General features: G+C 75.2%; 37 protein-coding genes and 1 pseudogene. 17 read left to right on the top strand and 21 right to left on the bottom strand.

The annotated features are described in order from the left end of the window. Positions 1-139 precede the first annotated feature (139 nt). The 3 genes from ACFWOG_RS12170 to ACFWOG_RS12160 all read left to right on the top strand — a co-directional run bounded on the left by ACFWOG_RS12170 (position 140) and on the right by ACFWOG_RS12160 (position 3,965). A complete protein-coding gene (locus tag ACFWOG_RS12170) occupies positions 140-1,393 on the top strand; it encodes an ROK family protein (protein ID WP_380357333.1) in 1,254 nt (417 codons plus the stop codon). Positions 1,394-1,614: 221 nt separating this feature from the next. After that, entirely contained in the window at positions 1,615-2,613 is a 999-nt protein-coding gene (locus tag ACFWOG_RS12165; RefSeq protein WP_329950111.1) for a hydroxyacid dehydrogenase, read from the top strand. Positions 2,614-2,675: 62 nt separating this feature from the next. After that, entirely contained in the window at positions 2,676-3,965 is a 1,290-nt protein-coding gene (locus ACFWOG_RS12160) for a sulfatase (RefSeq protein ID WP_380357330.1), read from the top strand. Between the two features lie 45 nt (positions 3,966-4,010). Here ACFWOG_RS12160 and ACFWOG_RS12155 read toward each other — a convergent pair whose 3' ends face one another. Next, positions 4,011-4,466, bottom strand: coding sequence for an HD domain-containing protein (locus ACFWOG_RS12155; protein ID WP_329950113.1), 456 nt, complete (start codon positions 4,464-4,466; stop codon positions 4,011-4,013). 165 nt (positions 4,467-4,631) lie between these two features. Between ACFWOG_RS12155 and ACFWOG_RS12150 the strand changes: the two genes are divergently transcribed. After that, on the top strand, positions 4,632-5,558 hold the full coding sequence (locus ACFWOG_RS12150) for an AEC family transporter (RefSeq protein WP_329950114.1): 927 nt from the start codon (positions 4,632-4,634) through the stop codon (positions 5,556-5,558). Between the two features lie 96 nt (positions 5,559-5,654). On the opposite strand, the gene ACFWOG_RS12145 is transcribed toward ACFWOG_RS12150, so the two are convergent. The 7 genes from ACFWOG_RS12145 to ACFWOG_RS12115 all read right to left on the bottom strand — a co-directional run bounded on the left by ACFWOG_RS12145 (position 5,655) and on the right by ACFWOG_RS12115 (position 15,983). Beyond that, a complete protein-coding gene (locus tag ACFWOG_RS12145; protein ID WP_329877830.1) occupies positions 5,655-7,676 on the bottom strand; it encodes a PQQ-binding-like beta-propeller repeat protein in 2,022 nt (673 codons plus the stop codon). A gap of 98 nt (positions 7,677-7,774) precedes the next feature. Next, positions 7,775-9,724, bottom strand: coding sequence for a dipeptide ABC transporter ATP-binding protein (locus tag ACFWOG_RS12140; RefSeq protein WP_380357326.1), 1,950 nt, complete (start codon positions 9,722-9,724; stop codon positions 7,775-7,777). After that, positions 9,721-10,677 (bottom strand): ABC transporter permease, encoded by a 957-nt coding sequence (locus ACFWOG_RS12135; protein ID WP_380357323.1) that lies wholly within the window; start codon positions 10,675-10,677, stop codon positions 9,721-9,723. The genes ACFWOG_RS12140 and ACFWOG_RS12135 overlap by 4 nt, the downstream gene beginning before the upstream one ends. Next, the gene (locus ACFWOG_RS12130; RefSeq protein WP_329877836.1) at positions 10,674-11,633 is read right to left on the bottom strand and encodes an ABC transporter permease; all 960 of its coding nucleotides are present in this window, start codon (positions 11,631-11,633) and stop codon (positions 10,674-10,676) included. Before ACFWOG_RS12130 ends, ACFWOG_RS12135 begins: the two co-directional genes overlap by 4 nt. A 198-nt stretch (positions 11,634-11,831) precedes the next feature. Beyond that, positions 11,832-13,397 (bottom strand): ABC transporter substrate-binding protein, encoded by a 1,566-nt coding sequence (locus ACFWOG_RS12125; RefSeq protein ID WP_329950118.1) that lies wholly within the window; start codon positions 13,395-13,397, stop codon positions 11,832-11,834. A gap of 87 nt (positions 13,398-13,484) precedes the next feature. Next, positions 13,485-14,300: a polysaccharide lyase gene (locus ACFWOG_RS12120; RefSeq protein ID WP_329950119.1), complete on the bottom strand. Its 816-nt coding sequence runs from the start codon at positions 14,298-14,300 to the stop codon at positions 13,485-13,487. A gap of 75 nt (positions 14,301-14,375) precedes the next feature. Beyond that, positions 14,376-15,983: a DUF3604 domain-containing protein gene (locus ACFWOG_RS12115; RefSeq protein ID WP_380357319.1), complete on the bottom strand. Its 1,608-nt coding sequence runs from the start codon at positions 15,981-15,983 to the stop codon at positions 14,376-14,378. 290 nt (positions 15,984-16,273) lie between these two features. On the opposite strand from ACFWOG_RS12115, the gene ACFWOG_RS12110 reads away from it, so the two are divergent. Both ACFWOG_RS12110 and ACFWOG_RS12105 read left to right on the top strand, forming a co-directional pair. Further along, positions 16,274-17,266, top strand: a complete 993-nt coding sequence (locus ACFWOG_RS12110; RefSeq protein WP_380357316.1) for a hypothetical protein — start codon at positions 16,274-16,276, stop codon at positions 17,264-17,266. A 67-nt stretch (positions 17,267-17,333) separates the two neighbouring features. Then, positions 17,334-17,621 carry a hypothetical protein gene (locus tag ACFWOG_RS12105; RefSeq protein WP_380357313.1) on the top strand — a complete coding sequence of 96 codons (288 nt, stop codon included), beginning with the start codon at positions 17,334-17,336 and terminating at the stop codon, positions 17,619-17,621. 258 nt (positions 17,622-17,879) lie between these two features. Here ACFWOG_RS12105 and ACFWOG_RS12100 read toward each other — a convergent pair whose 3' ends face one another. Next, positions 17,880-18,314: a MarR family transcriptional regulator gene (locus ACFWOG_RS12100; RefSeq protein WP_329950158.1), complete on the bottom strand. Its 435-nt coding sequence runs from the start codon at positions 18,312-18,314 to the stop codon at positions 17,880-17,882. Positions 18,315-18,429: 115 nt separating this feature from the next. Here ACFWOG_RS12100 and ACFWOG_RS12095 point away from each other — a divergent pair, with 115 nt between their 5' ends. Next, the gene (locus tag ACFWOG_RS12095; protein WP_380357311.1) at positions 18,430-19,320 is read left to right on the top strand and encodes an alpha/beta fold hydrolase; all 891 of its coding nucleotides are present in this window, start codon (positions 18,430-18,432) and stop codon (positions 19,318-19,320) included. Positions 19,321-19,343: 23 nt separating this feature from the next. Here the strand turns inward: ACFWOG_RS12095 and ACFWOG_RS12090 are convergent, their stop codons facing one another. Next, the gene (locus ACFWOG_RS12090; protein ID WP_380357308.1) at positions 19,344-20,198 is read right to left on the bottom strand and encodes a TetR/AcrR family transcriptional regulator; all 855 of its coding nucleotides are present in this window, start codon (positions 20,196-20,198) and stop codon (positions 19,344-19,346) included. 108 nt (positions 20,199-20,306) lie between these two features. Here ACFWOG_RS12090 and ACFWOG_RS12085 point away from each other — a divergent pair, with 108 nt between their 5' ends. Further along, positions 20,307-21,866 (top strand): MFS transporter, encoded by a 1,560-nt coding sequence (locus ACFWOG_RS12085; protein ID WP_380357306.1) that lies wholly within the window; start codon positions 20,307-20,309, stop codon positions 21,864-21,866. 265 nt (positions 21,867-22,131) lie between these two features. Here the strand turns inward: ACFWOG_RS12085 and ACFWOG_RS12080 are convergent, their stop codons facing one another. Further along, positions 22,132-22,395, bottom strand: coding sequence for a dsRBD fold-containing protein (locus ACFWOG_RS12080; RefSeq protein ID WP_329877854.1), 264 nt, complete (start codon positions 22,393-22,395; stop codon positions 22,132-22,134). Positions 22,396-22,680: 285 nt separating this feature from the next. Here ACFWOG_RS12080 and ACFWOG_RS12075 point away from each other — a divergent pair. Together ACFWOG_RS12075 and ACFWOG_RS12070 are read left to right on the top strand one after the other, a co-directional pair. Then, positions 22,681-23,526, top strand: a pseudogene (locus ACFWOG_RS12075) (DMT family transporter); the annotation flags it as partial. 354 nt (positions 23,527-23,880) lie between these two features. Continuing rightward, positions 23,881-24,543, top strand: a complete 663-nt coding sequence (locus tag ACFWOG_RS12070; protein ID WP_380357303.1) for a DUF6629 family protein — start codon at positions 23,881-23,883, stop codon at positions 24,541-24,543. 126 nt (positions 24,544-24,669) lie between these two features. Here ACFWOG_RS12070 and ACFWOG_RS12065 read toward each other — a convergent pair whose 3' ends face one another. From ACFWOG_RS12065 to ACFWOG_RS12055, 3 genes are all read right to left on the bottom strand, one after another. Further along, a complete protein-coding gene (locus ACFWOG_RS12065; RefSeq protein ID WP_380357336.1) occupies positions 24,670-26,028 on the bottom strand; it encodes an MFS transporter in 1,359 nt (452 codons plus the stop codon). Positions 26,029-26,138: 110 nt separating this feature from the next. Next, the gene (locus tag ACFWOG_RS12060) at positions 26,139-26,768 is read right to left on the bottom strand and encodes a helix-turn-helix domain-containing protein (protein ID WP_329950127.1); all 630 of its coding nucleotides are present in this window, start codon (positions 26,766-26,768) and stop codon (positions 26,139-26,141) included. A gap of 117 nt (positions 26,769-26,885) precedes the next feature. Beyond that, positions 26,886-27,710, bottom strand: coding sequence for a hypothetical protein (locus tag ACFWOG_RS12055; protein ID WP_380357300.1), 825 nt, complete (start codon positions 27,708-27,710; stop codon positions 26,886-26,888). Between the two features lie 364 nt (positions 27,711-28,074). Here ACFWOG_RS12055 and polX point away from each other — a divergent pair, with 364 nt between their 5' ends. Continuing rightward, on the top strand, positions 28,075-29,802 hold the full coding sequence (gene polX / locus ACFWOG_RS12050; RefSeq protein WP_380357298.1) for a DNA polymerase/3'-5' exonuclease PolX: 1,728 nt from the start codon (positions 28,075-28,077) through the stop codon (positions 29,800-29,802). Between the two features lie 312 nt (positions 29,803-30,114). On the opposite strand, the gene ACFWOG_RS12045 is transcribed toward polX, so the two are convergent. From ACFWOG_RS12045 to ACFWOG_RS12035, 3 genes are all read right to left on the bottom strand, one after another. After that, positions 30,115-30,798 (bottom strand): response regulator, encoded by a 684-nt coding sequence (locus tag ACFWOG_RS12045; RefSeq protein WP_380357296.1) that lies wholly within the window; start codon positions 30,796-30,798, stop codon positions 30,115-30,117. Positions 30,799-30,840: 42 nt separating this feature from the next. Further along, complete coding sequence (locus tag ACFWOG_RS12040) at positions 30,841-31,371, bottom strand: hypothetical protein (protein WP_355404046.1); 531 nt, start codon at positions 31,369-31,371, stop codon at positions 30,841-30,843. Positions 31,372-31,508: 137 nt separating this feature from the next. After that, entirely contained in the window at positions 31,509-32,948 is a 1,440-nt protein-coding gene (locus ACFWOG_RS12035) for a sensor histidine kinase (protein ID WP_380357292.1), read from the bottom strand. Positions 32,949-33,189: 241 nt separating this feature from the next. On the opposite strand from ACFWOG_RS12035, the gene ACFWOG_RS12030 reads away from it, so the two are divergent. From ACFWOG_RS12030 to ACFWOG_RS12020, 3 genes are all read left to right on the top strand, one after another. Beyond that, the gene (locus tag ACFWOG_RS12030) at positions 33,190-33,804 is read left to right on the top strand and encodes a hypothetical protein (RefSeq protein ID WP_380357286.1); all 615 of its coding nucleotides are present in this window, start codon (positions 33,190-33,192) and stop codon (positions 33,802-33,804) included. A gap of 152 nt (positions 33,805-33,956) precedes the next feature. After that, the gene (locus ACFWOG_RS12025; RefSeq protein WP_380357283.1) at positions 33,957-34,769 is read left to right on the top strand and encodes a (2Fe-2S)-binding protein; all 813 of its coding nucleotides are present in this window, start codon (positions 33,957-33,959) and stop codon (positions 34,767-34,769) included. 113 nt (positions 34,770-34,882) lie between these two features. Continuing rightward, positions 34,883-35,152 (top strand): hypothetical protein, encoded by a 270-nt coding sequence (locus tag ACFWOG_RS12020; RefSeq protein WP_380357281.1) that lies wholly within the window; start codon positions 34,883-34,885, stop codon positions 35,150-35,152. A gap of 275 nt (positions 35,153-35,427) precedes the next feature. Here the strand turns inward: ACFWOG_RS12020 and ACFWOG_RS12015 are convergent, their stop codons facing one another. The 4 genes from ACFWOG_RS12015 to ACFWOG_RS12000 form a co-directional block, all read right to left on the bottom strand. Further along, positions 35,428-37,023: an alpha-amylase family glycosyl hydrolase gene (locus ACFWOG_RS12015; RefSeq protein WP_380357279.1), complete on the bottom strand. Its 1,596-nt coding sequence runs from the start codon at positions 37,021-37,023 to the stop codon at positions 35,428-35,430. 410 nt (positions 37,024-37,433) lie between these two features. Further along, the gene (locus ACFWOG_RS12010; RefSeq protein WP_380357277.1) at positions 37,434-38,153 is read right to left on the bottom strand and encodes a bifunctional 4-hydroxy-2-oxoglutarate aldolase/2-dehydro-3-deoxy-phosphogluconate aldolase; all 720 of its coding nucleotides are present in this window, start codon (positions 38,151-38,153) and stop codon (positions 37,434-37,436) included. Then, on the bottom strand, positions 38,150-39,826 hold the full coding sequence (locus tag ACFWOG_RS12005) for an amidohydrolase family protein (RefSeq protein WP_380357274.1): 1,677 nt from the start codon (positions 39,824-39,826) through the stop codon (positions 38,150-38,152). Before ACFWOG_RS12005 ends, ACFWOG_RS12010 begins: the two co-directional genes overlap by 4 nt. Further along, complete coding sequence (locus ACFWOG_RS12000) at positions 39,826-41,151, bottom strand: alanine racemase (RefSeq protein WP_329950137.1); 1,326 nt, start codon at positions 41,149-41,151, stop codon at positions 39,826-39,828. The genes ACFWOG_RS12005 and ACFWOG_RS12000 overlap by 1 nt, the downstream gene beginning before the upstream one ends. A gap of 177 nt (positions 41,152-41,328) precedes the next feature. On the opposite strand from ACFWOG_RS12000, the gene ACFWOG_RS11995 reads away from it, so the two are divergent. Genes ACFWOG_RS11995 through ACFWOG_RS11985 form a run of 3 tightly spaced genes read left to right on the top strand, consistent with a single transcriptional unit; the run spans position 41,329 to position 43,839 of the window. Continuing rightward, positions 41,329-42,657 carry a sugar kinase gene (locus ACFWOG_RS11995; RefSeq protein ID WP_380357271.1) on the top strand — a complete coding sequence of 443 codons (1,329 nt, stop codon included), beginning with the start codon at positions 41,329-41,331 and terminating at the stop codon, positions 42,655-42,657. Further along, entirely contained in the window at positions 42,654-43,406 is a 753-nt protein-coding gene (locus tag ACFWOG_RS11990) for an IclR family transcriptional regulator (protein WP_329877889.1), read from the top strand. Before ACFWOG_RS11995 ends, ACFWOG_RS11990 begins: the two co-directional genes overlap by 4 nt. A 25-nt stretch (positions 43,407-43,431) precedes the next feature. Continuing rightward, complete coding sequence (locus ACFWOG_RS11985) at positions 43,432-43,839, top strand: RidA family protein (protein WP_329950139.1); 408 nt, start codon at positions 43,432-43,434, stop codon at positions 43,837-43,839. Positions 43,840-43,887: the final 48 nt, after the last annotated feature.

The following is a 43,887-nucleotide window of genomic DNA, read 5'->3' as shown; positions in this document are numbered from 1 at the left end:
GGCTCGCACGGGCCCGCGCACCGGGCCCGCCCCCGTTCGGCAGGAGCCCGTCCGGTCGGGCGGACCGGTCGGATATATTCGGGCCGAGACAAAGTCCCGCCCGCTCGGGCCCCGCCCGGCCCCGCCCGAGGAGCATCCGGTGACCCAGCCCCCGCGCGCCACGCCGCGCACCACGTCACGGACCGCACCGCGCACCCCCGCGACCGCGACCACACAGACCGTGGCGCAGGTCAACCAGACCGTACTGCTGGAGGTACTGCGCCGGCACGGCTCGCTCTCCCGGCAGCGGCTCGCGGCGGAGAGCGGCCTCTCCACCGCGACCGTGCACCGCCTGGTCGAGGTGCTGCGGACGGCCGGACTGGTGATCGTGGAGACCGAACGGGCGCCGTCCAGCGGGGGGCGGCCGCCGCAACTCGTCCGCTACAACGCCGGTGCGCAGACCGTGCTCGCCGTGGCGATGCGGCCGCGCCGGATCGTCGGCGTGGTCGCCGACCTGCACGGCACCGTGCTGCACGAGACCGAGCACCACTGGACCGGCCTCGGCCCCGACCGGAGCCGCGAGCCGTCCGCCGAGGACCTCACCGGGCCGCTGCTGGCCCTGGTCGACGGCCTGCGCACGTGGGCCGGCCGGCACGCCGGCGCCCCGCGCGCCCTGGTGGTCGGAGTGCCCGGCGTGGTCCGGGACCGGACGGGGCTGGTGGAGTTCGCGCCGGCGCTGGACTGGCCCGGGATGCGGCTGCGCGCACTGCTCCAGGAGCGGTTGGGCATCCCGGTGGCGGTCGAGAGCAACGTCGACCTGGTCGCGCTGGCCGTCCGGCACAGCGAGGCCGGTGCGGGGGTGAGCGACCTCGCGGCGGTGGTGGTCGGGATCGAGGTCGGCGCCGGGATCGTGCTCGGTGGCCGCCTGCACCGGGGGCGGCTCGGCTCGGCGGGCGCGCTCGGCCACCTGATGACCGACCGGCGGGCGCTGGACCGGCCGCTCGGCCGGACCGGCGACACCCAGTCACGGATCGGCGACCACGCCGTCGACCGGCGGATCACCGAGGCGGGGCTGACCGTCACCGGCACCTCGGCCGAGCGGGTCGCCGAACTGTTCCGGCTGGCCCGGGAGGGGGAGCCGGCCGCGGTCCGGCTGGCGGACGAGTTCACCGACGACCTGGCCCTGCTGGTGGCCAACCTGACCAGCGTGCTCGGGCCCGAACTCGTCGCGCTGGGCGGCCGGTTGTTCTGGGAGAGCGGGGGCGAGATGCTGCCCGCGATCGAGTCCCGCCTGCAGGGCCGGGTCCCGGTCCTGCCGCGCCTGATGGTGGTGCACTCGACCACCACCGAGCTGGTCGGCGCCGCCGCGTCCGCCGTCCGCCTCGCCGACGGGGCGACGTTCATCACCCGCTGAACCGCCGGGCCGGCCTCGCCCCGCCGGCCCGCCCAGGGCCGCCACCCCCGCACCGCCCCCTCGGACCCGCCGCACGGCCCCGAACCCGCGCCTCCCCCTTCCCGCACGCGCCCGCGTGCGCCCTCCCGGGCCTTCCGCCACCCCTCCAGCGCCTCCCCGCGTCCCACTATTTCTCAGTGTGATAGAAACTCTCCGTGGGCACTCGACCAAGGGAGACCCGAATGTTCGCGGCCGCCTTCGCGATGGACCCCGTCCGCTTCCCCGACGTGTACGGACCCGAGGCTCGCGCCCGGGTGGTCGCGCGGGCGGAGACGGTCGAGGACCCGGCCGGCCCCGGTGGGGTCTGGAGCGCCGAACGGCTCGCCGCCGACCCGGACGCGCTGCGCGACGTCGAGGTGCTGTTCACCGGCTGGGGCGGCCCCGTCCTCGACGCGGCGGCGCTCGCCCGGATGCCCCGGCTCGCGCTGGTGCTGTACGGCGCGGGCTCGGTGCGCCGGATCGTGACCGAGGAGTTCTGGGCCACCGGCATCCCGCTCGTCACCGCCGCCCACGCCAACGCCCTGCCGGTCGCCGAGTTCACCGTCGCCCAGATCGTCTACGCGCTCAAGGACGGCTGGCGGCACGTGCTCGCCGCCCGCGCCGCCCGCGCACCGGTCCGCGTCGGCCGCGCCCCGGGTGCGTACGGCGCCACCGTCGGCGTCCTGTCGCTGGGCGCGACCGGCCGCCTGGTCTGCGAACGGCTGCGCGACTACGACGTGCGGGTGGTCGCCCACGACCCGTACGCCGCACCCCCGCCGGGGGTGGCGGCCGTCGGCCTGGAGGAACTCTTCGCCACGGCGGACGTGGTGACCGTCCACACGCCGCTCACCGAGGAGACCAGGGGGCTGGTCGGCCGGTCCCTGATCGCCGCCATGAAGCCCGGCGCGACGCTCGTCAACACCGCACGCGGCGCCGTCCTCGACCAACCCGCCCTGCTGGACGTGCTCGCCGAACGACCGGACCTGTTCGCCGTACTGGACGTCACCGACCCCGAGCCTCCGCCGCCCGGCTCGCCGCTGTTCACCCTGCCGAACGTCGTGGTCACCCCGCACCTGGCCGGCAGTCAGGCCCTGGAGCGCCGGCGCCTCGGCGACCTGGTGGTCGGGGAGTTCGAGCGCTGGACGCTCGGCGAGCCGCTGCTCCGGGCGCTCGACCGCCGCACCTACGAGCGGATGGCCTGACCGTGACCGACCGCCCCGCCGACGACCGGCCTGTGGACGACCGACCGGCAGACGACCGACCTGTGGACGACCGGCCGAACGTCCTGGTGGTCCTGACGGACCAGCAGACCGCCGGGGCGATGAGCGCCACCGGCAATCCGCACCTCGCCACCCCGCACATGGACGCCCTGGCCGCCGCCGGCACCCGGTACCGCCAGGCGTACTGCGCCCAACCGCTCTGCGCACCGTCCCGGGCGAGCCTGCTCACCGGGCAACTGCCCAGCAGCCTCGGGGTCACCGGGAACGAGGGCGGCGCGGAGCCGGTGCTCGGCCGGCTGTTCGCCGACGCCGGCTACGACTGCGGCTACGGCGGCAAGTGGCACCTGCCCGAACTCGACCTGCCCGACGGGCACGGCTTCCGCCGCATCCACCCGGCCGGGGACGACGCCGGACTGGCCCGCGCCGCCGCCGCGTTCGTCCGCGAGCGGCGCGACCGGCCGTTCCTGCTGGTCGCGTCGTTCCTGGAACCGCACGGCATCTGCGAATGGGCACGCGGTCAGGACCCGAAGACCGGGCCGCTGCCCGCCCCGCCGCCCGCCGAGGACTGCCCGCCACTGCCCGCCAACTTCCCGCCCGCCCCGTACGAGGCCCGGCTGCCCCGGCTGGCCCAGCGGGCCTGGGCGCACACCCACCCCACCGAGGAGTGGAGCGAGGACGACTGGCGGCGGTACCGGTACGCGTACTACGCACTGGTCGAACGGGTGGACGCGCACCTCGGAACGGTCCTGTCCGCGCTCCGCGAACCGGCCGACGGGCCGGAGCAGCGGCAGGAGGGACGCCGGGAGACGGTGGTGGTGTTCAGCTCCGACCACGGCGACGGCGCGGGCGCGCACCGGTGGAACCAGAAGTGGGCCCTGTACGAGGAGTCGGTGCGGGTGCCCTTCCTGGTCAGCGGCCCCGGCGCCGCGGCGGGTGCCGTCAGCGACCGGCTGGTCTCCACCGGCCTGGACCTCGTCCCGACGCTCTGCGACCTGGCGGGCGTCACCCCGCCGCCCGGCCTGCCGGGGCGCAGCGTCCGCGCCCCGGAACCCCGGGAGACGGTCGTGGTGGAGACGCGCTGGGAGCTGCCCGGCTTCAACAACGCGCTGGGCCGGATGGTCCGGGACCCGCGGCACAAGTACGTCTGCTACGCCTGGGGCGACCACCGGGAGCAGCTCTTCGACCTCACCGCCGATCCCGGCGAGATGGTCAACCTGGCCGTGGACGCGCGGCACGCGGCGCTGCTCGACCGGTTCCGCTCCCTGCTCGCCGTGCACTGCGCCCGTTCCGGCGATCCGTTCGCGCGCTTCCTCCCGGCGCCGCGGGCGGGTTGACGGTCCGCCGCCCGGGAGGGCCCGGACCGCTCGTCAGGGGATGCGTCAGGCCGTGTCGCCGTCCAGCCCCAGCAGTTCGCGGGTCCGGCGGTACTTGGCCGCCAGCCGTTCGGCGGTCGCCGAGTCCAGGCTCGCCAGCCGGGCCGGGTCGGAGTTGTGCGCGAGGTCGGCCTGCTTGACCAGCAGGGCGCCGGGGGTGGCCAGGATGCGCGCGGTGTACCCCTCCAGCGGTTCGCCGGGGCGCTTGGTGAGCGCGTCCACGATCGCCTTGGTGGCGTCGGTGAGGGCGGCCCCGGCCAGCCAGTCACCGGTCAGCGCGTCGTCCTCGATCGCGTCGTGCAGCCAGCCCGCCGCGATCTGCTCGTCACTGCCGCCGCGCACCGCGACGCCGTTCGCCACCGCCGCCAGGTGCTCGGTGTACGGGTGACCGTTCTTGTCGGTCTGCCCCGCGTGGGCGCTCCGCGCGATCCGTTCGACCTCGGCCAGGCTCAGGTACTCCACAGCGCCATCCTAGGGCCTGCCGCCGCCGGCCGGGTCCCGGGACCCTCCTGGTCGGCCCCGCACCGCCGCCTGGTTGACTTCCGGTCCGGCGGCCCGCCGTGGGCCACCGCGACCGCACCCGCCGGTGCCGCCGGTGCCGCCGGTGCCGACCCTGCCGAGGACGCCATGCCCAGCCTGCCTCCGCTGATCTCCGGCTTCGCCCCGATCTGGGCGCTCACCGGGGTGGGCTACCTGCTCGGTCGGAGCGGGCTGCTGGGGGGCCAGGCGGAGCAGGTGCTGAACCGGTTCGTCTTCCACGCGGCCATGCCTGCGGCACTGTTCCTGATGATCGCCCGGACCCCGCTGGACCGGTTCGCCAATCCGTCGATGGCGGCGTTCGCCGCGGGCACGGCGGTGGCGGGCGGGCTGGGGCTGCTGGCCTCGCAGCGGCTGTTCGGGCGGGGCCTGCCGGAGCGGACGGTCGGCGGCATGGCGGCGGGCTACGTCAACTCGGCCAACCTGGGCATCCCGGTGGCGGTGCAGGTGCTCGGCGACGCCTCGTTCGTGGGGCCGGTGGTGCTGTTCCAGATCCTGGTGGTCACCCCGGTCGTGCTGACCGTCCTGGACTCGGGGCGCGCCGGGCTGCGGGCAGCGCTCACCCTGCCGCTGCGCAACCCGATCCTGCTGGCGGTGGCCCTCGGCGCCGTGCTGTCGGCGACCGGTTGGCGACCGCCCGCCGAGCTGAATCGTTCCTGCGAGCTGCTCGGCGGTGCGGCCGTGCCGACCGCGCTCGTGGCACTCGGCCTCTCGCTGTGCCACCGGCCGGCGGTCACCGGCGCCGCCCGGTACGCGGAGGTCGGGGTGGCGGTGCTGACGAAGACCGTCGTCCAGCCGCTGGCCGCCTACGCGGTCGGGGCGTTCGTCCTCCACCTGTCGGCCCACCAGCTGCTCACCGTGGTCCTGTTCTCCGCGCTGCCGACCGCGCAGAACGTCTTCGTGTACGCCCGCGAGTACGGTCGCGGCGCCGCACTGGCGCGGGACGCGGTGCTCTGCTCCACCCTGGTGTCGATGGCGACGCTGTCGCTGGCCGCGTGGGCGCTCGGCCCGGCCTGAGGCCCCGGGCCGGGGCGGGCCCCCGACCCCGCCCCGGCCCCGGACACCGGCCCCCCGACACCGTTGTCCGGGCGCCCGCACCTGCCGCGTGGGCGGTCAGCGGTCCCGTACGGCGATCAGCTCGCGTCCGCGCAGCGTGTACAGCACGCCACCGTCGTCGGCCGCGACCCGGGCGCCGCTGTACCACTCGGCGTCCACCTGGACCAGCACGGTGGCGGCCAGCGTCTCCGGGTCGAGCCGGAACAGCGTCCGCTCGCTGATCCCGTACAGCCGGTCGTCCACCACCAGCAGGCGCGGGTTGGCGGAGGTGATCGCGCGCAGGTCGGCGCGGGCACCGATCACCGGCGCGGGCGCGCCGCCGCCGGGGCGCCGCCGCGCCGTCCGCAGGTCGACGGAGAACACCTGCCCGTTCACGGTGATGCCGAACAGCCACCGGCCGTGGACCGCCAGGCTGCTGATGCCGGAGCCGAGGTTCGTGCCGATCCGCCAGAGCTCGCGCCCCGCCTCGGGGTCCCAGGCGGCGAGGTCGCCGCGCGGACCGGTGGTCTTGGCGTTGTCGCCGCCGAGGAACGCCTGCCCGTGGCCCACCGCCACCGCGCGGACCAGCTGCTCGGACCCGAGCGGGTCGACGTGCACGGTGGGCCGGCCGCTGCCGGGCCGGTAGGTGACGAAGGACCCGCCGCCGGTGGTGTCGGCCTGCACCCCGAGCAGCAGCAGCCCGTGCTCCTCGTCCCAGCGGATCGTCTGCGGCCGGTTCTGCTCCTGCGGGAGGACGGCCTCCTGCACCGGCTCCGTGTCCTCCCACGGGTTGTACCGCCAGATGCCCTGCGAGGAGTAGACGCCCAGGTAGAGGGTGTCGTCGTCGAGGATCACGGTGTCCTTGGCCTCGCCGGGCACCGGGAGCTTGCGCACCGTTCCCGCGCGCAGGTCGTGCAGCGCGATCGAGCCGTTGCCGCCGACGTAGACGCGGCCGTTCCGGGCCGCCAGCGACATGCCGAGCTGAGCCTCGGCCGGCGCTCCGGCGGCCACCAGGTCGGTGGTGGTGACGGCGGCCGTGGAGGTGGAGAGGGTCCACGCGGTGCCGCCCTCGGTGACGCCCACCAGGGTGTCGCCGAGCCGGCCGAGGCCCCAGGAGTTGCCGTCCGGGACGGGCACGGCGAACTGCTCCAGGGTCCCGGCCGCGAGCCGGTACCGCCAGACGACGCCCTGCTCGGTGGAGGTGAACCAGACGGTGTCGCCCAGGCGCTGGAAGTTGGTGATGCTCTTGGTGCCGGGCACCGGGAACGACCGCAGCACCGTGTGGGTGGCGGGGTCCAGGAAGGCGACGTGGGCCGGCTTGCCCTCGGTGGAGACGGCCAGCAGGTCGTCCCCGAGCGCGGTGATCTGCCGGATGATCGTGTCGGCCGCCAGCTCGGGCGGGGTGATGTCGGCGATCCGGCCGGTGGCCCGCTCGACCGCGAACAGGCTGGCGAGGGTGGCCCCGCCGCCGCCCGCCAGGTTGCTGCCGACACCCAGGTAGGCGTGGGTGGCGGTGGCCTCGACCGCCCGGCCCTGGGTGGCGCCCGGCGCGGGCGAGGCGACCTCCGTGAGCACGCCGGTCGCCGGGTCGTACGCGTACAGGCCGGGGCCGGCCGCGCGGCCCTTCTGCCGTCCGGTGGCGTACACCACGCCGTCGGGGGCGACCGCGACGTCCCGGACGTCGGCGCCGGGCACGTTGACGAGGCCGCGCACGCTGCCGTCGGCCGGGTCGAGGCGGTAGAGGTTGACGGCCTTCGGCGCGTCGGTGACGCCCAGGTAGAGGCGGCCCCCGTGGGCGGCGGAGCCCTGCACGAAGTTGCCGGTCGGCAGGGTGGCGGTCGCGGTGACCCGCCCGGTCGGCACGTGGTAGCCGACCACCTTGGCGGGCGCCAGGTTCCGCGAGCCGATCCAGAGCGTCTCGCCCAGCAGGGTGGCGCTCATCAGCGGGAAGTCGGCGTTCCCCGGGCCGAGGCCGGTCACCTCGGGGGCGCGGGGCGAGCGCGGCGCGGCGGCGGCGGGGCCGACACCGAGTGCGGTCAGGGCGGTCACCGTACCGGCGCCGAGGAGGAGTTGGCGGCGGGAGGGGCTGGCGGACGTCATGGTGCTCCTAGGAGGGGGCGGCGGGGATATGCGCGGCGGGCGGCACGGGGTGCAGGCGGGCGGACAGGCAGGCGGGGCGAACCGGAAGGCGGCGCGCGTCAGTGCGCGGCGGCGGCCAGCAGCTGCCTGGTGTACGGGTGCGCGGGCGCGGTGAACAGCTCGGTGGAGGGGGCGTGTTCGACGACCCGGCCGTGACGCATCACCAGCACCTCGTCACAGAGGTGGCGGACGAGCGCGAGGTCGTGCGAGATGAACACCAGCCCGACGCCGGTCCGTCGGCGCAGATCGAGGAGGAGGTTGAGGATCTGGGCCTGGACGGACACGTCCAGGGCCGAGGTCGGCTCGTCCGCCACCAACACCTCCGGGCCGACCGCGAGCGCCCGGGCGATCGCGACGCGCTGGCGCTGCCCGCCGGACAGCTGGTGCGGCCGGGAGTCGAGCAACCCCGCCGGGAGTCCGACCAGTTCGCGCAACTCGTCGACGCGAGAGAGCGGCAGGCCGTGGGTCAGCAGCGGCTCGGTGAGCGCCTGGCGGATCGTCATGCGCGGGCTGAGCGAGGCGTAGGGGTCCTGGAAGACGAACTGGACGCGACGGCGCAGCGCGCGCTCCTCCTCCGGGGTGACCTCCGCCCAGGAGCGTCCGCCGACCCGGACGGTCCCGTGCTGCGGGCGGAGCAGCCCCAGCAGGGCGCGGGCCAGCGTCGACTTGCCCGAGCCGGACTCGCCGATCACCCCGACCGCCCGGCCCGGCGCCGCCGTGAGGCTGACGCCCTCCAGCGCCGGCGCTCCCCGGCGGCCACGGCCGTAGCGGACGGTGAGGTTCTCGGCGACCAGCACCGGCTCCGCCGCGACGGGAGCGTCCCCGGCGGGGCTGGTCGCCGCGGCGGCGGCCCGGTCGTCGGCGGCCGGGCCCGCCCCCGGCGGGTCGGTCCGCCCCTGTCCCTGACCCTGCTCCTTCTCTCGTCCCTGCTCGTGCTCCGCTTCGTGCTCCGGCCCCTCCTCCGGCACCGGCACATGGCAGGCGAGACCGCGGTCCCCCACCACCTCCCAGGCGGGCACCTCCTCGGCGCACCGCGCGGTGGCGGCGGCACACCGCGGCGCGAAGGCGCAGCCGGGCAGCGGTTCGCCCGCGGCGGGCGGGCGGCCGCCGATCACGGCGAGCGGGCGGCCGGGCGGGCCATCCAGCCGGGGGACGGCGGCCAGCAGCCCGGCCGTGTAGCGGTGTCGCGGGCTCGCCAGCAGGGCCTTGGCCGGGGCTCGTTCGGCGATCCGTCCGGCGTACATGACCTGGACGGTGTCGCAGGTCCGGGCGACCACCCCGAGGTCGTGGGTGATCAGCAGGACCGCGGTGCCGGTCTCGTCGCGGAGCCGGACCAGGAGGTCGAGGATGCCGGCCTGCGTGGTGGGGTCGAGGGCGGTGGTGGGCTCGTCGGCGATCAGCAGGTCGGGCCGGTTGGTCATCGCCATGGCGATCAGGACCCGCTGGCGCATCCCGCCGGAGAACTCGTGCGGGCGGTCGCGGAAGCGGCGCTCCGGCTCCGGGATGCCGACCAGGTCGAGGAGTTCGAGCGCACGGGCCCGGGCCGCGGCCCGGGAGGATCCGTGCACCCGGGCGGCCTCGGCGAGTTGGCGGCCGATGGGCATCCGGGGGTTGAGGTAGGCGAGCGGGTCCTGGAACACCATGCCGATCCGGCGGCCGCGGACGGCCCGCATGCCGGGTTCGGGGAGGGTGAGGAGGTCGGTGCCGTCGAGGCGGACCGTCCCGGCCGTGGTCCGGCAGCCGGGCGGGAGCATCCGGTTGGCGGCGAGCGCGGTGAGGGTCTTGCCGGAGCCGGACTCGCCGACGAGGCCCAGGATCTCGCCGGGCCGGAGGGTGAAGTCCACGCCGTGGACGACCTGGTGGGGCCCGGCGGCGACCCGCAGGCCGGACACCTCCAGCAGCGGCGCCCCCGGGCCGGTGCGGCCGACGTCGTCGACGGCGGCGGTCGGGCCTGCACCGGCGGTCGGGCCGCCACCGGTGGTGCGGGCGGTCTCGGTGGGCGCGGTCACCGCAGTTTCTCCCGGTTGAACGAGTCGGCGAGCAGGGTCAGCCCGAACACCAGCAGACCGAGCAGCAGGACGGGCGCGAGGGCGTAACCGGGGTGCAGGAAGAGGTACTTGCTACCGGTGTTGATCATCGTGCCGAGCGAGGGGGTGGGCGGCTGGATGCCGAAGCCGAGGACGCTCAGCCCGCCCTCGATCTTGGCCGCGTGCGCCATCGCGACGGCGAGCAGTGCGGTGGCGGCGTCGGTGACGTTGGGCAGCACGTACCGGCGGAGGGTCCGCCCGCGCGGTACGCCGAGCACCCGGGCGGCCACCACGTGGTCACGGGCGAGCTGGGCCAGCAGGGCGGCGCGTGCCTGGCGGCCGAAGACGGGCAGGGCGCTGAGCACGATGGTGACGACCACACTGCCCAGGCCGGGCCGGACGATCAGCGCGATGGCCAGGCCGAGCAGCAGCCCGTGGAAGCCGAGCAGCAGGTCGAAGAGCCGCTGGACGGCCTCGCCGAGCAGGCGGTTGAGCCCGCCCGCCAGGCCGAGCAGGGTGCCCAGCACGGCGGCGACGGGAACGGCCAGCAGGCAGACCAGCAGCTCGATCCGGACCCCGTACAGCGCGCGGACCAGCAGGTCGCGGCCGACCTCGTCGGTGCCCAGCGGATGGTCCCAGGAGGGCCCGGCCAGTGCCTCGCGGCTCTGCTGGTACGGGTCCGCGGAGAGCAGCAGCGGGCCGAGCAGGCCGAGCAGCACCACCAGGGCGACCAGCGCCGCCCCGGTCCGGCCCCGCCTGCCCCGCAGTGCGGCGGGCAGCGCGGGCAGGGCCGGCAGTCGGCGACGCCCGGTGCTCCGGCCTGCGGGAGTGCTGTCGGCCGCGGTGGCCGCCCCTCCGGTCCCGGCGGTCCCGGCGGTTGCCGCCTCGGCCGGGGTCCCGACGGTGGTGTCCTGGGTCTCGGCGGTGGTGCTCATCGGGCCTCCCCGGTGCCGGCGCGGGCGATCCGCGGGTCGAGGCGACCGACCAGCAGCTCGGAACCGAGCTGGACGGTGACGGCCACGGCGACGGCGAGCATGATCAGGGTCTGGGCGACGGGGTAGTCCCGCTGGTTGATGGCGTCGAGCAGCAGTTGGCCGAGACCGTGCCGGGCGAAGAGCTGCTCGGCGACGACGGCTCCGCCGAGGAGTTCCCCGAGGTTGAGCCCGAACTCGACGCAGAACGGCGCCAGGCTGTTGGGCACCACGTGGCGCAGCAGGATGCGCCGGGGCGGCGCACCCTTGGCGACCGCGGTGAGCACGAACTCCTCCTGCCGGGTGCGGCGGATCTCGGTGGCGAGCAGCCGGGCGAGGACCACCGACCCGGGCAGGGCCAGCGCCACGGCGGGCAGCGCCAGGTACTGCACGGCCAGGTCCGGCGCGGTGAGGAGGTCCTTCTCGCCGCCGGCCGGCAGGACGCGGAGCAGGACCGCGAAGACGAAGACGAACAGCACGGCGGTGACGTAGACCGGCAGGGCCAGCACCGCGGTGGTGAGCGGGTCGAGCACCCGGGCCAGCCGGCCGCGCCGCTCGGCGGCCAGCGCGGCCCCCAGCAGCAGGCCGAGCACGAGCATCAGCAGACCTGCGGCGAAGGCGAGTTGGAGGGTCGAGCCGAGGCTCTGGCCGATCATCCTGGTGACCGGCTCGCGGTAGTGGAAGGAGAGTCCGGGGTCGCCGACGAGCAGTCCTCGCAGCCAGGTCAGGTACTGGACGGGCAGTGGCCGGTCCACGCCGAGCTGGCGGCTGAGGTGGTCGCGCTGCTCCTGGTCCGCCTCGGCCCCGAGGGCGGCGGAGACCGGGTCGCCGGGAGCCAGGTGGAGCAGCAGGAAGACGGCCACCGAGGCGAGCCAGAGGGTGGCCAGCGCTCCGGCGGCCTTTCTGGTCCAGTACGGCACGGGGGTTCTCCGGGTGGTCGGGCCATGCGGGCGGGCCGGGTGGTTCACCGGCCCCGGGCGGTGGGGGTCGCCCGGGGCCGGCGGCCGGCGGGGCGGGGCGGTTCGTCGGGCCGGGGCGGCGCCGGGATCCGGCCGGTCGGGGCGGACCGGGCCGGACCTGGCGGAGCCGGACGGGGCGGGACCGGACGGGACCGGGAGTCAGCCGGCCCGGCGGGTGTCGGTCAGCTTCAGGTAGCCGAGCGCGCTGGTGGACACGTCGTGCACCGAGGAGGCGAAGGCGTACGTCTCCCAGGCGTGTGCGAGCGTGATGTGGAAGGACTGCGCCAGCAGGTACTCGGACAGCTCGTGGTTGACGTCGGCCCGGGCCTGCTCGTCGGCGGCGGCGAACGCGCGGGCCTGCAGCTCCGCGTAGGCGGGGTCGGTGACGTGCGACGTGTTCTTGCCGACCTGGAGCGGCCCCGAGACCGTGATGCCGCTCAGCGGCGAGACGCTGACCATGCCGTGGTTGGCCACGAACAGGCCCTCCAGGGTGCCCTGCTGGATCTTCGGCTGGACCGCCGCGTTGTCCAGCAGCTGCACGTCGACGCCGAAGCCCGCCTGCTCCAGGTCGTACTTCACCAGCTCGACGAGCGAGGTGAAGATCGGCGAGTTGGCGGCGGTGAGCGGCACCCGGACGCCCTCCGCGCCGGCCTCCCGGAGCAGGCCCCGGGCCTTCTCCGGATCGTGCCGGTAGCGGGTGACCTGGTCCGGGGTGACCCCCGGGGTGTTGGACGGCCAGGGCAGGCTGCTGGCCTCGGCGTGGCCGCCGTAGACCTGGGCGACGATCCGCTCGCGGTCCACCGCGTACTGCAGCGCCTGGCGGACCCGGATGTCGTCGAAGGGCTTGGAGGCGACGTTCACCCCGAGGAACGCCTGCTGGTAGGAGGCCTTGGCGGACTGCACGGTGAAGCCGGGGTTGCCGGCCAGCACCTTGAGGTCGCGGCCGGGGACGGCGCCGATCAGGTGGGCCTGACCGGACTGCAGCGCGGACAGACCGGCCTGGCTGCTCGTCACCGACCGGACGGTGATCCGCTCGAACCGGGGCCGTCCGCTCTGCCAGTAGCGGTCGTAGCGGGTGAGGTCGAGCTGGTTGCCCCCCTTGAACTCCTGCCAGGTGAACGGGCCGGTGCCGTTGACCTTGTCGGAGGCCCTGCCCTCGACGTAGCTCCGGGCGTCGACGACGGGGTTGAAGGCGAGCGCGTCGAACAGGTTGCTGGTGGGCTTGGAGAGGGTGAGGGTGACCTCGCCCCGCGCACTGGCCTTCACGTCGGCCAGGCGCTCCAGCAGCGGCTTGACCTGGGAGCTCTTGGTGGCTCCGACCAGCGAGTACACGACGTCGTCGGCGTCGAGCCCGCGCCCGTCGTGGAACGTGACGTCCTCGCGCAGCTTGAGCACCAGCTTCAGCCGGTCGGCGCTCCACTCCCAGGAGGTGGCGAGCCAGGGCACCGGCTGGAGGGTCTTCGGGTCGAGGTCGACCAGCCGGTCCAGGACGAGGTTGACGAACGCCGGGGTGTCCGGGCCCCGGTGGAGCAGCTGGGTCGGGTCAGGTGCGCTGCCGTACACGATCTGCAGGTCGGGTGCGGAGGCGGTGGCGGACGCGCCCGCGGCGCCGCCGGGTGACGGGTCGGTGGCCGAGCGGCAGCCCGCCGCCAGCAGGGCCGCTCCGGCGCTCAGGCCGAGAAAGCCTCTTCGGGCCAGGCCGGGGTGGCGGGCCGCTTCGCTCATGGTGCTGCTACCTCTTGGTGGTTGGGTTCGGGGTGGCCCGCGGCACGGGGCCGCGGGCCGACGGGGCGGGGAACTCCCCCACCCGCCTCAGTACTTGGTGACGACCACGCTGTCGCTGTAGAGCACCACGTCGGGTCCGCCGGTCGGGTAGGAGATGCCCTTGGCCGGGTTCCAGTTGGCGCGGTAGATGCCGGTCTTGAAGTAGGGCGCCTGGTTCTGGTGGTAGTTGTTGAGCCCGCTGTGGGTGCCGACCTGGACGCCGTCGCGGAGCACGGTGATCGAGCCCGGCGTGGTGGCGGTGGACCAGGTGACGTCGAAGGCCCACTGGTTCCAGTGCCCGAACTGCACGGCGCCGAGCGGGATCACGGCCTCCTGCACGGTGGACGGGTCGGTCAGCCAGTGCACCTTCAGCCGCCAGTTGCCGTCCTTGACGGTGAGGGCGATCGGCGGCTTGGTGTCACTGCCGTCGGCGAGCGGGTAGCCGTGCCACTGGGCGACGATGGTCTCGGTGGAGGTGCGCACCCAGTCGGCGGGCAGGTAGTCGGCGAAGGCGAAGCGGTAGCCGCCCCAGCCGAGGGCGTTGACGGCGACCTCGGAGCGGTAGGACTGCCCGTCGTTGGGCACGCTGAACCGGCCGGCCAGGCCCGAACCGCCGGCGGGCCCGCCGGTGACGGTGATGCTGCCGTTGCCGTCGATCCGCTGACGGGTCCAGTTGGCGACGGTGCCGGACTCGAAGTCGTCCGAGAACACGGTGGTGGCAGCGGTGGTGGTGGCGGTGACGGCGGTGGCGGTTCCGGCGGTCGTGCCCGCGACGGCCGCCGGGGCGGCGAGGGTGCCGGTCAGCAGCGCGGCGGCGAGGGCGGTGCCGGCGAGCCGGCGTGCGGTGGGGCGGGACGGGGCCATGGGGATCGTGCTCCTCGGGACGTACGGGTTCGGGTGACGGTGACCGGGGCGGCCGGCCGACGACGGCTTCAGGCGTCAGCCGGCCCGTCGACAGGAGGCCGCCGCCGACCCGGCACGGCCCGTCCGCCCGGCGCCCGCGGCCCGCCCGACCCAGGTCGGGCTCGACCACGCCCACTGGTCGTTCAGCTGCCGGACCCGTACGTGGTAGAAGTCGCCGTCGCCGCCCGGCCGTTCGTCGATCAGGTCCAGCTCGGCCGTGAGCTCCCCGGCCGGCACCGCCCGGTCGAACCGGAAGGCCCCGGAGACGAACCCGCCGATGAACCCGGTCCGCGGCCCCTCGCGCAGCTCCCCGACGGCGTACGAGGTCTCGACCCCGTTGACGACAGCCGTCAGCCTGGTCCGGTCGTCGCCGGCGACCGCGAGCGAGAAGCCCTGGGTGGCGTCGGTCGCGGTGTTGGGGTTGCCCTCGGTCACGGTCCGCAGCCGCAGCTCGCCCGGGCCGGTGCGCCACCAGTCGGACGGGCGGTACGACGCGGGCTCGGCCGCGGCCGGGGCGACCGTCTCCGAACCGCGCAACCGGGGCTGGACGTCGAGCAGTTCGCCGCCCTCGACCCGCAGCGTGACGTCCCAGTGGACGGGCGTCTCGCGCTTGCCCCAGCCGACGGCGAAGCCCAGCGTGCCGTCGAACGCGGCGGACCGGGCGGCGGCGCCCAGCAGCTCGGGCCGGGAGACCCGGTGGATCGGCACGCCGTTGCGGACCACCTCGACGTGGTCGAGCGCGTCCCGGCCCTGCACGGTGACCCGGATCCGGCGGCGGTCGGCCGACGCGGTCTCGGCCCCCATCGGCGCCCCGTTCACGGAGGCCGCGAGCAGGATGCGGTCCCCGGTGATCGCGTAGGTGCTCCGCCGCTCGATCGCGTCCCAGATCGCCGGCCGGGTCAGTTCCGGCGCCCAGACGGCGAGCCGGCCGTGACCGTGGCTGCCGGGGAAGGCGCTGTGGTGGTCGGTGGAGCCGATCAGCCCGAACCGGTGGCCGAGCCGCAGCCCGTGCACGGCGGTCCCGGCGGTGTCGCGCGGGCCCATGGTGTGCAGGTAGGTGCGCGGCGCCTCGTCGGACTCGGCGCAGCCGTGCATCGACATCATCTCCACCACCGGGGCGAACTCCTCGGTGTAGGTGTCCCAGTTGATGCCGCGCCGCCCGGTGCCGTAGCCGATGTGGTGCGGAAGCGCCCAGGTCCGCACGCCCTCGGCCGCGAGGGCGCGCAGCCGGGCTCGCAGTTCCTCCAGGCCGGCGGCGCGGATGATCTCGCCGCGCGGGCCGTCGAAGTACACGCAGTGGTCCCCGTGGGCGAGGCTGTGCCACTCGAAGGACTGGAAGGTGACGAACCGGCCGTCCTCGTGGGCGGCGGCGGTCACCTCCTGGACGTGCTCCCAGCGGTCGGCGAGCCGGGCGAAGCCCTGGGTGTGGTAGTCGACCAGCGAGGCCAGCTCGGGGGTCCGCTCGGGGAGGTCGTGCCACCAGCCGTGGCCGGTGACGCTGGCGAAGTCGAGCTGGAGGCGGGCGTTGGCGTACGCGTCCTCGATCGGGCCGTGGCCGTAGCTGATGCCGCAGTGGTTGTGGATGTCGCCGACGTACAGGCCGAGACCGCCGTAGCCGGGCGCGTCGGTGGTGGGGGCTGTCATCGGGTCGGGCTTCCTCTACGGTGCGCGGCGAGCGATCGCCGCAAGATGTTTGATCGACTGTGAGAAGAAGTCTTTCCCGATCTTCCGGTGATGGTCAAGACCAGGCCGACCTGCGTTGCCCGATCGCCACAGGGGGAAACACAGGCTTCACAGAAGCCCGGCAGGCAGAAAGAGCCCCTTGCTGACCAGCGACATGCCGCCCGCCTCGGGACACCGTCTCGAAACTTTCTATCGATCTGATAGAAACTGCCGAAGCACCCCGCCGCCTTCCGTGAGGACGACCGCCAGCCATGCCGACCACCGCCCCGCGCACCCTGCCCACCCCGCCCGACCTCAGCGACTCCGTCCTCGTCCGCGCACCCGAGCGCCCCCTGCCCGGCTACTGGGCCGGCTGCCCGGGCATCCGCTACGAGGCCGACCGCGACCGCTTCCTGCTCACCTACCGCGAGCGCCGCCCGCGCGGCACCGACGGCCAGGACCGGGGCTGGCGCTGCGCGGTGGCCGAGAGCGGGGACGGCGTCGAGTTCCACGACGTCTGGTCGGTCGAGCGCGCCGAGCTGGACTCGCCGTCGATGGAGCGCTTCGCCCTGCTCCCCCGCGACGACGGCTACCTGCTCCACCTCAGCTACGTCGACCCGGCCGACAACCGCTGGCGGATCGACGCCGTCCGGGCCGGCGCACCGGACTCCTTCGACCTCGCCACCCGCACCCCGGTCCTCACCGCCGCCGGCACCGGCACCGAGGGCGTCAAGGACCCCTACCTGCTCGAACTCGACGGCACGGTAGAGATGTTCAGCACCGTCTCGCGCACCCGCGCCTTCACCGCCGAGGAGCAGGAGCTCGCCCACGCCGACGCCGACATCCACACCACCGGCCTCACCGTCCAGCCGACCGCGCGCGCCGGCTCGCCCGACGGACTGCGGTTCACCGCCCCTCCCGGCCGGGCCGCCGAGGTCCTGGACGTCGGTCCGCCCGGCGCCTGGGACGCCTACGAGGCCCGGATCACCGCCGTCCTCCCGGACGGGCGGGGCGGCTGGCTCGCGCTCTACGACGGCTCGGCCGACGCCGCCGGCAACTACGAGGAGCGCTGCGGCCTCGCCGTCTCCACCGACCTGCGGGAGTGGCACCGGCTGACCACCGACGGGCCCTGGCTGAACGTCCGCTACGCCGACGTGGTCGCCGCCCGGGGGCGCTGGTACCTGTACTACGAGCAGACCCGGCCGGACGGCGCGCACGAGCTGCGAGTGGCGGTCCTGGACGAGTTCGCCGGGCTCCGGCCGTAGCCGGGACGCGCCCCGCCGACGGCCTCGTCGGCTCGCATCCGTCCGGACCGTCCGGGACCGGGGGACCATGAACCTCAAGCACAAGATCGCGAAGGGCGCTGTTGCCGTCACAGTGGCGGCAGCCGCCACGTTCGGCCTTGCAGCCACCGCGAGCGCCACCCCGAACGCTCCGGCCGTCCAGGCTTCCGGCTCCCAGCGCGTCCTCGCGGTGAACAACCTCGGGCTGAACACCACGCAGGCCCAGAACGTTCAGCACTGGCTGCGGGGGTACTGGGGCTACACCGGCGCGATCGACGGCATCGCGGGCTCGGGCACGCAGACGGCGTTCAGGACCTTCGCCAACAGGATCTACTGATCCCGACCCGTGGGAGGACGGCCCGCCGGGGAACCGGCGGGCCGTTCGTCCGCAGAGCGCCCGCCCGGGGGTTCGCACCGGCAACGCGCACCGGGTCCGCGCTCGATGTCGCCGGTCGCCCCTGCGTCCGACTCGACCGACGCACCTGGCTCCGTCCGGACGGCAGCTCCGTACGCTCCGCCACTGCGGATCCGTAGCCCCCTCGCGGGCACGCCGGGTCGCGGCCGCGACCGACCGGTTGCCGCCGGCAGGCCGGCGTCACCGGGCCCGGGCCGTCGCCACCACGTCGGTCATCGCCGTCAGGAACCGCTGCGCCACCGCCAGCTCCGCCTCCCCGAAGCCGCCCATCGCGGTCACCAGATCGGCGATGAGCCCGCCGAAGAAGGCCTGCCCGAGCTCCGTCGCCCGGTCCTCCACCACCAGCCGGACCTTGCGACGGTCCTCCGGATCGCGCTCGCGCCGGATCAGGCCGAGCCGCACCAGACGGTCGACCAGACCGGTCGTCCCCGCCGAGTTCAGCCGCAACGCCTCACCGAGCCGCCCGGGAGTGACCACCGAACCGGCCCGCGCGGCGTCGAGCAGGTGGACCAGCGCCCGCAGGTCGGTCGGGTGCAGCCCGTGCCGCGCGGCGAACTCGGCGCCGAAGAGGTCGAGTTCGACGGTCAGTCCGCGCAGCAGATGGACCAGCTCCATCGGCAGCCGAGATTGCTCCACCCCGTGTCCTTTCCCTGGCGGTCCCCCGGACGTATTCTCTCGCTGAGCGAGATACATGCTCGGCGAGCGACTCCATCATCCACCGGGGGAGATCATGTCCGCACGCACATCCGCCGACCCGGCCGTCGAACCCGGCCACGCCGCCTTCCTCACCGCCTACGACGAGGCCCTCGCCCGCTGGCCCGTCCCGGCCGAGGCGCTCACCGTCCGGACGCCCCACGGCGCCACCCGCGTCAACGCCTGCGGCCCGCGCGACGGCCGCCCCCTCGTCCTGTTGCACGGCGGCGGCTCCACCTCGACCTGCTGGACCGCCGTCGTCGCCGCACTCACCGGGACCGGCCACCGGGTCCTCGCCGTCGACCTGATCGGAGACCCGGGCCGCAGCGTCCTCGGCGGCTCGCCGCTCGGCGGCGTCCCCGGCCTGCTGAGCTGGCTGGACGCCGTCCTCGACGGGCTCGACGTGGCCGCCGCCGACGTCGTCGGCCACTCCTACGGCGCGTGGATCGCCCTCCGTTACGCCCTGCACGCCCCCGGCCGGGTCGGCCGCCTCGCCCTCCTCGATCCCACCCAGTGCTTCGCCGGCTTCCGACCCGGCTACCTGCTGCGGGCCCTTCCCCTCCTCGCGCCCCCGCGCACGGCCGCCAGGGCCCGCTCCTACCTGGACTGGGAGAGCGGCGGGACCGCCCTCGACCCGGCCTGGCGCGAGCTGTACGCACTCGGGTACGCCGGCTTCCCCGCCGCCCGGCCGGTCACCGGCCCGCGCCCGACCGCCGACCAGCTGCGCGGGCTCACCGCGCCCGTCCTCGCCCTGTTCGCCGAACGGAGCCGGACCCACGACGCCGCCGCGGTGGCCGAACGCGCCCGACGGACCCTCCGGTCCACCACGGTCGCGGTCCTCCCCGGCACGTCCCACCACACCCTGCTGACCGCCCGGCCGGACGAACTGAACCGGCGGCTCACGGCCTTCCTCGCCACCGGCCCCTGACCGCGCGGCCGCGCGGCCCGGGGCTACCCGCGTCGCACCAGCCCCGCGATCAGCGCACCCAGCGCCACCTCCAGCTCCCCGCACCGCTCGCCCACGCCGACGTACCCCGTCTCGGCCAGCACCCGCCCGAGGGCCGGCAGCCGCGTCGCGTCCGCCCCCTCGTACGCGGCGCGGCGCTGGCTCGGTTCCCGCGGCGGGCTGACGGGGTGCTCGGAGAGCAGTTCGCCGAGGACCAGCTGCCAGCAGGAACGGAACGCCGGCATCGCGCGCCCGGGCGGGAGTCCGGCGGCCATCAGGTCGGCGAGGCAGGCGTCGTTGAAGGGCAGCGCGTTCTCGGCCACCAGCTCGCCCCGGATCAGGATGTGCAGCACCCAGGCGTGGCCGGCCATGTAGTCGTGGGCGTCGACCAGCCGGCGCAGCAGCCGGGCCTCCGGGCCGGCACCCGCCACGCCGACCGGCAGGCCCTCGGCGATCTCCTCCAGGACGGCGAGCAGCAGCGCCTCACGGTCGGTCACGTGCCGGTAGAGGGAGGCGGGCGCGGTGCCGAGCTCGGTGGCGACGGCGCGCATGGTGAGCGCGTCGATCCCGTCGCGCTCGATCACCCGGCGCCCGGCGGCGACCACGCCGGCGGTGGTCAGACCGGGGCGCGGGCGCTTGCGCCCGTACCGGCCGCGCTCCCCCGCGACCTGCCCGGCCACCTCTGCGGCCCCCTGCGCCGCGGCGGCGGGTGCGGTCCCCGAGCCCGCCCGGGGCGGGACCTCGGGTGCGGTCTCCGGTGCGCTCCCCGGGGCAGTCGCGGGCGCGGCCTGCGGTGCGGCCTCGCGCACGGCGTCCGCCTCACGTCCGCCGGCGCCCGGCCGACTGGTCTCTTCTGACACTCCGCCATCCTGCCATGGCTCCGCCAACCCGCTCCTCCACCGGGTCGTTTGCACTCGACATCGAGTAAGGCTTACCTTACGCGAACAACGTTCGCATCGGAGGTCGTCATGCCCGAAGCCGCGCCACCCACCCCGCCCCGCGGGGCCGCTCCCGGGACGTCACCCGGCCCGACGCCGGTCCACGCCCAGGACCCGGCCCAGGACCCCGCCCCGGAGTCGCCGCCCACCCCGCACGGGGAGCACGCCCGGCACGCCAGGCCGGGCCTCGTCCTCGCCACCGTCTGCCTCTGTCAGCTGATGGTCACGCTCGACGCCAGCATCGTGAACATCGCGCTTCCCGCCATGAGCGAGGCCCTCGGCTTCGTCGACAGCGCGCTGCCCTGGGTGGTCAACGCCTACGCGCTGGCGTTCGGCGGGCTGCTGCTGCTCGGCGGCCGGATCGCCGACCTGGTCGGGCACCGCCGCGCGGTGCTCTCCGGGCTGGTGCTGTTCGGGATCGCCTCGGTGCTCGGCGGGTTCGCCCAGACACCCACCCAGCTGGTCGCCGCCCGCGCCGGACAGGGCGTCGCGGCCGCGGTACTGGCCCCGATCGGCCTCACCCTGATCATGGTGACCTTCGCCGAGGGACCGGCCCGGGCCCGTGCGCTGGGCATCTGGTCGATGGTGACCGCCGGTGGCAGCGCGCTCGGCGTGCTGCTGGGCGGGGTACTCACCGACCTGCTCGACTGGCGCTGGGTGTTCTTCGTCAACGCCCCGATCGTGCTGGTCGGCGTCGCCCTGGCAGCACGCTCGGTGCCGGCCTTCCGCCCACCGCGCGCCGGCCGCCCGGACGTACTCGGCGCGGTCCTCGGCACCGGTGCGATGACCGCTTTGGTCTACGGGCTGATGGAGACCGACCGGCACCCGTGGGGCTCGGCCCGCACCCTCGGCACGATCGCCGCCGCCGTTCTGCTCGGCCTCGCCTTCCTGTTCTGGGAATCCCGGTTCGCACAGGCGCCGATCGTCCGGCTGGGCGTGCTCCGGGCCCGTACGGCCTGGGTGGCGAGCACGGTCGTCACGCTGCTCGGAGCGGCCATGCTGGTCGGCTTCTACTTCTGCTCGCTGCACCTGCAGAACGTCCTGCACTACGGCCCGCTCGCGGCCGGAGCCGCGTTCCTGCCGTTCTGCGCCGGAACGGCGGCGGGCAGCATGATCGCGGGCCGGCTCACCGCCCGCTTCGGTGGACGGGCCACCCTCACCGGCGGCCTGCTGCTCGGGGGCCTCGGCATGCTCTGGTTCGCCGGACTCGGCGTGGACTCCGGCTACCTCACCGCCTTCGTCGGCCCCTCCCTCGTGGCCAGCGTCGGCGTCGGCATCTGCATGGTCTCCAACACCGCGATGGGCACCTCCGGCGTCGACCCGCGGGAAGCCGGCCTGGTCAGCGGACTGCTCAACGCCGGACGCCAGTGCGGCGGGAGCATCGGCCTCGCCGTCCTGTCGACCCTCGCGGTGTCCGCCACCCGCCGGGCCGCGGAGGACGGCGAGACCCCCCTGGCCGCGCTGGCGGCCGGCTACGACCGGGCTTTCGTGGTCACCGCCGCCCTGCTCGGCGTGGCGGCACTGATCTCGGTGCTGTTCGTGCCCGCCCGCAAGGCGGCCTCCGGGCCGCAGCCGGCCCGGCCGCGCTGACGGAACCGGAGGACGCGGCCCGGCGGAGACCGGTCCCGTTCCGAACCGGAGGGTCGGAACGGGACCGGCGGCGCTCCGGACGCGGCCGGGCCGGACTCCGGACCGGCCGCGGGTCGGGGCCCCTGCGGCCGGGGGCCGGGCACTCAGGGGCCGAGCGTTCAGGGGCCTGGCCAGTCAGGGCCCGAGCGTTCAGGCACCCAGCCGTACGGACGTCCTGCCGGGCGGCCGTGGACCGGGCGGCCGGCGCATTCGCCGAGCGGCCGCGTCAGTAGATCAGGTACCCCGGCCGGTGCCCCTCGTCCTCGATCTCCCCGGTGGCCTGGGCCCGCAGCTTGCGGGACAGCGCCTCCAGGGCGCGCGAGGCCGCGACCTCCTCGCCGATCCGGGCGAGCGGTCGGTCCTCCACACTCTTCAGCGCTTCCCCGTGCGCGGTGAGGCCCGGCGCTCGCGCCCCGGTCAGCCGCGCGTTGCATCCCGTGTGGACGCCGTCCTCCTCGAAGCTCAGCTCCACATCCCACTGGTTGTGCATGCCACACCTCCTGGCGCCGGCCCCCGTCCCGCCTGCCCGGACCGGCACGGGCAGTGGCCCGTGGCGTCCGCTCACACCAGCGTGCGCCCGCCACCACGGCGGCGGCAAGCGGACACCGCGCCCCGCGCCCGGCGCAGCTCCGGGGGTCGGCGCCGGGCCCCGGCGGTAGGCTGACGACAGCGCGCCAGAACCGCGGGACGCCCGGGAGGCACTCCGTGCGGACGTCCCCCTTCTTCCGGAGGACCGGCGGTGCGGCGCGGGCAACGACCTTCGGGTGGTCCCTTCGTGGCGGTCTTCGTCCTGGCACTCAGCGCCGCCTGCTGTCTGGGCCTCGGTTTCGTCCTCCAGCAGCACGCCGCGCAGCGGGCCCCGCGTGCCGACCTGCTCCGCTGGCGCCTGCTGCTGGACCTGCTGCGGATGCGCGAGTGGCTGCTCGGCACCGGCTTCATGGTCTGCGGGCTCATCCTTTCCGCCCTCGCCCTCAACCAGGGCGAGGTCTCGCTCGTCGAACCGCTGCTCGCCACCAACCTCGTCTTCGCCATGGCCCTCTCCCGGGTCCTGACCAAGCAGTCGCTCGGCCGCTCGGGCTGGGCTGGTGTGCTGTTGCTGGCCGCCGGGGTGACGGCGTTCATCGTGGCCGGCCGCCCGACCGGCGGCGGCCCGCCGGCGAGCGAACTTCGGCACTGGCTGGTGGTCGGGACGGTCGTCGGCCTGACGCTGCTGCTCGTGTCGACGGCCCGCCGGATGCCGTTGTTCGAGGAGGCGACCCTGCTCGCCCTGGCGGCCGGCCTGCTCTACGGGCTCCAGGACGCACTCACCCGGACCACCACCCAGCGCCTCGACCGCCAGGGCCTGGACGCGGTGCTGGGCAGCTGGCAGCCGTACGCGGTGGTGGCGGCGGGCGTGGTCGGGCTGCTGCTGGTCCAGAGCGCCTTCGAGGCCGCGCCGCTGCGCATGTCGCTCCCGGCGCTGACCGCTGCCCAGCCGATCGCCGGAATCGCCTGCGCGGTCGGCTTCCTCGGCGACCGGCTCCGGGTCACCCCGGGCGCCCTGGCGTGGGAGGTCGCCGGGCTGCTGGCCATCGTGACCGGGGTGGTGGTGATCGGCCGCCACCCCGCGATGCCCGGTGCCGTCGGCAAGGACTCGAAGGGCTCCGGGGATAAGCCCACCGAAGAACCCGGAGCCGATTCCGGCGAGGAACCGGACGAGGAACCCTGCGACGAGGGCCCGGGCGGCGCGGCAACCGTCGGCCGGGGCCCCGGCGACACGAACAGGACGGACGCCACGAACGGGACGAACCGGGGCGACATGGGCAAGGGTGGGGAGGAGAACGGACCGAAGCGGGCCGGGACGAAGCGGAACAGGGCGCAGGGGAGCGACATGGCGGGCAACGACACGAGCGGCCGCAACGACGACCGCGACGACGGCGCAGACGGAGCCGGCCCGCTCCCGGGCGCCCGCTGACCGGCCGCCGGAGCACGGCACATGTGCTGGAGCGCCCGGGCGGACCTGGTGGTAGGCGGCGCGGTTTCGGCCGTCGGCGTTGTCTGCCTGGTCCGGGCCCACCGCGCCGGACGACCTGAACGGCTCGTGCTGGCCGCACTCCCCCTGGTCCTCGGCGTGCACCAACTGATCGAGGCCGCGGTCTGGCTCGGCGCCGGCGGCGACCTACCCGCCGGGACGGCCCGCTGGGCGGGCACGGTCTGGGCGGTGATCGCCCTGCCGCTGCTCCCCGTCATGGTCCCCGTCGGGGTCCGCTGCGCGACCGACGGCGGACCGACCCGTCGCAGGCTGCTCACCGCCGTCGCCCTCCTCGGCATCCTCGTGGCCGTCCCGTTGGCCCTCGCCGTCGCCGCCCCGCCGGTGACCGTGACCGAGCACACCCACACCCTCACCTACGGCGTCGGCGTCCCGTACCCGGCTCTCCTCCTCCTCGGCTACCTCCTTGCCACCGTCGGCGCGCTCCTCCTCAGCGGTGACCGTTCGCTTCGCCTCCTCGGTCTGCTCACCGGTGTCGGCGCGCTGGTCTGCGCCCTGCTCTGGCGGCTGGCGTTCGTCTCCACCTGGTGCGCCCTGGCCGCTCTCGCCTCGCTTCTCCTCCTCCACTGGACGGCTTCACCAGGTCGGCCCCCCACCGTCGGGGTGTGACAGGAACCGGTTGCCGTTCGGCGGGCCGACCGCAGGTCGCCCCTGGATCGGCGGCCCCGCCGACGGCGGCCCCGACGGGATCGACCTGACCTGCCCCGGCCCGACCCGCCTGCGTGGCCGTCCGGGTCAGGCCCCGACCCCGGTGGTGACCGCAGGCCGTTCTGCCGGAGTGCTGCCCGTGTCGGCGACCGCTTCAGGTCCACGGCGTCGCTTGCGGTCCATCTCGCGCCACTCCGGGCGCAGGCCGGAGAGCGTGGTGGTGGCGAAGTACAGACCGCCGCACACGAGCAACACGGGTATGAGCCCGACCAGGGCCACGGCCGCGCCGCCGAGGAGACCGCCCAACGGGATGCCGGCCCAGGCCAAGGAGTCGCCGAGGGCGTTGACCCGGCCGAGCAGGTGGCGCGGTACACGCTCGAACTGGACGGCGCCGAGGATCGGATTGAGGAATCCGGAGCCGAAACCGCTCACCGCGAAGACGGCGAGGACGACACCCATCGGTGCCCCCAGGGCCAGGACCAGGAACCGCGGGGCACCGCAGAGCAGGAAGCCGGTGAAGAACACCGTCCGGCGCGGCAGCCGGTGGGCGACGGCTGCCGCGATCAGGCTGCCCCCGACCGCCGCGATCCCCCAGACGCTTCCCGTCAGACCGATGGCGGCCGGACCTCCCCCGGACTCCTGGGCCCAGACCGGGACCAGGACCGTCATGAACGCGGCGTCCAGCAGGTTCGTCACCGCGACCATCACGATGATCGTCAGCAGCAGCGGGTCGCCCCGGAGAAAGGTGAACCCCTCCCGGAACATCCGCCAGTAGCCGACCGGCGGCGGCGCCCCGGGCTCGGCCACCCGCTCGGCCACGCGCCCGGTCCGGTGTCCAGGCGCGGGCTCGGACGACGGCGCGGCCTCGGTGAGTGGCAGGGCAGCGGCGGCGTGCGCGGCGACGGCCCGACCCATGCCCCGTGGCAGCGCGAGTGCGATGACCAGCGAGCCCAGCGCGAAGGCGACCGCGTTGACGGTGAGGCCGGCCATCGGGCCGAGCAGCGCGACGAGAGCTCCGCCCACCGCCGGGCCGGCCGTGGAGGCCAACCGCTCCGTGACCCCGGACAGCCCGGTGGCCCGCTCCATCGGGACGCGGCCCCGGTCGGCCGCCTCGGGGACCATGACCTCCTTGGCCAGGTCCCCCGGGCCGCGGGCCGCACCGATTACCCCGACCATGATCAGCAGCAGCCAGAACGGCAGCAGGTCGAGGCCGTGCAGCAGTGGCACCAGACCGGCCACGACGGCGCTCACCGCGTCCGCAGTCCAGGAGACGACACGCGGGCCGAGCCGGTCGACCACGGGCCCGGTGAGGGCCTTGACCAGCACGTACGGCGTCAGCTCGACGAAAGCGACCAGGCCGGTCATGGTCGCGCTGCCGGTGGTGGCGAGCACGAACCAGGGCAGGGCGATGGCCGAGACCCGCGTCCCGGTCAGGGAGACCGCCATCGCCGCCAGCACACCGACCAGCGGCCGGAGACTGCGCGGCGCGGCTGCGGCATCGGCAGCCCCGGCAGCCCCGGCAGCCCCGGCAGCGGGAGCGTCCGTACTCCGCGCGGTCATGATCGTTCCTCCAGTTCCTCAGGTGCCGCCGCGACCGGGTCGGGGAGCACGTGGACGACCACCGCCACCCGCTCGGTGCCCTCCGGTCCCGCCGAGGCCGGATCGGCCCGCCGGTAGCGCGCGACCACCTCCGTCAGCTCCGCCGCCAGTTCGCGGGCCTCCTCCGGGCTGAGCCGGAGCACCGAGTCGCTGAGGTCCAGGGCGTGCCGCCAGTCGCTCGGCATGGTCTCGTACGCGTTGAGCGCCGTCTGCGCGGTGACGGTGTGCGCCGCGACGATCGACCTCAGGTAGCCGAGCGCCGCCTCCGGGTCCTCGTCGGCGAGGTTCGCGTCCGTCCACCAGGTGACCTGGTGGACCGCCTTCCACCACCGCTCGCGGGCGTTGCCGCGTTCGGTGTCCTCCGCGACGAACCCGGACGCCGCGAGCTGGCGGAGGTGGTAACTGGTCGCCCCCGAGTTCAGCCCCAGCTGCCCGGCGAGCCGGGTGGCGGTGGACGGGCCGTGCTTGCGGAGCAGCCCGATCAGTTGCACGCGCACCGGGTGGGCCAGGGCACGCAGGCCCTTGGCGTCGAGCACGACATCGGTCTGGGGGTCCGGGCTGTGCGGCCACCTGCGGTCATCGGTCATGGCAACACCCTAGAACCGCAAACAGTTCTTCGCAAAGGGTTTTTGCGAAGAACTGTTTGCGGTTCCAGGGTGGAGGGGCCTGCGCGGCGCGCCGGAACCGCCCCCGACGGCCCGCCGTCAGTCCCCGGCGACCGTCAGCACGAGCACCACCGTGACCCCTCCACCGGGCGTCTGCTCCACGCCCAGCCGTCCCCCCGCGGCCCGGACCAGCGCGGGCACCGAGGGCCCGGCCGCGTCGCCCGCCCCGCCGGGTTCGCGCCCGTCCGCCGGGCCTCCGGGTTCGGCGGCCCGGACCCCGGCCGGCAGCCAGTGCCGGGCCTCGGGGAGCTCCGACGGCCCCTGGTCCACGACCCTGAGCTCCACCCGGGCCAGCTCACCCGCGGGGATCTCCGGGGACCCCGGGAAGCCGGGGAACCCGAGCCCGCCCGGACCGCCCGGACCGGGCACCGGATCGATCCGGACCAGCACCCTGACCCCGGGCGGATTGCGCCGGACGGCGTGGTCGACCAGCCCGGCCAGCGCCGCCTCCAGACGACGGGCGTCCGCCACCACCACCGGCAGGCCGACCGGTATCCGCACCGACACCGACGCCGACCGGCCGCCGCCGCGCAGCACCCTGCGCACCACGTCGGCCACCTGGACGTGCCGCGCGTCCGGCACGCAGCCGCCGGCCCGGTCGGTCCACCGCAACCGTTCCAGTTCCGGTCGCGACAACGCCTGGGGTCCGACCATCCCGCCCGAGCCCGCCCGGAGCGGGCCGCCGAGCCCGCCGCCACCGGCCGGCGGCGCACCGAACCCGGCCGTCGAGCCCGGTCGACCGACCCCGCCCGCGCTCTTGACCAGCCACGAACCCGCCAGTCCGCCGGACCGTCCGAGCGGACCCAACCCGCCCAGCGCCCGGGCGCCCGACGCCACGTAGTCCCAGAGCTTCCCGCTTGCCATCGCCCCGCCCCTCGTACCTCGCGGACCGTCTCCGCGGAATCCCCGGCGAGCCGGTGCGGACCGTCTCCCCGGTCCTGCGACCAGCCTGCGCCAGCGCCGCCCGGGTGACAATCCGGCCCCCGGCCCCAGGCCGACCCGCCCACCCCGCCGACCGGAGGAGTCGACACCCGCCGACCGGCGGGGGCGCACTTCCCCGGCGCGCGCAACCACCCTCCGCAAGCCACGCACGCCCCCCACCCCGAACACGGACACCCCCCACCCCCGATCCGCCCGATCCGACCGATCCGACCGATCCGACCGATCCGCCCGATCCGCCCGATCCGCCCGATCCGCCCGATCCGCCCGCCGACCCTAGACTGGCCGCATGGCCCGGCTCAACGACCAGGTCAGGGAGCTGCTCCAGGAGTACGCCGACCTGATCTCGATCACCGGCGGGGACGCCTTCCGCGCCCGCGCCTACGAGAAGGCCGCCCGGGCGGTCGGCGGCCACCCCGACGACATCGCCGGACTCGACGTCAAGGGCCTCCAACAGATCCCCGGCGTCGGCAAGTCCACCGCCGAGAAGATCGCCGGGTACCTCTCCACCGGCCGGATCGAGGCGCTGGAGTCGCTGCGGGCCGAGATCCCGACCGGGGTCCGCGCGATGATGTCCGTCCCCAACGTGGGCCCCAAGCGCGCCCTCGCGCTCTACCGGGACCTCGGCATCGCGTCCGTCGACGAGCTCGCCGAGGCGGTCCGCGCCGACCGGCTGAGCGAGGTGGCGGGCTTCGGCGAGCGGAGCGGCGAGAAGATCCTGCACGGCATCGAGCTGATGCGGCAGTCGGGCGGACGGACGCTGCTGGACGTCGCCACCGCGCAGGCCGAACAGATCGTCGCCGCGCTCGCGGCCGTCCCCGGCTGCACCCGTTGCGCGTACGCCGGCTCGCTGCGACGCATGCGCGAGACCGTCGGCGACATCGACGTGCTGGCCACCGCGGAGGACTCCGCGCCGCTGATGGCCGCGCTCACCGGGCTCCCCCAGGTGGCCGACGTGATCGCCGGCGGTCCGACCAAGACCTCGATCCGCACCACCGACGGTCTCCAGGTCGACCTGCGCGTGGTGCCCGAGGAGGACTGGGGCGCGGCGCTGGTGTACTTCACCGGTTCCAAGGCCCACAACATCAGGCTGAGGACGATCGCCGTCCGGGCCGGCCGGAAGCTGTCCGAGTACGGACTGTTCGACGCCGAGAGCGGGGAGAAGATCGCCTCGGCGACCGAGGAGGAGGTCTACGGGGCGCTCGGCCTGCCGTGGATCGCGCCGCCGCTGCGCGAGGACCGGGGCGAGATCGAGGCCGCCCTGCGCGGCGAGCTGCCGGACCTGGTGACCGAGGCCGACCTCCGGGGCGACCTGCACACCCACACCGACCTGACCGACGGGCTGGCCGGCCTGGAGGAGATGATCGACGCGGCCGCGGCGCGCGGCTACTCCTACTACGCCGTCACCGACCACGCGCCCGACCTGGTGATGCAGCGGATGACCGACGAGAAGATGCTCGCGCAGCGCGAGCGACTGCGTGCTCTGGCGGGCCGCCACCGCCGGATGCGGCTGCTGCACGGCACCGAACTGAACATCGGCCCCGACGGCGGCGTGGACTGGCCGGCCGACTTCCTGGCCGGCTTCGACGTCTGCGTGGCCTCGGTGCACTCGCACTTCGGGGCGGACCGGGCGGCCCAGACCCGTCGCCTCGTCCGCGCCTGCGAGAACCCCCACGTCCACGTCATCGGCCACCTCACCACCCGGCGGATCGGCCGGCGCGGCCCGATCGACGTCGACCTGGACGCCGTGTTCGCGGCCGCGGCCCGGACCGGCACCGCCATCGAGATCAACAGCTCTCCCCAACGCCTCGACCTGCGCGACGAGGACGTCCTGCGCGCCCGGCGCCACGGGGTGAAGTTCTCGATCGACAGTGACGCGCACGCCACCCCGCACCTGGCCTACCCCCGGTACGGGATCGGCACCGCCCAGCGGGCCTGGCTGACCACCGAGGACGTGATCAACACCTGGCCCTGGCAGCGGCTGAAGCGGTTGCTGCGCAAGGACGCACTGCGGTGAGCGTCCGCCCGGAGGGGGCGTGACCGCCGGCCCCGGGCACTCTCCGCTCTCCCACATCACCCCGAAATATCCGATTTGGGAGAATATCCACCGAACCCCTGGTGCACCGGCCCGGCGAGGAGCATGATGGTGGTGAACCTGCGAGGTAGCTGAGGGAGTTCGACCGCAGGAGGCAGTGGCGACAGATCGAGACGGATCAGGGTCTGCCGCTGGTACCTCGGTCGACGATCGAACTGTACGGCCGGAGGACGCGACGTCCGGAGGCCACCCCCGCCTCGCAGGTTCCCCACGTCCGTGGTTCCCCGCCTCCGGCTACGCGCCCGTCCGCACCGCGTACCCCATCTCCCAGGCGTGCACCGCGATGCCGACCCGGTTCGACACGCCGAGCTTGCGCTGGATGCTCGCCACGTGCGTCTTCACCGTGCCCGGGGAGATGAAGAGTTCCGCGGCGATGTCGGCGTTGGTCCGGCCCGCGGCGACCTGCCCGGCGATCTCCACCTCGCGCCCGGTCAGCGGCGCCACCGGCGCCGACCGGCGGTCCGTCCGCCGGGTCTCCGTGACGTGCTGCAGCAGCCGGACGGTGACGGACGGGCTGATCAGACTCTCCCCGCTCGCCGCCGCCCGGACCGCCTCGGCCAGCAGCGCCGGACCGGAGCGCTTGAGCAGGAACCCCGAGGCGCCGTGCCGCAACGCCGGGTAGACGTACTCGTCGAGGTCGAAGGTGGTCAGCACCACCACCCGCACCGGTGTGACGGCGCCCGGGCCGGCGAGCCTGGCGGTCAGTTCCAGGCCGTCCATCCGCGGCATCCGGATGTCCACCAGCGCGACGTCCGGGCGCAGTTCCGCGGCGAGTTCCAGCGCGGCGAGACCGTCGGCCGCCTCGCCGACCACCGTGATGTCGGGCTGGGTCTCAAGGATCCGCCGCACACTGCGCCGGACGGCCTCCTGGTCGTCCGCGATCAGCGTGCGGATGGGCTCCGGGTTCGGACTCGTCACGGGGGCAGTCTCGCACGGCGGCGCCGACCGCCCGCCCCGGGATCAGGAGGGCCGGCCCTTGAGGTCGGTCGCCCGGCCGTCGCGCAGCACGGCCACGTGCGGCGGTACTTCGACCCGGAACCTCGCGTCGCAGTCGGCGAGACCGGAGCAACTCGCCTCCAGGTGGAGGGTGTCGCCCTCCAGCCTCCAGTCGGTCGTGCTCGTGCCGACGACGTCGGCCTTGAACCAGCGCGTGACCTTGATGTCCTGACGGTCCGCCGTGACCAGGTCGGTGGGCACGTGGTGCGCCACGACGACGTCCAGCGTGGTGCCGGCGTAGCCGAAGAGCGTCGACTCGGGCTCGGCTTCCTCGGCCCGGGCGCAGCCCGTGACGGCAGCCAGCAGGACGACTGCGGTCACGGCTCCCAGGACGGGCACCCGGCCCACCGACCGCCCGGGGCGCCCGAGCAGGAACGCCCACCTTCCGGGTCGTTCGGCGGCGCTCCCCGGCCGGGCGGCCACGGCGGCGGGCGCGGCGGCGGTGTTTCGCGGCGGGGCGGCGGGCGCGGCGGCGGGGCTGGGCACGACGGTCATGAAGGGCCTCCTGCGGCGGGAGCGGTCCGGCGGCACGACCGGCGACGGCGGCCCTGCGTGGTGGCAGGACCGCGTGCGGCGGTCGCACCGACCGGTTGACGCGGATCGGAGCAGCGCGTCGGCGCTGCCGGCTTCGATCACAGTGACGAGGATCGTCCTTCGACGGCCCGCTGCCATCTGCCGTTCGGCAGATCTTCGGCGGAGGACCTTCCGCCCGCGCCCGACCGATCGGCCTGCCGCGCGGGAAGCACGCAGCCGGTCCGCCAGCCCGTAGGCCGCCACGGTCCCGCCGCCAGCGTGCCGCCGTGCGCCGAGACGCGCTCGGCGAGTCCCACCAGCCCGGTGCCACCACTGCCCGGGCGGCGGCGCAGCAGGCCCTTGACGCCGCGTCCGCCATCGCCGGAGTCGGTGACCGACACCTCCACCGTCCGGAGGCCGCCCGGGCCGGCCGCCACGCGCACCACCACCTCCGCGGCCCCGGGAGCGTGCCTGCGCACGTTGGTCAACGCCTCCAGGACGACGGTGTAGGCCGTGGCGTCCGCCTCCGCCGACAACAGCCCGACGGTCTCGGGCGCTGCCTCCAGACGGGCCCGGACGGCGCCCGTCGCGGCGAACCGACCGACCAGTTCCGGCAGTTCGGCCAGCCCCGGCACACGGGTGGTGCCGGCCGTGCGACCGGCCGCGCCGCCGACACCCACCTCGCCGTCCCGCTCCCCGACCCGCCCGCCGACACCGTTCCCGGCGCCCTCCCCGTCGTCCTGCGGATCCCTCAGCGCGCCGACCATCGCGTCCATCGAATCCAGCGCGCGCAGCCCGGCCTCCTCCAGCCGGCGCAGCAGCGCGGCCGTCTCCTCCGGATCCAGCCCCGGCAGCTGGCCCGCCTGAGCCTCCAGCACGATGCCCGTGACCTCGTGCGCCACGAAGTCGTGGAGCCCGCGGGCCACTTCGAGACGCTGTGCGCGCCGGGCCCGGGTCACCGCGCGCTCCCGACGGGCGTCCAGCGCGCGCAGGTAGAGGCTCGCCCCGACCACGACGGCCAGCGGCACCAACGAGCACAGCACGGCGATCACGGAACCGGTCCGGCCGCCGTCCGGGACCCTCGCGGTGAACCGCAGCGGCACCACGGCCGCCGCCGTCACCACCGCCACCCCGACCGCGCCGGCCCACCGTCCGCGCGCCCGGCGGGCCACCCGTCCCGCCAGCACCAGCAGGGCCGCCCACTCGAACGGCAGCCAGAAGGCGGGCAGTCGGTACGGCCCCGCGTACCCGAGGTCCAACGACAGCGAGGCGACGGCCACCGCGCCCGCCGCCGCCACGAGCGTCACCCGTCGCGACGGCGACGGCCACGGCAGGACGGCGACCAGCGCCGCCAGCGCGGCCGTGCCCGCGACCAGCAGTGCGGCGGTGTGCTCACCCGCGTGTGCCAGTGCGGCGGGCGCGAGCAACAGCAACGCGACGGCGGTGCCCAGCGGTCGGCGGGCCCGGGCGGCCCGGGTCGGGAGGGAGGAAGCGGCGGCGGGCCACGGCTCGGCCGGGATCCGGGCCTGCGCTCGATTCGCCGAAGGTTCAGCACACATACGGACGAGCCTACGATCCGGCCGGTCGTTCGCCCGCTCGGGCCAACTCTCCCGGGGGAGGCGGAGATCCTCCCTGAGGAGGGGGCGACCCCCACCGCAGCGGGAGGTGCGACGGCCGTGCACCGATCAGTCTGGTGCGTGACCGCAACACCTCGCCGGAGACACCCCGGCCCCGGACCCGGCCCACCCGGACCCCGCACGGCGCCGACCGCCTCCGACCACCGTCGAAAGGACCCGTCCCATGCGACGCCCCACCACCACGACCGTTCGCACCGCCTCCGCCACCGCCCTCTGCCTGCTGGCGGCACTGGTCACCGCGGCGCCCGTGACCGCAGCCCCCTCCGTCACCCCACCCGCCGTCACCGACGCCCGGGAGACGGGCGGGACGGACGAGACCGGCGGGACCGGCGGGACCGGCCGGCCGACCGTCCGCGTGCGGGGCGGCGGCGGAGCCACCCTCACCAAGGACTTCTCCGGGATGGAGGGCGACCTCGTCCGGTTCGAAGTCGACGCCCGGACGGACCTCAACAACGCGCCCGGCCACGCCCGGGGCCGCTTCCACGTCACCCACCACCGACCGGACGGCGCCCTGGTCGCCGACTTCGAGGGCACCCTCGACTGCCTCGCCGCCGGCGGGCGGACGGCGATCACCACCGGTGTGGTCACCGGCGGGTCGGCCCCCTGGTTCCCGGACCTGACGCTCGTGGGTTCCAGGGTCTCGCTCACCGTCCAGGACGACGGGCGGAACGACCGCCTGGGGTGGCTCTGGGGCGCCTTCGGGATACCCGTGTCCGACTGCCAGGGCACGGTACCGTTCATCCGTACCGACACCGGCAACTTCACCGTCCGGGGCTGAGCCCCGCCGCACCCCGCCGCACGGAACCGGAGGACCCGTCCGATGTCCCAGCCCCGTACGCTCTCCGGCGTCCTCCCCCGCCCGGGCCGCACCTTCCGCCCGGACCCGGTCAGCCGCGCCGCCCGGGTCCCCGGCGCAGCGGTGGCCGGCCGGTGAGCGACGCGCCCGACTACGGCCGGCTCGCCCTCGTCGGCCCCTACTTCGCCCTCGACGTCGCAGCCGCACCGGGCCAGGGGCCGCCCCCGGGCTTCCGTCCGCTGCGGGAGTTCTACGCCCCCGGCCCGGACGGACCGCTGGCCGACCGGGTACGAGAGGTGGCGCGGCGGCTCGGGACGGCCGAGCCCAGGGTCGCGGCGTCGATCCTGCACCTCGGCCTGGCCGCCCGGTTCTGCTCGGTGGGCCTCGGTGCGGCCGTCCTGCTCGGCGAGGTGCCCGAACTGGACCCGGACCGGGCGTGGGTGCGGGTCCCCGAACAGGGACCGGTCGACCTCTGGATGCCGTCCGGGCCCGCCCGCGCGGACCGGGGTTCCCTCGTCGACCGCTTCCACCGGACCGTCGTCGAGGGGCAGTTGGTGGTCCTGGAGGCGGCCGTCCGGGCCGTGGTGCCGCTCTCCGACGGGCTGCTCCGGGGCAACACCGCCTCGGCCCTGGCCGGCGCCCTGCGCATGCTCGACGCACACACCGCGGAGCACGCCACCGCCCGCACCTGCCCGCCGCCGGAGGCCACCTCCCCGCCCCACGGCCCCGCCCGGGCCCGCGCACTCGTCGCCCAGGTGCTCGACCGACCGCCGCTGGCCGGCAGCGGAACGTTGATCGCGACCCGGGTCCCCGGGATCCCCGGGCACCCGGACGCGCTCGGCGGTACGGCGTTCCGTCGCACCAGCTGCTGCCTGTACTACCGCGTCGGCCCGCAGGCGGGCGTCTGCGGCGACTGCTGCTTCACCCGCCCGCCCCGCCGTCCCTGACCGGCGCACCCGACCGCCGTCCCTGACCGCGCCCGGGTCGGCGGGGCCGGCCGGGGCGGTACCGGCTCACCCCTCGGCACCGGAGTCGACCCGGCCCGGGTTATCGTCCCGGTGTGCTGTCCGTACTCGTTCTCCCGGCGGCGCTGCTCACGGCCGGAGCGGCGTACTGGCTCGCCCTGGTCTCCCTGCGGTTGGCGGCCGGGGTACCGGTCGCCCTGGCCGCCCTGGTCGGAGCGCCGGCGGTGCTGGGTTCGGCGGCGGCCGTCGGCTGGCTCGCCCGGCCCTCCTACCTCGCGCCGTTCGCCGCCCTCCTCTGGGCGGTCGGCGGGCTCGCCGGCGCCGGACACGGACTGCTGCGCCGCCCCTCCGGCCGACACACCTGACCCGCCCCGGGTCGGGGGCCCGAGGTCGGGGGCTCCGTGGCCGGGGTGCTGCCCGCCGGATCCACCACGGCACCCCGCCCGCGCCACGCGCCGCCACCGCACGTACCCGTCCCGACTCCGCTCCCGGGGGGCTCCCTCCCCTGCCGTCCGGAGTCGCGGCCGGCCGAGCGGTCGGACCGCGACCGCCTCCTCCGTCTCCTCCTCGGCCTCGCCACGCGCCGCCGACCGGCTGCCCGACCGGGCGCCCGACCGACCGGCCGCCCCGGCCCGCGGCATCAGACCAGCTCGAACACCCCGTACGAGAAGCCGTCCGCCCGCAGCTCCCCGCTCACCACCCGCACCCCCTGCACGTCGAGCGGCCGGACCGCCCGGCCCTCCGGTACGGCCCCGCCCAGCTCCACCACCACCGGCTCCCGCCGCGGGTTGACCACCACCAGGTACCGCCCGGCGCGCGTGTAGACCAGCGGGTAGCCCGCGTGCCGGACCTCCACGGAGCCGGTGGCCCCCAGCCCCGGGTGCGCCCGGCGCAGCGCGATCAGCCGCCGGACGGTGTGCAGCAGCGAGGTCGGGTCGGCCCGCTGGGTGGCCACGTCGGGCCGGTGCGGGTCGGGGTCGACCGGCAGGTAGAGCCGCTCGGCGGGAGCCGTCGAGAAGCCCGCGTTCGGGCCGGGCGCCCACTGCATGGGGGTGCGCGAGCCGGCCCGGTTGTACTGCGGGCCGAGCACGCTCCCCTCGACGTCCGGCAGGCCGGGCAGGTACCGCATGCCGATCTCGTCCCCGTAGTAGACCGCCGGCAGCGTGGGCCAAGTGAGCAACAGCGCGAAGGCCGGAGCGAGTTGCTCCGCGGTGCGCGGTCCGGTGGCGAGCCGGGAGAAGTCGTGGTTGGCCGTGGGGAGTGCGATGTAACCGGCGCCCTCGGTGAGTTCGGCGGCGGAACGCCAGGCGTCCAGGAAGACCCGGGGCGTGCCGCGCCCCTCGGCCTCGAAGTAGCAGGGCCCCTGCTTCCAGTACTCCTCGACCGTTCCGGCGTTGTTGTTCCAGAGCGAACGCAGTGGCAACCCCTGGTCGGCGCCGCCGAACTGGAGGAAGAAGTCCGCGTGGAAACCGGCTGCCACGGCGGCGGCCGGCTCTCCCCACTCGGCGAACAGAGCCGCCTGCGGGTGGGTGCGGTCGAGCCAGTCCCGCAGTTCGCTCCAGAGCTTGCCGGTCTCGGTGAAGCCGGGGTCGTCCTTGACCATCGAGGAGGCCATGTCGACCCGGAACCCGCTCAGGCCGAGGCCGAGCCAGTGGTCCATGATCTCGCGCAGCGCGGCACGGTTGGCACGCGGCCCCTCGGCGTCCACCGACTGCCGCCAGGGCTGGTCGGCACTCTCGCGCGCGTAGCCGAAGTTGAGTGCGGGCTGGCAGTCGAAGAAGTTGGGCCGGTACCAGCCGGGACGGCCGCCGGGCGAGGCGACGAAGCCGTCCACCGGGCCGTCGGACCAGATGTAGCGGTGGTCGGACGGGTCCTCGGCCGCGGCCAGGAACCAGGGGTGGCGGTCGGAGGTGTGGGCGGCGACCAGGTCCAGCAGGACCCGGATGCCCTTGCGCCGCGCGGCCTCGACCAGGGCGGCGAGGCCCTCCGTGGTGCCGTAGCGCGGCGCGGGCGTCAGGTAGTCGGCGACGTCGTACCCGGCGTCGCGGAACGGCGAGGCGAAGCACGGGTTGAGCCAGACCGTGTCGACGCCCAGCCACGAGAGGTGGTCGAGGTGCTCGGTGACGCCCGTGAAGTCGCCGATTCCGTCGCCGTCCGAGTCGGCGAAGGTCTGCGGGTAGATCTGGTAGAGGACGGCGTCGGCCAGCCAGTCGGGGCCGGGGCGGGTCGAGGTCATGGGTGGATCCTCCTGCCGGGTGCCGGGGGCTCTCGATTCTCGTTGAATCCCGGCCGTCCCAACAGTCCGCAGCGACCACTCCCGGCGCCGAAGCGGGCCTCCGGGGCCTGTGGCGGGAGGAGCCCCCGGGTCGTCCCGCACTCCTCCCGCGCCGCTTCAGCGCCCTCCCGCTCCCCCTCCCCGCGCGCCCCGCACCCCTCCCGGACCGCTCCGCCCACCCTCCGCACCCCCGCGACCCGCAGTTCCGCAGCCTTGAAGCCTCAAAGCCTCAAAGCCTCAAAGCTGCGGAGCTGCGGAGCTGCGGAGCTGCGGAGCTGCGGAGCTGCGGAGCTGCGGAGCTGCGGAGCTGCGGAGCTGCGGAGCTGCGGAGCTGCGGAGCCTCAGAGCTGCGGAGCCCGCCCCGCCGTCCGCTACCGCGCCGCGCAGGCCGCCGTGAACGCCTTCGCCCGCCGGGTGATCTCCGCCCAGTCCCCGGCCGCGACCACGTCCGGCGGCACCACGTCCGTCCCGGCACAGACCGCGAGCGCGCCCTGGGCCAGGAACTCGCCCGCGTTGCCCCCGTTGACGCCCCCGGAGGCGACCAGCGGAACGTCCGGGTACGGGCCGCGGAGGTCCTTGAAGTAGCCGGGACCGAACGCCCGCGCGGGGAAGATCTTCACGGCGGCGGCGCCCAGGTCGACCGCCAGGGCCACCTCGGTCGGGGTGAGCGCACCCAGGACGACCGGCACCCCGGCGGCGTGCGCGGCATGCGCCACCTCGGGCCGCAGACCGGGGGTGACCAGGAAGGAGGCACCGGCGTCGAGCGCCCGCCCGGCCTGCTCCGGGGTCAGCACCGTACCGACCCCGACCCGCCAGCCGGCGCGCGCGGCCTGCTCGACGTGGGACGTCACGTCCGGTGTGGTGAAGGTGAGTTCGGTCCAGGTGATGCCGCCCTCGGCGAGCGCGGCGCAGAGCGCGGCGGCGTCCGGTATCCGGGGGGCACGGACGACGGCGATGACCGGTTCGGCGGCCAGCGCCGCGCGCGTGGCGGCGAGCACGGCGGGGTCGGCGGCAACCGGACCGACCGGGGCGGCGGGGTCGACGACGGCGACCGGGGCGACGGAATCGACGGTGACGGGCTGAGAGTTCATGCGGCTCGGGTTCCTCGTGCGGTTCGGCGCAGGGCCCGCCCCGGGCGCGCGCCCGTGGTGCGGCCCTGCCGGACGACGGCTGTGCCGTTGACGTAGACGTGCTCGATGCCGACGGCGGGCCGCCGCGGCTGGTCGAAGGTGGCCGCGTCCTGGACGCGTTCGGGGTCGAACAGGACGAGGTCCGCGTGGTGGCCCGGGGTGATCCGGCCCCGCCGGTCCAGGCGGAGCCTGGCGGCGGGCCGGCCGGTCATCCGGGCGATCGTCTCCTCCAGCGTGAGCACGCCCGCCTCCCTGCTGTAACGGGCCAGGTAGCGGGGGAAGGTGCCCCAGGCACGCGGGTGCGGCCGGGCCCCGACCAGCAGCCCGTCACTCCCGACGGTGTGCGCACGGTGGCGCATGATCGCCCGGACGTTCTCCTCGTGGCCGACGTGCTGGAGGATCGTGGTGGCCAGCTCGTCGCGGCGCAGCAGGTCGAGGAAGACCTCCGTCCCGGAGCGGCCCTGCTCGGCGGCGAGCTCGGCCACGGACCGGCCGACGGCGTCGGCCAGCTCCTGGTTCCGGACGCCGGACAGCTGGACGGTGGCCCAGTCGGTGACCACCCCGTGACAGCCGTCGCTGCCCTTCTCCTCCACCTCGTACCGGATGCGCTCGCGCACCGCGGGATCGCCCAGCCGGTCGAGGGTGGCGCGCGGGCCGCCCTCGGTGGACCAACTGGGGAGCAGCGCGGCCAGTGTGGTGGAACCGGGCAGGTAGGGGTAGCTGTCCAGGGTGAGGTCCACCCCGTCGTCGAGCGCCCGGTCGACGAGGTCGAGCAGTTCGCCGGCCCGTCCCCGGTTGACGCCGAAGTTCATCGTGGCGTGGGTCAGGTGGAGCGGACAGCCGGAACGCCGGGCGATCTCCACCATCTCCGCGTAGCCCTCCAACGCTCCCTCGCCGTAGGAGCGTTGGTGCGGGGCGTGGAAGCCGCCGTACTCGGCGACCACGCGGCAGAGCTCGACGAGTTCGGCGGTGTCGGCGTACATCCCGGGCGTGTAGGTCAGCCCGCTGGACATCCCGACCGCGCCCTCGGCCAGCCCCTGGGCCAACAGCGCGCGCATCCGGTCGAGTTCGGCGGCGCTCGGGGCCCGGTTCTCCCATCCGACGACGAGCATCCGCAGCGATCCGTGCGGCACCAGGTAGCAGGCGTTGACGGCGGGACCGGTCCGGTCCAGCCGGTCCAGGTAGCCGCCGACCGTCCGCCAGTCCCAGTCGAAGTCCTCCGGGTCGCCGTTCCAGCCGGCGATCTGGCGGCGGAGGGCAGGCAGCGTACGGTCGTCGACCGGGGCGTAGGAGAGGCCGTCCTGGCCGAGGACCTCGCAGGTGACACCCTGGGTGACCTTGGCCGGATGCTCGGGTTCGAGCAGCAGGGCGAGGTCGGAGTGGGCGTGCATGTCGATGAACCCGGGAGCCAGCACCAGCCCGTCGGCGTCCACCACCCGCGCCCCGTCGACACCGCGGCCGATCTCGGCGATCACTCCGTCGGCGATCCGGACGTCGGCCCGGTACCGTTCGGCGCCGGTGCCGTCGATGACCGTGGCCCCCTTGAAGACCACCTCGCGGGCACCGGGCCCGTGGCCGCGGTCCACCCGGCCCGCCGGCTCGCCCCCGCCGCCCGGCCCCTGCTCCCGGCTCATCAGAAGAACGTCCTGACCAGCCCGGTGACCTTCGGCTCGGCCGCCGAGGCGTCGTCGAGCACCGGGATCAGCGCCCACTTGTCGAAGGCGGTGCACGGGTGCGAGACGCCCAGCCTCAGCACGGCACCGATCGGCGCGAGGTCGCCCGCGTCCCGCAGGAAGGCGTGCTGGTCGTTGAGAGCGGTGATCCGCGCCGCGGTCCCGGTCAACTCCGCCCCGCCCCGCACGCGTTGCGGCTCCGGGAGCCCTTCGTCGAACGGCAGGTCGCGCTTGCCGGCGTCCAGCAGCGCCAGGTGCGGTTCCGGCCGGGAGACCACCCGGGCCCACCCGTGCAGCGCACTGCGCAGCGGCGCCCCACCGGCGTCCGTCCCACCCGCGGCGCCGGCGGCCCGGGCGAGCGGGGAGATCCCCCGGTAGAAGCCGTCGTCGTGGGCGATGTACGCACCGGAACGGAGCACCACGAAGGCTTCCGGAAGGGCCCCCAACTCCTCGGCCACCAGGTCGAAGTAGGCACTCCCCCCGGCCGTGACCACGGGCGCCGAGCCGTCGGCGTACGCGCTAGCCAGCCGTCCGTGCAGTTCGGCGAGGGTCCGCAGGTACGTCCGGACGGCGGCGAGCCCGTCCTCGCTCGCGTCATGGGCCAGCGCGCCCTCGTAGCCGCCGATCCCGGCAAGTCGCAGGGTGGGCGCGCGCAGCACGGCGGCGGCGATCTCGACCGCCTCGTCGACGGTGCGGGCGCCGGTGCGCCCGCCCGGGCCGCCGAGTTCGACCATCACCTCGACCTGGCGCTCGGCGCCCGCGGCCCGCAGCGCCTCGTCCATCAGCCGGACGCTCGCGGCGGAGTCCACCCAGGAGGTGAAGGCGAAGGCCGGGTCGGCGGCCAGTTCGCCGGCCAGCCAGCCGAGGCCAGCCGGGTCGAGCAGGGTGTTGGCGAGCAGTACCCGCTGGACGCCGAAGGCCCGCGCCACCCTGATCTGCGGCAGGTTGGCGAGGGTGATGCCGTGGCTTCCCGCGGCCAGCTGGGCCTGCCACAGCGCGGGGGCCATGGTGGTCTTGCCGTGCGGGGCGAGCGCCACGCCCGCCTCGGCGCACCAGGCGGCCATGGTCCGCAGATTGTGGTCGAGCGCGCCGGCGTCGAGGGTGAGCAGCGGGGTGCCGAGGTCGGCGAGGGCGGGGCCGGTGGCCAGGTAGTCGCGGACGCTCAGGCCCCAGGCGGCCGGCGGCAGCGCCTTGAACCGCCAGTCGAGCGTCTCGTCGGCGAGCGCCGCCACCGCCCCGGTGTCGATGCCCGGCCCGGTGCCGCTGCTTGCGAAGGTCTGGTCCACCGTCTTCCTCCATTTGCCGTGTTGCAACATACGCAACGAGGGTTGCACATGCTGGCAGCACGGTTCTAGCATCGGCGCCGGACGAAGGTCAACGACGGTCGCCCCCGGCAGGCGGGCCACCCGGTCGGCCGCAGCACCCCCACCCGGTCGGCCGCAGCACCCCGAGGAGCCCAGCAGATGCCACGACAGGACGCCGCCGTGAGCCCGGGCACCCCACCGCTCGGCGGCCCGGCGGCGGCCGGACCCGACCCGGCCGGGCCCGCAGTGGCCGAGCCGGCCACCTCGGCCGGCTCCGCCGCGCCCGCCCCGGGGGACGTCCGGGACGGCGACCCCGCCACCCCGGCCGCCGTCTGCGTGGGCGAGTCGATGGCCGTCCTCCTGCCCGACCGGCCCGGCCCTCTGGAGTCGGTGGAGGCGTTCCGACTATCCGTCGGCGGGGCCGAGTCGAACGTGGCGGGCGCCCTGGCCGCGCTGGGCGTGCCGAGTGCCTGGATCAGCCGGGTCGGCGACGACGGCTTCGGCCGCCGCCTGCTCGGCGAGCTCACCGCACGCGGGGTGGACGTCTCGGCGGTCGCCGTCGATCCGCACCGCCCCACCGGCCTCTACCTCAAGGAGATCGGCGGCTCCACCGGCGACCGGTTCGACCTCGGTCCCGGCCGCAGCCGGCTCCACTACCACCGGCGCGGTTCCGCCGCCGCCGCGCTCTCCCCCGCCCTGCTCGCCGACCCGGCCGCAGCCCGGCTACTGGCCGGCGCCCGGCTGCTGCACCTCTCCGGCATCACCGCGGCGCTCTCCGACGACTGCCTGGCCCTGCTCCGCGCCCTGCTCGCCGACCGCCGCCCGGGCCGCCTGGTCAGCTTCGACCTCAACTGGCGCCCGGCGCTCTGGCGCGACCGCGACGTCTCGGTGCTCCCGCCGCTGCTGGACGCCGCCGACCTCCTGCTGATCGGCGCCGACGAGGCCGAGGCCGCGTTCGGCATCGGCGACCCGCACGAGCTGCGCCGCCGGTTCCCCTCCCCCGCCACCCTGGTGGTCAAGGACGCCGCCCGGCTGGTCACCGCCCTGGAGCGGGACGGGAGCACCGTCAGCGAGCCGGCGCTCACCGTCGAGGTGGTCGAGGCGACCGGGGCCGGCGACGCCTTCGCCGCCGGATACCTGGCCGGCACGGTGCGCGGCCTCGACCAGCGGCGCCGTCTGCGACTCGGCCACCTGAGCGCGGCGTGCGCGCTGACCGCCGACGGCGACCAGGCCGAGCTGCCCCCGGAGCCGGTGGTCGCCGCCCTGCTCGCCGCCTCCCCGGAGGACTGGGCGTCCACCCGGGTGTCGGCGGATGGCATCGTGTCCCCTGTACTGCCCGCGGTCGCACGGACCGCCCCGGCCTCCAGCGTGTCGGCGCCCGCCACGGCGACACCTGCGGCGGCCACGCCCGCTCCGGCCGCGCCGGCGCCGGGGGGCGGTGCCGCCGACCCCCGACCGGCCGCCTCCCCGGCCCTTGGAGCACGATGAGCCAGACCGTCACCCGCGCCCTGCGCATCCTCGCCGAGCTCGGCGAGGGCGAGCGCTCGCTGGACCAGCTCGCCGAGGTGCTCGGCGTGCACAAGACCACCGTGCTCCGGCTGCTCCAGAGCCTCGAAGAGGAACGATTCGTCTACCGCGATCCGGCGTACCGCTACCACCTGGGCGCCGGACTCTTCGCCCTCTCCGGCCTGGCGCTGGAGCAGCGCGGGGTCCGCCGGATCGCAGCGCCGCACCTGGCCGAGCTGAACGCCGCCACCGGCCAGACCGTGCACCTGGCCGCGTACGAGGGGGGCGAGGTGGTCTACATCGACAAGTACGACTCCCGCCACCCGGTGCGGATGTACTCGCGGATCGGCCTGCGCGCGGCCCTGCACAGCGCCGCGGTCTCCAAGGTGCTGCTGGCCGACCTGCCGGTGCCGGAGCGCCGCCGGGTGGTGGCCGGGATCGACTTCACCCCGCACACCGCCCGCACCCTGACCACGCCCGAGGCACTGCTGGCCGAACTGGAGAAGGTCGCCGTCCAGGGCTGGGCGCAGGACCACGCCGAGCACGAGGCGTTCATCAACTGCGTGGCCGCACCGATCCGGGACGCCAGCGGCCGGGTGGTCGCCGCGGCCTCGATCTCGGTGCCGGACGTCGTCCTCCCGTACGAGCAGGTGCTGGAGCTGCTGCCCCAGCTGCTCGCCACCACCCGCGCCGTCTCCGCCGACTGCGGCCAGACGCCGCCGACCACCTGAGCAATCACCGCAACGAAGGAAGCGCATGAGCGACAAGACCGAGATCCGGACCGACGGCGCCCCCGCCCCGGCGTGGATGTTCTCCCAGGGCGTCCGCAAGGGCCCGATCCTCCAGGTGTCCGGTCAGGGCCCGCAGGACCCGGCCACCGGCGAGTACCTGTTCCACGGCGACGTGAAGGCCCAGACCCGGCGGACGCTGGAGAACGTCAAGGCGATCGTCGAGGCGGGCGGCGCCACGATCGAGGACGTGGTGATGTTCCGCGTCTACCTCACCAAGCGTGCCGACTTCCCGCTGATGAACGAGGTCTATGCCGAGTTCATCGACGAGAACATCAGTCCGGGCGGGGTGAAGCCCTGCCGGACCACGATCTTCGCCGAGCTCCCGCAGGAGCCGATGCTGGTCGAGATCGACGCCCAGGCCGTCGTCGGCTGATCACGCGGCCACGCGGCCAGGCGGAAGGGCCCGGACACTCGTCCGGGC

Origin of the sequence: Kitasatospora sp. NPDC058406 (assembly GCF_042722765.1) — a bacterium.
GTDB lineage: Bacteria > Actinomycetota > Actinomycetes > Streptomycetales > Streptomycetaceae > Kitasatospora.
This window is presented reverse-complemented; position numbering and strand designations above follow the sequence as displayed.

What these genes read in the sequence shown, in the direction of transcription:
- ACFWOG_RS12165 (WP_329950111.1), top strand. Translation starts at nt 1,615, where the DNA reads ATGTTCGCGGCCGCCTTCGCGATGGACCCCGTCCGCTTCCCCGACGTG.
- ACFWOG_RS12150 (WP_329950114.1), top strand. Translation starts at nt 4,632, where the DNA reads ATGCCCAGCCTGCCTCCGCTGATCTCCGGCTTCGCCCCGATCTGGGCG.
- ACFWOG_RS12145 (WP_329877830.1), bottom strand. Translation starts at nt 7,676, where the DNA reads ATGACGTCCGCCAGCCCCTCCCGCCGCCAACTCCTCCTCGGCGCCGGT.
- ACFWOG_RS12135 (WP_380357323.1), bottom strand. Translation starts at nt 10,677, where the DNA reads ATGAGCACCACCGCCGAGACCCAGGACACCACCGTCGGGACCCCGGCC.
- ACFWOG_RS12125 (WP_329950118.1), bottom strand. Translation starts at nt 13,397, where the DNA reads ATGAGCGAAGCGGCCCGCCACCCCGGCCTGGCCCGAAGAGGCTTTCTC.
- ACFWOG_RS12120 (WP_329950119.1), bottom strand. Translation starts at nt 14,300, where the DNA reads ATGGCCCCGTCCCGCCCCACCGCACGCCGGCTCGCCGGCACCGCCCTC.
- ACFWOG_RS12115 (WP_380357319.1), bottom strand. Translation starts at nt 15,983, where the DNA reads ATGACAGCCCCCACCACCGACGCGCCCGGCTACGGCGGTCTCGGCCTG.
- ACFWOG_RS12110 (WP_380357316.1), top strand. Translation starts at nt 16,274, where the DNA reads ATGCCGACCACCGCCCCGCGCACCCTGCCCACCCCGCCCGACCTCAGC.
- ACFWOG_RS12105 (WP_380357313.1), top strand. Translation starts at nt 17,334, where the DNA reads ATGAACCTCAAGCACAAGATCGCGAAGGGCGCTGTTGCCGTCACAGTG.
- ACFWOG_RS12100 (WP_329950158.1), bottom strand. Translation starts at nt 18,314, where the DNA reads ATGGAGCTGGTCCATCTGCTGCGCGGACTGACCGTCGAACTCGACCTC.
- ACFWOG_RS12095 (WP_380357311.1), top strand. Translation starts at nt 18,430, where the DNA reads ATGTCCGCACGCACATCCGCCGACCCGGCCGTCGAACCCGGCCACGCC.
- ACFWOG_RS12085 (WP_380357306.1), top strand. Translation starts at nt 20,307, where the DNA reads ATGCCCGAAGCCGCGCCACCCACCCCGCCCCGCGGGGCCGCTCCCGGG.
- ACFWOG_RS12080 (WP_329877854.1), bottom strand. Translation starts at nt 22,395, where the DNA reads ATGCACAACCAGTGGGATGTGGAGCTGAGCTTCGAGGAGGACGGCGTC.
- ACFWOG_RS12070 (WP_380357303.1), top strand. Translation starts at nt 23,881, where the DNA reads ATGTGCTGGAGCGCCCGGGCGGACCTGGTGGTAGGCGGCGCGGTTTCG.
- ACFWOG_RS12065 (WP_380357336.1), bottom strand. Translation starts at nt 26,028, where the DNA reads ATGGCGGTCTCCCTGACCGGGACGCGGGTCTCGGCCATCGCCCTGCCC.
- ACFWOG_RS12060 (WP_329950127.1), bottom strand. Translation starts at nt 26,768, where the DNA reads ATGACCGATGACCGCAGGTGGCCGCACAGCCCGGACCCCCAGACCGAT.
- ACFWOG_RS12055 (WP_380357300.1), bottom strand. Translation starts at nt 27,710, where the DNA reads ATGGCAAGCGGGAAGCTCTGGGACTACGTGGCGTCGGGCGCCCGGGCG.
- polX (WP_380357298.1), top strand. Translation starts at nt 28,075, where the DNA reads ATGGCCCGGCTCAACGACCAGGTCAGGGAGCTGCTCCAGGAGTACGCC.
- ACFWOG_RS12040 (WP_355404046.1), bottom strand. Translation starts at nt 31,371, where the DNA reads ATGACCGTCGTGCCCAGCCCCGCCGCCGCGCCCGCCGCCCCGCCGCGA.
- ACFWOG_RS12035 (WP_380357292.1), bottom strand. Translation starts at nt 32,948, where the DNA reads ATGTGTGCTGAACCTTCGGCGAATCGAGCGCAGGCCCGGATCCCGGCC.
- ACFWOG_RS12030 (WP_380357286.1), top strand. Translation starts at nt 33,190, where the DNA reads ATGCGACGCCCCACCACCACGACCGTTCGCACCGCCTCCGCCACCGCC.
- ACFWOG_RS12015 (WP_380357279.1), bottom strand. Translation starts at nt 37,023, where the DNA reads ATGACCTCGACCCGCCCCGGCCCCGACTGGCTGGCCGACGCCGTCCTC.
- ACFWOG_RS12010 (WP_380357277.1), bottom strand. Translation starts at nt 38,153, where the DNA reads ATGAACTCTCAGCCCGTCACCGTCGATTCCGTCGCCCCGGTCGCCGTC.
- ACFWOG_RS12005 (WP_380357274.1), bottom strand. Translation starts at nt 39,826, where the DNA reads ATGAGCCGGGAGCAGGGGCCGGGCGGCGGGGGCGAGCCGGCGGGCCGG.
- ACFWOG_RS11995 (WP_380357271.1), top strand. Translation starts at nt 41,329, where the DNA reads ATGCCACGACAGGACGCCGCCGTGAGCCCGGGCACCCCACCGCTCGGC.
- ACFWOG_RS11990 (WP_329877889.1), top strand. Translation starts at nt 42,654, where the DNA reads ATGAGCCAGACCGTCACCCGCGCCCTGCGCATCCTCGCCGAGCTCGGC.
- ACFWOG_RS11985 (WP_329950139.1), top strand. Translation starts at nt 43,432, where the DNA reads ATGAGCGACAAGACCGAGATCCGGACCGACGGCGCCCCCGCCCCGGCG.